The organism is Streptomyces sp. AK08-02 (genome assembly GCF_033795085.1).
Taxonomy (GTDB): domain Bacteria; phylum Actinomycetota; class Actinomycetes; order Streptomycetales; family Streptomycetaceae; genus Streptomyces; species Streptomyces echiniscabiei.
On sequence record NZ_JARAZV010000004.1, the window covers coordinates 342,785 to 400,455 of the forward strand.

The window sequence follows — 57,671 nt, forward strand, 5'->3', positions numbered from 1 at the left end:
TCGAAACGGCAAAGTATCGATACGGGAAAGTATCGCTAGGGAGGATGTCCGGACGTGCGAAGCGGCAGACTGACGGCCGACGGGGCGGACCTGTACTACGAGGTACGCGGGGCCGGTCCGGCCCTGCTGATGATCAGCGGCGCCGGGGGAGACGCCGGCTACTACTCGGGGATCGCCGACGCCTTCACCGTGATCACCTACGACCGGCGCGGCAACTCCCGCAGCACAGGTGACGGCGCCGCCCCCATGGCGCTGGCGCGGCAGGCCGCCGACGCCCGCGCACTGGTCGCCGAACTCGCGGACGGCCGGGCCCTGGTCTTCGGCAACAGCGGCGGCGCGATCATCAGCCTCACCCTGGCCGCACGGCACCCGGAGTGCCTGGTGGGCCTCATCGCCCACGAACCGCCCGCGGTGAACGTCCTCCCCGACGACGACCCCGGGCGCGGCTTCTTCGCCGAGCTGGCAGCCCGGTACGCGGCGGGCGGTGCCCCGGCCGCGGGCCGCCGCTTCGGCGAGACGATTCGCGGCGAGGGCTCCTACCGCTGGCCCGCCGACCTGTGGGAACGGTTCCTCGGCAACACAGACCACCTCTTCGGCAGTGAATGGTCCGGCTTCGCCGCCTTCCACCCCGACGAGGCGGCGCTGCGGGCCGCTCCGTTCCCCATCGTCCTGGGTGCCGGCGCGGACGACCGGGGCACGTACTACGCCCGGCCGTCGGTCGAGATCGCCCGCCGGATCGGTGTGCCGTGGGTGGAGTTCCCCGGCATCCACATGGAGTTCCTGCGCCACCCCTCCCTCTTCGCGGCGGCCGTACGCGTACTGGCGACACAGATGTACGCCGCCGACGGCCGGGTCCCGGACCTGTGGCGGGGCGCGGCCGAGACACCCTGACGGTCCCCGCGAACCCGGACGCCTGGCTAGGCCAGCTGCCGGCGCACCAGCTCGTGCAGCCGGCCGCCCGTGTCCGCCAGCAGCTGGGCCGGGGGGCCCTGCTGGGCGACCTTGCCGTCCTCCATGACGATCACCCGGTCCGCGTCCAGCACCGTCGACAGACGGTGCGCGATCACGATCCGGGTGGCGTTCAGCGCGCGGGTGCTCTCGATGACCGTGCGCTGGGTCTCGTTGTCCAGGGCGCTGGTCGCCTCGTCGAAGAAGAGGATGCGCGGCCTGCGGATCAGCGACTGCGCGATCATCAGCCGCTGTCGCTGGCCGCCCGAGATCGCGCCGCTGCCCTGGACGATGGTGTGCAGCCCCATCGGCATCCGCTTGATGTCCTCGGCGAGTCCCGCCATCTCGGCGGCGGCCATCGCCTCCTCCGGTGTGTACGGCTCGGTGCCGCAGATGACGTCCAGGATCGAACCCGTCATCGGCTGGGCGTGCTGGAGCACCACACCGCACTGACGGCGTACGGCGGACTGGTCGAGCGCGCCCAGGTCCTGACCGTCGTACAGCACGCTGCCGGAGACCGGCTTGTCGAAGCCGATCAGCAGACGCAGCAGCGTCGACTTGCCGCAGCCGCTGGGGCCGACGATCGCCACGAACTCGCCCGCCCGCGTCCGGAAGGACACGTCGTCCAGGACGAGAGGGCCGTCGTCCGCGTAGCGGAAGGAGAGCCGACGGGCCTCGATCGCGCCGGTCAGCACGCCCGGCCGGGTGCTCGCGACCCGGACCTCCGGGGTCGCCTCCAGCACCGGCTTGATCTCCTCGTACAGCGGAAGGGCGGCCACGCCGGAGACGAAGGCACCGGTCAGCTGGGTGACCGACGTCAGGAGCATCGTCACCGAGGTGTTGAAGGTGAGGAAGGCCGCCGCCGACATCTCACCGCGTGCCGGACCCGCGAGGAGCACGAACATCAGGAGCGTGCAGACCGGCAGGTACACCGCGCCCAGCACCGTCGTGAGGTTCTTGATACGGCCGACCTTCTGCTGCAGCTCACGGCTGCGCGCGAACTCGCCCGCCCAGGCCGCGTACGCGTAGTTCTCGGCCGCCGCCACCCGTAGCTTGGGCAGGCCGCGCAGGGTCTGGAAGGCCTGGTTGTTCAGCTTGTTGGAGAGTACGAGCAGCCGGCGCTGCCAGCGCACCTGCCACAGTCCGAGCCCGAGGAACACGGCGGCGATCACCACGAGCATGCCGACCGCCGCCAGCGCCATCGGGACGCTGTAATAGAGGAGCAGGCCCAGGTTCATCGCTGCGATGGTGACCGACTGCGTGACTACGGGGGCAACTCCCGCCAGCAGCTTGCGAATCGCGCTGATGCCCATGGCCGCACTCGCCAGCTCGCCGGTCGAGCGCTCGGTGAAGAACTTCGTCGGCAGCCGCAACAGCCGGTCCCAGACGGCCGGTTGGAGCGTCGCCTCGATCCGGCCCTCCATCCGGAGCAGGGTGAGGTTCTGCAGCAGGGTGAAGGCCGCCGCCACCACACTGCTGATCATCACGGCCAGACAGAACTGCGCGATCAGCGTGGTCTGCGCCTTCGGCACGAACTCGCCGAGCACCTTGCCGGTGGCCACGGGCACCAGTGCGCCGATGGCGATCGTCACCAGGCTGCTCAGCAGCAGGTTCACCACATCGCCCCGGCTGCCGCCCATGCTGAACCGGAGCAGTCGCAGCGGAGTCATCCCGCGTTCGGGCAGCGGACGGTAGAACATCACCGCCCGCTCCTCGAACTCCGCCGCGTTCGCCTTCTCCACCGGAGTCTCGCGTCCCGACGAGGGGTGCACGGCCACATAGCCGCCGCGTCGCCACAGCAGCGCGACCGGCGTGCCGGACAGACTGCGGTGGCCGATCAGCGGGCCGACGTTGTCGTGCCACCAGCGCCCGTCGAGCCGGACGGCCCGGGTGCGGACGCGGGAGGCCAGCGCGATCCGTTCGACCGGGTCGAGCCGGTCGCTCTCGGTGCCGCTCTGCGCGGGCTCGGCGAGCGTGATGCCGGCCGCCTGGGCGACCAGCTTGCAGGCCGCGTACGTGGCGTCCGCGTCGGCGGTGGTCGTGCGCTTCGCCGACGGCCTGCCGATCGACGCCAGCAGGGTCCGGTCGGCCTGGGCACGTACGGCCTCGCCCGCCCTGATACCGGCCGCCGTACGGGTCTCGTGGCTTTGTTCGAGCTGCTCGATCCACCGGTCGAGGGTGGCGAGCAGCCGGTACTGCTGGTCGACCATGCCCTGCCAGACCCCGGGGTCCATCAGCAGATCGGCGGCGGCCTCCGCCCCGTACAGCGACCCGTACCGCACGCTGCCCGGCGGGACCTGCATCCAGAACACGTCGTCGTCGGTCGGTGCGGCGGCCCGTTCCGAGGCCATCGGCGCCTGGAAGAGGACCGACAGTCCGCGTCCGACGCCCAGGGCGAGGGCGTACTCCAGCGGGCTGGTCGCCGGCGGCACGTACTGGGCGTTGCCGTACTCGTCGTACGACCAGGTCTCCGTGTCCGGCGACCGGTACAGCTCGCGCAGGCCGACGCGGTGCACCACGCAGTCGCGCACCGGGCGGGCGACCAGGGTGTGCTCCGGGCCGGTGACCGGGCCGAGCAGCAGGGCGCCCGCCTCCAGCCGGCCGAGGTGGTGCCACTGGCCCTGCTCCACGGCGTCCACCGCGAACAGGTCGAGCGCGCCGGAGGCGACCAGCCACAGCACCTGGGGGCCTTCGAGATCGAGGCGGCCCTGCCCGGCCAGGCCGAAACGCGTCCCCATCTGCCCGAGCGCGGCGAGGACGACATCCGCTTCGCTTCCGTGGACCGTCGTCATCTCAGCGCTCCCTGACCAGCTCGGCGTACGCCCCGCCGGCCGCCACCAGGGCGTCGTGCCGCCCGCGTTCCACGATCGTGCCGTGCTGGAGTACGACGATCTCGTCACTGTCGCGCACGGTGGAGAGCCGGTGCGCGATCACCACACAGGCGCAGCCGCGCTTGCGCAGGTTGTCGATCACGGTCTGCTCGGTCTCCGCGTCCAGCGCGCTGGTCACCTCGTCGAGGACGAGAATGCTGGGGTTGCGCACCAACGCCCGGGCTATCTCCAGGCGTTGGCGCTGCCCGCCGGAGAAGTTCCGCCCGTCCTGCTCGACCCGGCTGTGGATACCGCCCGGCCGGCGCGTGATGACGTCGTACAGCGCCGCGTCCTCCAGCGCCGCCACGACCGACTCGTCCGGGATCGACGGGTCCCAGAGCGCCACGTTGTCGCGGACGCTGCCCTCGAAGAGGAACACGTCCTGGTCGACGAAGGAGACGGAGGCCGCGAGCGCGCCGCGCGGTATGTCCTCAAGTCGCTGCCCGTCGATCCGGATGACGCCCTCCCAGGGCGCGTACAGACCGGAAATCAGCCTGGAAACCGTCGACTTGCCGCTGCCGGAGCCACCGACCAGCGCCACCTGCCGGCCCGGACCCACGGTCAGGTCGAAGCCGGTCAACAGCGGTTTGTCGAGCGGGCTGTAGCCGAAGGTGATGTTCTGCAGCTCGACATGACCGTGCAGGCGGCGCGTCGAGTCGCCGCCCCCGGGCCGGGAGTACAGCGGATCGGCCCGGAAGTTCTCGACGTCCTTGAGCCGGGCCACGTCCGCCGCGAAGTCCTGGATGCGGCCGGCCACCCCGTTGAGCCGGGTCAGGGGTGCGGTGAACCGCACGACCAGGGACTGGAAGGCCACCAGCAGACCCACCGACAGATGCCCCTCGACGGCCCGCATCCCGCCGATCCACAGGATCAGCGCGCTGTTCAGCGTCGCGAGCGTCGGCGCGACCACCCCCAGCCAGGCACTGGGCACCCCCAGCCGCTGCTGCTCCTCCAGCGTGGTCGCGTGCTGCCCGGCCCACTTGCGGAAGTAGCCCTCCTCACCGCCGGTCGCCTTCATCGTCTCGATCAACTGAAGCCCGGAATAGGCGGTGTTGGTGAGCCGGGCGTTGTCCGCGCGGAGTTTCGCGGTACGGGTCGCGCGCAGCCGGATCACCACCCGCATGGCCACGATGTTGAGCAGCGCCACACCGATGCCGACGGCCGTCAGCTGCGGGTCGTACGTGTAGAGGAGTACGGCGTACAGCACGACGACGATCGCGTCGACGCCCGCCGCCGCGAGGTCGCGCGCCAGGGTCTCGGAGACCGCGTCGTTCGACTGGAGGCGCTGGACGAGGTCGGCCGGGCTGCGCTGGGAGAAGAAGGTGACCGGGAGGCGCAGCAGATGGCGCAGGAAGCGGGCGCTGCTCAGGGTGGAGGAGATGATGCGGCCGTGCAGCAGGTTCGCCTGCTGCAGCCAGGTCAGCACGAGGGTCAGTGCCACGCACGAACCCATCGACGCGAACAGCACCTCCAGCAGCGAGGTCTGGCCGCCGATCAGGAAGGTGTCGATGTAGGTGCGGCTGAGCGCCGGCATCGCGGCGCCCACCGCCACCAGCAGCAGGCTCGCCAGGATCGCGGCGGGCATCGTGCCCGACGTACCGCGCAGCCGGGCCGGCATGGCACCGAGGACGCCCGGCCTGCGCCCGCCGCGCTCGAAGTCGGGGCCGGGCTCCATGACGAGGACGACACCGGTGAAGCTGGAGTCGAAGTCCTCCATCGGCACGAACCGGCGGCCCTTGCCCGGGTCGTTGATGTGCACCCCGCGCCGGCCGAAGCGGCGCCCCATGCCGTCCAGGACGACATAGTGGTTGAACTCCCAGAACAGGATCGCGGGCGCGTTCACCTCGGCGAGCGCGGCCGTGTCCATCTGCATGCCCTTGGCGGTCAGACCGTAACTCCGGGCCGCCTTGAGGAGGTTGCTGGCGCGTGAGCCGTCCCGTGAGACACCGCAGGCGATACGCAGCTCTTCGAGCGGGATGTGCCGCCCGTGGTGCGCGAGGACCATGGCGAGTGAGGCCGCGCCGCACTCCACGGCCTCCATCTGGAGGACGGTCGGGGTGCGCACGGACCTGCCGCCGCCCTTGGGGACGGTGCGCGGGGGCGGGGCCGAGCGACGCTTGGCCCGGGAGTTCTGTGCGGCACTCACGGCAGCAGCCAATCGACGGGACGCTGGTCCGCCAGCCGGATCGAGCCCGAGGCCAGGGTCATGGAGGTGAGCCGGAAGGGCGGCCCCTCGGCGGAGGACCACCGGTAACCGCTCTTCGTGGCCGACGACCTGTCCAGCTTCACCAGGACGGCGACCGGCCGGCCCTTCTTCGTGAACTGCTCGCCGAGCTGGCTGTCACCGAGGAACGTGCCGATCTGCGCCTGCGTCTGCGGGGTCCGGTCCACCGATTCCACCTGGCCGCGCAGCACCCCGTACTGCTGGGTGGGCGCGGTCTGGACGCTCAGGTCGACGGCGGCGTTCGCGGGGATCGTGGCGGCGCTCTCGGCCGGGACGTACACCGTCGCGTACAGCGGGTCGTTCGTGCGGGCGACCTTCTCGATGGCCGCGATGTTCGTACCCGTACCGATGATCTGGCCGATCGTGGCGGCGAGTGCGGTGAGCCGGCCCGCGGCGACCGAGCGGACCACCGACTCACCGGCGGCCGTACGGACCTTCAGTACAGGGGAGTTGGCGGGCAGCCGCGCACCCTCCCTGGCGAGGACCGCGGTGATCTGACCGGAGACGGGACTCTGCAGGACGTAACTGCCCTCACCGTGCGTGAGGATGGCGGGCGCGCTGACAGTGGAGGAGACGGACCCCGTGACCGCCCACACGGACGCGGCGGCCATGACGACGACCGTGACGGAGAGGACCAGCCAGCCCTGGGGCCGTGCGAAACGCACCGGAAGATCCAGCTCTTCGGCCGACTGGAGCTTGGCGAGGGCCTGTTGGCGGAACTGCACGGGCTTTCCTCACCTGCGTAAGAACCTGCGTGAGAGAACTTGCGTGGGCCGGGGCGATGGCTTGGCGGAACCCGAGAGTCCCGGAACCGGGGAACGGTTCCGGGACTCAGCGGCGCGAGGCGACGATCAGAGACCGGCGACCGTGTTGGTGATCGCACCGGTGTTCAGGCCGGTGAGACCCTCAACGGTGCCGACGACCGTGCCGACCAGCGGGAGCGCGCCGGGGGCAACGCTGTCCACCAGGTTCGTGACGGTGCCGACGGCGTTCAGGGACAGACCGCCGGAGACGGCGTCGAGAGCGGCGTCCGACAGCTCGGCGGTCTCAACCTGGGGGGTGGAGTTCATGGGGGAACTTCCCTTCATATGGGGATTTCACAAGGGGGGAGCGGCCCCCTCTGGGGACAGATGACGGCCGCGACCGCAGGGCTGCCCAAGTTCGTTTCCGGAACCTCGGCGGCCCCTGCGATGCGATGGATCAAAGCACGCCCGCGCAGCGCGCTTCCAATCAACCAAGCGCCCCACCAGGGCACTTGCGTCCCACGAGCGCCAAACGGTGAGGACCCGCGCACGGCTTGTCGGCCACTTCTCCACATGCCGCACGACTTCGGTGCAGTCCGCCCCTTGCGGTCGGGGCCGCACCTGACCAGGGGGAGCGGGGCGGAATCGGACAGTCCGCCACCAAAGGCGTGGCGTGTAACGGGCGGATGTGCGGAACCGTCGTATGCGGTGACCTGACTGCGCATTCGCTGTGCAGATTCCCTGGAGCCGGGATTCGGAGCGGTTCGGCCGACACAGAGGCACCCGACGGTCACGGAAAGTGGCTTCCGGTGGCCTTTCGGTGTGCCGGGTCAGCCCAGGAGGGCGTACACCGTGCTCGCGCGGGCGGCGAGTTCACCGGTTCCGGCGTCGGTCAGCGTGATGTCGGCGAAGGCCGTCCGGCGGCCGAGCTTGGTGAGGACCGCCTCGATCAGGACATCGGATCCGGTCACCGCGCGCTGAAAGGTCGTGGACTGCTGGACCGTCGTCATGGGGACGAAGGCGCCGCGTGCGGCCGACACCGCGATCACGGTCGAGGTGTCGGCCGCGGCCATCAGGGCCTGCCCCGACAGTGCACCGCCCTCGCGCGCCAACCGGGTTGACCAGGGCAGTCGCAGCAACGCGCGGTGCTCGCCCACTTCCTCGACCGACAGGCCGAGATCGAGCACCCAGGGGGCGAAGTTGGCGGAAAGGATCTTGTCTGCCTCGGCGGGCGTCATCGTCATATGGGGGATTGTTCCCGGCAGCCCTCGGTCAGGCCCGGGCAATGGCCGATTCGCTGTTTCGCAAAGGGAGTTGGCAAACAATTTGAACGCCCCGAGCAACCCGTCCGTACCTACAGCCATCCAGGCGCCCCACTCGGTCGCCGATGAACGATCGGCGGCTAAGACCCCGCCCCGCAGGAGGTCAAGAAGTTGAGTCACAAGCGAGTTCCGAAGCGTAAGGCCGCGATAGCGGTGGGCAGTGTCGCGGCGATCGGTGCGGCGGCACTGCTGCTCCCCAACGCCATGGCCTCCCAGACCGACACCGCGGTCGGCGCGGCTCCCAAGACCCTGAAGGCGACGGATGCCTCGGATCTGGCCTCGCAGCTGGAACAGTTGCTCGGTGATGCCTTCGCGGGCTCCTACTACGACGCCGACAAGCAGCAGCTGATCATCAACGTCGTCGACGGTGACAACAACAACGTCGTCGTCCAGGCCAAAAAGGCTGGTGCGGCTGTTCGCGAGGTCGACAACAGCATCGCCGAGCTGAAGGCCGGCGCGCAGACGCTGAAGACGAAGGCCACGATCCCGGGCACGGCCTGGGCCCTGGACCCCCGCACCAACAAGATCCAGGTCACCGCCGACAGCACGGTCACGGGCGCCAACTGGAACACGATCGAGTCGACCGTCAAGAGCCTCGGCTCGGGCATGGCGACCATCAAGAAGACCGCCGGTACCTTCAAGCCGCTGGTGGAGGGCGGCGACGCCATCTTCGCGGGCGGCGCCCGCTGCTCCCTCGGCTTCAACGTGGTCACCGGGGACGGCACGCCCGGCTTCCTGACCGCCGGTCACTGCGGTGTGGCGGCGGCCGAGTGGTCGGACACGGAGGGCGGCGCACCCATCGCCACCGTCGAGGCCGCCACCTTCCCGGGGGACGGCGACTTCGCACTCGTGAAGTACGACGACCCGGCGACCGTCGCGGCCAGCACCGTAGACGTCGGCAACGGCCAGACCGTCGACATCCTGCAGGCGGCCGAGGCAGCGGTCGGTCAGCAGGTCTTCCGTATGGGCTCCACGACGGGCCTCAACGACGGTGAGGTCACCGGTCTCGACGCCACCGTGAACTACGCCGAGGGCACGGTCACCGGCCTCATCCAGACGAACGTCTGCGCGGAGCCCGGCGACAGCGGCGGCTCGCTGTTCACCCAGGACGGCAGCGCGATCGGCCTGACCTCCGGCGGCAGCGGTGACTGCACGGTCGGCGGTGAGACCTTCTTCCAGCCGGTCACCACGGCCCTGGCGGCCGTCGGCGCGACCCTCGGCGCGGGCGACGCCGGCGCTGGTGCCGGTGCTGGTGCCGGTGAGGAAGCTGGTGCGGGTCAGGAAGCCGGTGCGGGCCAGGAGGCCGGCGCTGGCCAGGAGGCCGGCGCTGGTGAGGAAGCCGGTGCGGGCCAGGAGGTCGGCGCTGGTGAAGAGGCCGGTGCGGGTCAGGAGGCCGGCGCTGGTGAGGAAGCGGGCGCGGGTCAGGAAGCCGGTGCGGGCGATGACGCCGGACTCGGTGAAGAGGTCGGTGGCGACGAGCTCGGCGGGGTCGACGACCAGAACGCCAACGGCAACGCCAACGACAACGGCGCCGACGACGGCACGGGCCTGGGGAACAACGAGAAGCACTGACCGGCCACACCAGTAGTACCGGCCGACACTGACGCGGTCCGGCCCTCCGGCGGGAGGGCCGGACCGTTCTGCGTGCCCCGGGCTGTCCACAGAGCCGTTCGAAGCGCGGCGGCGCCGATCGGCGCACCTGGCACCCGCCGGACCCGCGCGCCGTCGCCCTCGGGTCCGCGCGCAGGTCGCCCCGGAGCAGCGGGTCGCGGGAGTCTCCGGCCGGCTCCGACGCAGGGCCCGAGCCCCGGCCCACCCGCCCGGACGCCCTCCCGCCCGGCGTTCGTCAGGTCTCCGTCCGCTCCGTCCGCTCCGTCCGTTCGGTCCGCGCCCTCAGCAGAAGCAGCGCGATGTCGTCCACCCGGTCCGTCACCCCCGCGCCGAACTCGACCAGCCCGTCGGCCAGTTCGTCCAGTGGCCGGTCCCCGGTCTCCGCGAGCCGCCCGGCGAGGGCGGCCAGCGCCTCGTCGATGTCGACGCCCGGCGACTCGATCAGCCCGTCGGTGTACAGGGCGAGGACGCAGCCCGGCGACAACTCGACCCCGGTCGCCGGGTACTCGGCCGAGGAGTCGATCCCCAGCAGGGGACCCCCGGGCAGGTCGAGCACCCGCACCTGCCCGTCCGGGTACCTCAGCAGCGGCTGCGGATGCCCCGCACGGGCCATCACGGCCCGGCCGGTCCCCGGATCTAGCCGCAGATACAGACAGCTCGCGAACAGCTCGGTGCCGAGGTCGATCAGCAGCCGGTTGGTGCTGCTCATCACCTCCTGCGGCGCCTGACCGACAGTCGTGTACGCCCGTACGGCCGTCCGGAGCTGCCCCATCAGGCCGGCCGCCGTCACGTTGTGCCCCTGGACGTCCCCGATCACCGCCGAGGCCCGCCCGTGCGAGCACACCAGGTCGTAGAAGTCGCCGCCGATGTCCATGCCCTGGGTGGCGGGCAGATAGCGCGCGGCGGCCTCGAAGCCCGGCAGCGACGGCAGCGAGCTCGGCAGCAGGGCGGCCTGCAGGCCGTGCGCGACCCGGTGCTTGGCGTCGTACAGCAGAGCCCGCTCCAGGGCCTGGGCGATCAGACCGCCGAGACTGGTCAGGACGGCGCGCTCGTCGGCGGGGAACGTGTGCCGTTGTGCGTAGCCCAGCACACAGGTGCCCACCGGACGTCCGGACGCGATGAGCGGGAGGAACGCCCAGGCCGCCATCGGACCGGGCACCTCCCGCACCGTCGGATACGCCCGCTCCAGCTCGCCCCTCGACTCGAAGAAGGCGGGCACTCCCGTGGTGAGGACCTGCATCCCCGGGGTCCGCTCGGTCAGCGGCATCCCGTCGAACCGCTCCACCAGCCGTGGGTCGGCGTACCCGCGATGCCCCAGTACGCGCATACGCCCGCCCCGCGAACCCAGCATCACCAGGGTCTGGCAGCCCACCGCCGGCATGATCTCGTCCGCGACCAGCTGGATGACGTCCTCGACACCCGCCGCCTCCGTGAGGGCCCCCGCCAGGGACAGCACCTGCGAGATCGTGACCAGACTGGAGGGCCCGCCCGGCCTGCGTCCCGCCCGGTCCAGTTCGGCCACCGCCCGCGCCCGGGTGATCCTGACACTCAGCCCGGTCGCGCTGGGATACAGCCGGAACGACAGCCAGTCGCCCGGCGGGCGCAGCGCCACGAACGAGGTGACGTGCAGGCTGAACAGCGCGGCGCGGTAGCGGTCCTCGTACACCGGATCATCGAGCCAGGGCACCGACACCCACAGCTGGGATCCCAGCAGCGCTCCCGCCGGGACCCCCAGCAGCTCAGGGGCCGCCGCGTTGACGAAACAGACCCGCCCGTGCAGATCGAGGGAGCACAGCCCGTACGGCAGCCGTGACACCATCCGCGCCGCCTCGACCGTGCCGAGGGTGTCGGCGGCCGGCGTCCCGGGCGAGATGGCCAGCAGATCCGTCTCGGGCCGCAGCGGCCGGTGTTCGGCGGCGGCCCGCTCCAGACGCAGCGCCAGCCGGTCGCAGGCCGCGCCGAGCTGCTGCCGCTCGCGGTCCGCCAGCTCCGGCGGATGCGAACCGGGCCAGGTCACGAAGACCGACCCGTACACCGTCGAGGCGGTCGCCACCGGTACGGCGGCCAGCGCGAAGGGGTAGGGCAGTACGACGGCGACCCGTGGATACCGCCGGGCCATCTCCTCCTCGCCGCCCACCCACACAAACCGCCGCTCGCGCGCCGCCTCGGCGACGGGAATCGGCGCGCCGAGCCCGACCCGTTCCCAGGGCGCGGCGAACGCCCGGGGCAGTCCCGCCATGACGGCCATCTCCAGCACCGACCCCCCGGGCTCCAGCAGATACACGCCGCCCGAGAGGGCGTGGACCTCCTCCATCATTCCGGCGAGCGCCAGCGACAGCAGCGGCTTCCCCGCCGAGGTCGAACGCGTGTTCGATCTCGGTCGTCGGCGTGCGGAGGTCCCTCGATGAGCCACCGGGACCACCTCCTCGCGCGGCCGGGTGCTTCCGAGTCAAGGCTCTGTCCACTCGGCCCGTCGCGCACGGCGAGAGGGGTCGCGCCGGGCTCGCGCCCCCGCGCGGAAGCGCGAGTCAGGCGTGTAAGCCCCGGGAGTGCGCCCCCGCGCACCCTGTTGGCCTGTTCTGCACGTCTGGGAGCCGTGGCGAGAGGCGAGAGTCGAAAAGGGGGCACACGCGACAGCGGACGACCCGGGGCGAGGCGAGTGAAGGAGCTGCAGTGATCCGAGTGCTTCTGGTGCATGACGCGTGTCTGGTGAGATCGGTCCTTGCGGAGTGGCTGGACAGGGAGTCCGACCTGGGTGTGTACGACGCCTCCTGGCGCGGTGCGGCGAGTCGGCTCAGGGCGGTGCGGCCCGATGTCTGCGCCGCCGACCTGGAGAGTTCGGACTCCTACGGCGTGCCTCCGCTGGGCGAGTTACGGGGCCGCGGGGCGGGCGCGTCCGCCCCGCGGCTGCTGGTGCTGGCCAGTGCGGGCAGACCGGGCCTGCTGAAGCGGGCGGCGGAGGCGGGTGCGCTGGGCTATGTCGACAAGGAGCGGGAGGGGGCACCGGAGCGACTGGTGTCCGCCATTCGCAGGGTCGCCGCAGGGAAACGTTTCGTCGATGACTCGCTCGGCTTCGGTTTCCTCAGGGCCGCGCAGATTCCGCTCACCCGGCGGGAGCTGAGTGTCCTGTCACTCGCCGCGGAGGGCGCGTCCGTCGCGGAGATCGCCGGCAGCCTCCATCTGTCCCACGGAACCGTGCGCAACTACATGGCGGCCATCACCCGCAAGACCGGGGCCCGCAACCGCGTCGACGCCATCCGTATCTCGCAGGGCGAGGGCTGGCTGTGACTCCCCAGGCGAAGTGGCCGACCAGTTGCCCACCAGATCGCGGTAGAGGCGGGAGCGCTCCAGCAGTTCGTCGTGCGTCCCGTACGCGCAGTGCCGGCCGTCCATGACGAGGACACGGTCGGCGCGGCGCGCCGAGGCGAGCCGGTGGGCGACCACGACCAGGGTGGTGCCGGTCCGGGAGGCGAAGGCCCGCTCGGCGCGCTCCTCCGCCTCCGGGTCCAGGTGGCAGGTCGCCTCGTCGAGGAGTGCCACACAGGCGTACGAGAGCCAGGCCCGTGTCAGTGCGATCAGCTGCCGTTCGCCGGCCGACAGCGCGGCTGGGTCGATCCGGCCCTCGGGCCCGCCGTGCCGGGCGAGGAGCGGGGCGAGCCCGACGGCCTCGGCGGCGGCCAGCAGCTCGGACGCGGGCACGGGATCCGGCCGCAGACAGCCCAGGTTCTCGGCGAACGTCCCGCTGAACACGTACGCCTCCTGGGGGATGACGACCCGGTGGGCGTGGGCGGCGCTGCCGGACACCGGATGCCCGCAGAGCCGGATAGTGCCGTGCTGGGGTTCGAGGAGCCCGGCGGCAAGGGACACGAGGGTGGACTTGCCGATGCCGCTGGGACCGACCACGGCGAGCCGCGCGCCCGGCGGCAGGCTGAGAGTGAGGCCGTCGACCACGGGCGCGCAGGTGGGGCCGTAGCCGAAGGTGAGGTCGGCGACGGTGAGGGCGGGTGCGCTCGCGGGGCCGTGGGCGGGGCGGTCGTCCGGACCGCTGCCGGTGTCCGCCGCCCCGCCGGCCGGCACCAGGCGGCGCAGGACGACCGCGAGCCGGGAGCCGCTGGTGCCCATGCCGTGGACCAGGTTCTGCAGGGCGGGCAGCAGGGACTGGGTGACGTAGGCGAGCGCGCCGACCAGCGCGCCGGGAGTGACCCCGCCGCGCAGCAGCCAGGGGGCGGCCAGCAGCAGCAGGACGATGGGGAGCTGTCCGCCGACGGCGATCGACGCCACGCGCGGTACTCCCCAGCGGGCCAGTGAGCGGGCCGCCCGCAGCTCGGCCTCGACCCGTTGGCCGACGTCGGCGGCGACTCGCTCCTCCGCCCCGCCCGCCGTCACGTCCCGCAGTCCGGCGCAGACGTCGCCGAACCGGTCGGCGAGCCGTTCGTCGGCGACGAGGAAAGCCTCCTGGCGGTGGGCCAGGGGCCGCATGCTCGCCGCGAAGAGGCCCACCCCGACGACCAGCGGGGGCACGACCACGAGCAGCAGCGGCGGAGCCAGTGAGCCCAGCCCGATCAGCGCGCCCGCGGCCGTGAAGACGAACGAGCGGGACACCATCACCACACCGGCGAAGGTGTCCCGGGCGATCTCCACCTGCTGGGTCAGCGCGGACAGGGCCCCGCCGTCCGCCTCCCGCACCCCGCGCGCCACCACCCGTTCCACGAGCCGGTCCCGCAGCGGTTCGACGAGCGCGGCGACCGCCCCGTAGACCCGTCCGGTGCCGTACGCCCCCACCGCGACCGCGAGCCCGGCGACCCCGAGCCAGCCGAGCCCGACGTCCGCCCGGCCGCGCAGGAACCCCTCGTCGAGGGCACGGGCGAGGGCGTAACCCATGAGGAAGGTCTGCGCGGTCTCCAGTACGGACCACAGCACGAGCCGGGCCACGACACGCCGCTGCTGCCGCAGGAACCGCACTCCCCGCGCGCGGAGGCCGTCTTTTGCGCCCGGCCTCGGCAGGGCGCGCTCACTCCCCGGCATTCGCGAACACCTCCCGGTAGCCTCTCTCCCGCCACAGTCGCGCGTGTGTTCCCACCGCCCGCACCCGTCCCGCGTCCAGCCAGACCACCGTGTCCGCGCGGGCCGCGCTGGAGACCCGGTGGGCGACGATCACCCGGGTGCCGCCGGGGGAGTGGTGCAGCAGGGCGTCGACGACCTGGTGCTCGGTGACCGTGTCGAGGCTGGACAGCGCGTCGTCGAGGATGAGCAGCCTGCTGTCGCGGGCCAGTACCCGGGCGAGGCCGAGGCGCTGCCGCTCGCCCCCGGAGAGTGGCGCCGCCCGGCAGGGAGTGGCGTAGCCGTCGGGCAGCCGGCGGACGAACGTGTCGGCGCGGGCGGCGGCGGCGCCGGCCCTGATCCGGTCGGGCGGGGCCGTCCGCACGCCGAAGCCGATCGTGTCCGCGACGGTGTCGCCCAGCAGGGCGGGGCGTTCGAAGGCGTAGCCGATCGCGCCGCGCAGTTCGTCGTGGTCAAGTTCGGGCAGCGGCACACCGTCCAGGAGGACGGTTCCCTCGTCGGGATCGGCCAGCCGGCCGGCGAGCGCCGCGAGGAGGGACTTGCCCGCGCCCGAGCGGCCGACCACGGCGAGGGTGCCGCCCTCGGGCACGACCAGGTCGACGCCGTCCAGCAGTGTCCGTCCACCGCGGCGGGCGGTGACCCCGCGCAGCTCCAGCCGGCCCCGCCCGGGGGGCAGCCGGCGGCTCCCGTACGCCGTCACCGGCTCGGCCAGGACCTCACCGAGGCGTCGGGCCGACGCCCGGGCCCGTACCAGGCCCGACAACTGGCCTACCAGGACACCGACCCCGGCCGCCAGGACGGCGTACCGCGAGGCGGCGAGCATCTCGCCCACCGTCAGCCGGCCGCGGACCAGCAGGACACCGGCCACGGCCACGACCCCCAGTTGCAATAACGGAGCCAGGGTGACCGCCCGGGCCGCCGCGCGCCCCTGGACGTGCCACATCCGGTGGCCCGCGCGGGTGAGTTCGGACAGTGGCCGCAGGACCCGGGCCACCTCCCGGTCCGCCGTCCCGCACGCGGCGATGGTGCGGGCGCCGCGGATCGCCTCCGTGAGTCCGCTCGCGATCCGACCCTGGGCGTCCTGGTAGGCGGCCACACACCGTGCGGAGTCCTGGGTGAAGGCCCGCAGCAGCAGGGCCAGCAGCGGCGCCCCGGCGAGGAACACCACGGCCAGCCACGGGTCGAGCAGACCGAGCGCCACCACCGCTCCGGCCGGTCCGGCGAGCGCGGCCAGCAGTGCGGCGAGGGCGGCGGGCGCGGTGCCGGCCTGAGCGGCGTTGCCGACCAGCCGGGCCACCAGCTCGCCGGACCCGAAGCGTTCCCCGGCCCGTGGCCCCACGGCGAGCAGGTGCCCGGTAAGCCGGTGTCGCAGCCACGCCGTGGCGCGGGCGTCGGTGGTGCCGCTCAGCACGGTGTCGACGGCGTCGAGGACGGCGAGCAGCAGCACGATGACGGCGCACCACAGGACCCAGCGCAGGGCGCCGGTGCCGTCCGGGTGCGCCAGCAGTACGTCGAGGGCCCGTCCCAGGGTCAGGGGCAGGGCGAGGCTGAGCCCCGTCGAGACGGTGGCCACCAGGAACAGGACCGCACAGCTCGTCCGGGTACGGCGCACTGTCGCGCGCAGCGGCGAGGCGGTGTCCTCGGCCGGGGCCGGCCGGTCGGGGGAGGTGGTCGTCATCGGGTGAGCCCTCCGACGGCGGATGACGGACCGCCGGGCGGCCCTCCACGACTGGGAGTGGCCGCCCGGCGTTGCTTGCCGGCTGTGCTCAGAGACAGAGGGTGACGCTGGCCGCGCTCACGCAGGAGAGCAGGCTCAGCGTGCTGTTGCCGCCGGTGTAGGCGGTCTCGTCGGACTCCATCGTCTGAAGGTCGAGCAGTGCCATGTCGATTCCTTTCGTCGATCCCGGTGGTCCGGGTTCTCTGTGGGGACGGGTGTCGCGTCACGACTCCTGCGGAGGAGCCGCGTCTTGGGGCCGCCGTGGCGGCGGAAGGAAGGGCAGGGCGGCGGGGGCCGTCTCGTCGAGGGCCGCGCCGAGCGCGAGCAGACAGCCCGCCGTGCCGGTGCCCAGGTCCATGGAGAGCCGCATCATCTGGTGCCCGGGGAAGGCCAGTTGGCCCTGGTACGACATCGCGTACCAGCCGAGCCCCGCGATCTGTTCGCGGCGCCGCGCCTCGGGGGCGCCGGTGCGGGCGAGGTGCAGGATCATGCCGGCCCTGCCCTGGAACAGTCCGGGCTGTGCGTAGAAGCGCGAGGCGGCGGAGGTCAGGATGCGGTCCCGGGCCTCCTCGAACGCGTCCCGGCCGTCCGCGCGGGCCGGGGAGTGCCCCGCCGACGCGGAGAGCGTCAGGTAGTCGTCGAGGACCAGGCCGATCCCCACGCTGCCTTCCGCGAGGTACGGCATGGTCCGCCAGCCCTCGTCGACCTCCAGGCCACCGCCCCGCTGTACGACGCAGCCGTCCAGGTCCCGGCGCAGCGCGGTGCCGGCCGCGTCGAGCAGCGCGGGGTCACCGGTCGCCTCGTACTGCCTGAGGAACAGCAGGGCGGGACCGCTCGCGCCCCGCAGGAGTCCGGCGCGGCGCTTCTTCGGGTCCGGGAGGGGCTCGTCCAGGCGGCTCACCAGGATGTCCGTGACGTCCTGGGCCCGCCGGGCGAACTCCGGCTCCCCGGTCGTGCGCGCCAGCCCGCCGAGCACCAGACCCAGCCCGGCCAGGCCGCCCCGCAGGTCGGAGGAGAGCTTGTGCCACTTCTCCCTCAGGACCAGGTCGATCAGGTCCAGCGCGCGCGGGCGGTGTCCGAGCAGGTCGAGGACGTGGGCGACGCCCGCGAGACCGTCGTACAGCCCCAGCGGCGTCCCCACGGGCACCGGGTCGGTGTGGGCCAGGAGCCAGCGCTCACCCTCCTCGTACCGCTCGGCGCCCGTCCGGGACAGCGCGTACAGGACCCCGGCCGCGCCGTGCGCGAGGCCGAGTCCGCCGCCGTCGGAGAACTGGGTGATGTCGCCGGGGAAGAGCCGGTCGTCGCGTTCGGGAGTGGCGGAGGCGAGGATCGCCTTCACCATCGAGTCCCGGCTGTACGGCCAGTCGCCGGGCTCGACGGGAGCCGCCGGCGGCGAGTGGGCGGGGCGCCGCGCTCCCGGCGCGGACACGTCACGGGTGATCTCGGCGACCGCCTCGGTCAGGAACTCGGCCGGTACGTCCGGGAACTGGCCGGCGATCACTTCGGCCAGGTGGGCCGCCTTGCCCCGGTCCACCACGAACAGCGTGGTCAGGGGCATGAAGAGCGCGAGCCGGAGACACGCGAGCGCGTACCGGTCGACGTCGACGCCTCTGCGGTCGGGCGGGGCGAAGAAGCCGGGGTGGGCGACGACCTGGCGGCCCCGCTCCTCGACCGGGGCGGCCGCCTCGAAGTCGACCAGGGACACCGACTCCTCGTCGGGCGCGACCATGATGTTGAAGATGTGCAGGTCGTTGAAGACGATCCCGCGCGCGTGCACCGCCTCGACGGTCTCCTCGACCGCGCGGTGGATGCGCAGGGCCCAGCGCGTGTAGGCGGCCACCGCCTCCGGATCGGGGTCGTGGGTCAGCAGCGGATGGCGCTCCGCGAAGAAGGAGTTGAGGGGGCGCCCCTCGATGAAGTCCATGACGAGGAAGCGGTGGTCCCCGAGCGTGAACCAGTCACGCACCTCGGGCACCGTGCCGAGCCCCGACACCTGCTCGAGCGCCGCCCGCTCGCGCTCCAGCCGGGTGATCGCGTCCGCGCCGTCGGCCGCCAGGCCCGCGTGCGGACGCCCCTCCTTGAGGACGACCCGGCGCCCGTCGCGCGTGTCGGTGCCGACGTACACGCCACCGCCGTTGGAGAAGTGCAGGGCCTTCTCGATGCGGTACGGCAGGTCGGTGACCGTCGTCGCGTTTCGGGCCGCGAGCTGGGCCTCCAGGAACGCGGGCAGTCGCACCCAGTCGGGGACCTGGAAGGACGGCGCGCGCCGGTCCGGCACCAGCCGGCCCTCGCCGTCCCGGACGGCGGGCACGAGCGAGCCGCGCTCGTCGACGACGAAGGAGCGCGCGAACGCCCCGTAACGGACGTACAGCGGCCCCTCCCGCCAGCGCAGGTCGGTGAGGATGTAGGGGCCCTCGCAGCCATCCAGGAGGGCGCCCAGCTCGGTCAGTACCTGGTGCAGCAGGTCCTCGTCGGCCGGGTAGACCGTCACGAACTTCCCGCTGCCGTCCCGGCCGGCGTACTTGGTGTTCCGCAGATGCAGCAGATGGGGGCCCGGCAGGAACTTGAACGGGATACCGCGGGGGACGCAGTAGTCCCACACCGTCGCGGCGACCCGCTCCGCGTTCGCCCGGGTGGCCGATGCGTGCACCTTCCAGCCCTGGGCGGGTCCGGGCAGCGGGTCGCCGTCCGGACCGAGCGGTGTCAGCGCCAGCCAGTCGCCGATCCGTCCCGTACGCCAGCCCTCCGGTACCGCCCGGCGGGCCGTCTCGAACTGGGGAGCGGCCTCGCCCGCGCCGGACAGCCGGTCCGGTGTCTCGTAGAAGTGCTGGTCGGCGAGCGCGTACACCTCGTACCGCTGGTCCATGCCCACCTCCTCGATGTCTGGCACCGAGCCTTCCAGTCCGTGGACGGGTCCCGACAGTCACGGCTGTCACGAGAGCACTGTGTGGAACGCACAGGTACGACCGGGGCCGACGCACGCGGGTGCCAGGGGCTGCGCCGGGGCCCCATACGCGCTGTAATGACGAACGTGGGCAGAGAGGACGCGGGACGCGGAACGAGAACGGCGCGCGCCGAACTTGCCCTCAAGTCGCTCACCGTCGAACTCGATCCCCGTGAACGCCTCCGTCGCGTACTCGAACAGACACTCGTCTTCGCGGGGGCGACCGTCGCCGCCGTCTACACCCCGGGCGACACCGCCGACGTGCTGTGCCTGGTCGAGTCGGCCGGCGTGCCGAGGACGCTGTACGGCCTGCGCGACAGCTACCCCGTGGCCGCCCACTCGCCCGCCGCCGATGCCCACCGCATCGGACGGCCGGTCTGGCTGGGCCCCGACGACCTCGCCGAATGCGCCGAGTCCCGGCGGATGCCGGCCTGTGACGTCCATCTGGCCGCCCTGCCCGTCCGCGCGGGCGCCGCGGTCGGTGACGGCGGCTGTCTGCTCGCCGTGACGGAGAGCCCCGGCGGCTTCGACGACGACGCCCGGGACTGCCTCGGACTGCTCGCCGACGCCGTCGCCTGGCCCGCCCCGCCCGCCGCCGGAGACCCGGGCGAACTGCCGGCCAACGCCTTCAGCCTCGCCATGGACAGCGGACGCGTCGAGGTCGGGGACGAACTCCTCGGACTGTTCGCGCTCGACCGGGCGGACTTCGACGGCAGGGTCGAGACCCTGCTCGGCCTGACGGTCCCCGAGGACCTGCCCTCCCTGATGTCCGTCGTCGAGGCCGACCACATGTCCATCGGCGACCGGGAGCTGGAGTTCCGGGTGCTCCAGCCCGCCGGCCCCCCGAGGTGGCTGCGGCTGCGCGGGCGGCTCGCGACCACGGGGGAGGGGCGGCCCGCCCGGCTCGTGGGCACGGTCGGCGACGCCTCCACCCTGCGCTCAGGCGTCACCGACGTGGCCCGCGTCCAGCGCCTCGCCGCCGCCCTGGCCACCGCCGGGACCGTCCGTGACGTCAGCAGGGCCGTCGTCACGGCGCTGCGCGAGCCGCTGCTCGCCGACCGGATCGCCCTCGCAGAACTGGAGAACGAACGGCTCGTCGTCACCGTCCTCGACCCGCCCGAGCCCGAGTCCTGGCCCGAGCTGTGGCGGCTGGAATGGCGCTCCGAATGGCCCGAGTCACCCGTCCGCTCCATGCCCACACTGGCCGCCGCGCTGCGCGAGGGCCGTGCCGCGATCTGGCCCGCGGGCACCGAACTGGAACCCGCCCTCGACGGCGTCGGCCCCGGCGGCCTCGCCGTACTGCCGCTGCCCGCCGGCGGCCGGATGGCCGGCGTCTGTCTGATCGGCTGGGACAGTCCGCACGAGTTCGGCACCGACGAACGCGCCCTGCTCACCGCCGCCGCCGGCCTCGCGGGACAGGCCCTCACCCGCGCCCACGCCTTCGACGCCGAGCACGAACTCGTCGGGATGCTCCAGCGCTCCCTGCTCCCCCGCCGCCTGCCCAAACTGCCCGGCGGGGTCGCCGAGGCCCGCTACCTGCCGACCACCGAGGGCCTGGAGGTGGGCGGCGACTGGTACGACGTGATCCCGCTGCCCGACAACCACGTCGCCCTCGTCATCGGCGACGTCCAGGGCCACAACGCGGGCGCCGCCACCCTGATGGGCCAGATGCGCACCGCCCTGCGCGCCTACGCCGTCGAGGGCCACCCGCCGGACGTCGTGGTCTCCCTTGCCAACCGTCTCCTTGCCGACATGGAGACCGACCTCTTCGCCACCTGCTGCTATGTCGAGGTCGACATGGAGGAGGGCACCGCCTGGTACGTGCGCGCCGGCCACCTCCCCCCGGTCGTCCGCCACCCCGACGGCACCACCGAGGTGCCCGAGTCCGACGTCGGGCCGCCGCTCGGCGTCGTCGCCCGGGCCGACTACCCGATGAGCCTGCTGCGTCTCCAGCCCGGCACCCTGCTGGCCCTCACGACCGACGGTCTCGTCGAGTCCGCCGAGATCGACATCGAGGACGGCCTCGACGCTCTCGCCGCCGACCTCGCCGCCGCCGACCCCGCCCACCTCGGTCTGGTCGCCGACGCCCTGCTCGCCCGCGCCAACCGCAACGACGACGTCGCCCTGCTCCTGCTGCGCTACGACGGAATGGAGCACCGCCCGCTGCGCGAGAGCTGGACGGTGTGGCGGGTGCCCGAGGCGGTCCGGCACGCCCGCCGCTTCACCCGGCGCACCCTGCGCGCCTGGAGCGCCGCGGGCGAGGCGGGCCTCCGGGAGAACATGGACACCGTGCTCCTTGTCGTCTCCGAGCTGGTCACCAACGCCCTCGTGCACACCGACGGCCAGGTCCGTCTCGACCTCACCGTCTTCAACGGCCGGCTGCGCGTCGCCGTCGCGGACAACTCGCCCCGCACCCCCATCAGACCGACGAACCTCGGCTGGGAGGCCACCGGCGGCCGGGGCATGCTCCTGGTCGAGGCCATGTCGGCGGCCTGGGGAACCGTCCCGGTCAGCGGTGGCAAACAGGTGTGGAGCGAGCTCGCGCTGGAGCCCTGAGAGGACCTCGGCGGGCTCCCGTACCGGTCACGCTGCGGCACCGGATATTACGTCGTGGGAAATCGAAGCTAGGGTGAACGGATGAAGGCTCTCGTGCTCTCCGGTGGCGCCGGTACGCGGCTTCGGCCGATCACCCATACCTCGGCGAAGCAGCTCGTCCCCGTGGCCAACAAAGCCGTGCTGTTCTACGGCCTGGAATCCCTCGCCGACGCGGGCATCACCGAGGTCGGCATGATCGTCGGTGACACCGCCGCCGAGATCGAGGAAGCGGTCGGCGACGGCTCACGGTTCGGCCTGAAGGTCACCTACATCCCGCAGGAGAAGCCCCTGGGCCTGGCCCACGCGGTGCTCATCGCGCGGGACTTCCTCGGTGACGACGACTTCGTCATGTACCTCGGTGACAACTTCATCATCGGCGGCATCAGCGACCTCGTCGACGAGTTCCGCCGCCTGCGCCCCGACGCCCAGATCCTGCTCACCCAGGTGCCCGACCCGCGCTCCTTCGGCGTCGCCGAACTCGACGCGGCGGGCCAGGTGATCGGCCTGGAGGAGAAGCCCGAGCACCCCAAGAGCGACCTGGCGCTCGTCGGCGTGTACCTCTTCACCCCGGCGATCCACGACGCCGTACGCTCCATCAGCCCTTCCCGGCGCGGTGAGTTGGAGATCACCCACGCCATCCAGTACCTCATCGACGCCCGGTCCGACGTACGATCCACGCTCATCAAGGGTTACTGGAAGGACACGGGGAACGTCACCGACATGCTGGAGGTCAACCGCATGGTCCTGGAGGGCCTGGAGCGGCGGATCGACGGCGACGTGGACACCGCGTCCGAGACCATAGGGCGGGTGGTGATCGAGGAGGGCGCGAGCATCAGCCGTTCACGCATCGTCGGCCCCGTCGTCATCGGCGCCGGAACCGTCGTCAGCGACTCCTACGTCGGGCCGTTCACCTCCGTCGCGGAGAACTGCCGGATCACCGACAGCGAGCTGGAGTTCTCCATCGTGCTGCGGGACTCCTCCATCGCCGGGGTGGGCCGCATCGAGTCCTCGCTCATCGGCAGGCACGTCGAGGTGACCCCGGCCCCCAGTGTTCCCAGCGCCCACCGACTCGTCCTCGGAGACCACAGCAAGGTGCAGATCCACTCATGAACCTCCTCGTCACCGGCGCCGCCGGCTTCATCGGCTCCACGTACGTCCGCACCCTCCTCGCGTCCGACGCCCCCGACGCGCCCCGGATCACGGTGCTGGACAAGCTCACGTACGCGGGCACCCTGGACAACCTCCCCGCCGAGCACCCCCGGCTGACGTTCGTCCAGGGCGACATCTGCGACGCCGAACTCGTCGACAAGCTGATGGCCGAGGCCGACCAGGTCGTCCACTTCGCCGCCGAGTCCCATGTGGACCGCTCGATCGACGGCGCCGCCGACTTCGTCCGCACCAACGTCGTGGGCACCCAGGTGCTGCTGGACGCCGCCCTGCGCTACGGCGTCGGCCCCTTCGTGCACGTCTCCACCGACGAGGTGTACGGCTCGATCGAGACCGGCTCCTGGCCCGAGGACCACCCGCTGGCCCCCAACTCGCCCTACTCGGCGTCGAAGGCGTCCTCGGACCTGCTCGCCCTCGCCTACCACCGCACCCACGGCCTCGACGTCCGCGTCACCCGCTGCTCCAACAACTACGGGCCGCACCAGTTCCCCGAGAAGGTCATCCCGCTCTTCGTCACCAACCTGCTCGACGGCAAGAAGGTCCCGCTGTACGGCGAGGGCCTCAACGTCCGCGACTGGCTGCACGTCGACGACCACTGCCAGGGCATCGACCTGGTGCGCACCGGCGGCCGGCCCGGCGAGGTCTACAACATCGGCGGCGGTACGGAGCTGAGCAACAAGGAGCTCACCGGGCTGCTCCTCGAAGCCTGCGGCGCCGACTGGGACAGCGTGGAGTACGTCGAGGACCGCAAGGGCCACGACCTGCGCTACTCCGTCGACTGGGGCAAGCTCCACGACGAGCTGGGCTACAGTCCGCGCCACGACTTCGCCGCCGGACTCGCCGCCACCGTCGCCTGGTACCGCGACAACCGCGCCTGGTGGGAGCCCCTCAAGCGGCGCGTCGGCGCCGCACAGAAGCAGGACGCGAAGCAGGGCGAGAAGCAGGTGAGCGGATGAAGTGGCTGGTGACCGGCGCCGCCGGCATGCTCGGCCGCGACACAGTCGAGGAACTCCTCAGGCGCGGTGAGAACGTCGTGGGCCTCGCCCGCGCAGCCCTCGACATCACCGACCCCGACGACGTGCGCCGTGTCTTCACCGACCACGAGCCCGACCTGGTCGTCAACTGCGCGGCCTACACCGCCGTCGACGACGCCGAGACGGACGAGGAGACGGCGCTGCGGATCAACGGCGTCGGACCGCGTCTGCTCGCCCAGGCCTGCGCCGAGCACGGTGCCCGGCTCATCCATGTGTCCACCGACTACGTGTTCGACGGCGAGGCCCGGGACACCCCGTACCCCGAGGACCACACCCCGGCCCCGCGCACGGCGTACGGCCGTACCAAACTCGCCGGTGAGCAGGCGGTCCTCGCCACGCTCCCGGACGCGGGGGTCGTCCTGCGCACGGCCTGGCTGTACGGTGCGCACGGCGGCAACTTCGTGCGTACGATGATCGATCTGGAGGCGCGTCGGGACACCCTCGACGTCGTCGACGACCAGCGCGGCCAGCCCACCTGGAGCGCCGACGTCGCCGTACGGATCGCCGACCTCGGACCCCGGATCGGTCCCGAGGCGCACGGTGTCCTGCACGCCACCAACTCCGGCGAGACCACCTGGTTCGAGCTGGCGCGTGAGGTGTTCCGCCTCATCGACGCCGACCCGGAACGGGTACGCCCCACCACCAGCGCGGCCTTCACCCGGCCCGCACCCCGGCCCGAATACAGCGCCCTCGGCCACCGCCGTTGGCAGCAGACCGGTCTCGGAGCCCTCCGTGACTGGCGTACCGCCCTGCACGAAGCACTGCCACACATCCGCAAGGAGATTTCCTCGTGAAACGCCATGAGTTCCTCCGGGAGCTCCACAAGGTCAGCGCGAACAGGAACTACCTGGAGATCGGCGTCAACGACGGCCGAAGCCTGACCCTGTCCCGGGTACCGAGCATCGCGATCGACCCCGCGTTCAAGGTGGTCTCGGAGATCCGCGCCGACGTCCATCTCGCGAAGGCCACCAGCGACGACTTCTTCGCCCGGCAGAACCCCCTCGCCCACCTCAAGGGCGGCCGGCACCCGCTGCGCAACCTGGCCCGCAACCGCAGCCCGTTCGGCTACTGGCAGCGCACCACACTCGACCTGTCGTTCATCGACGGCATGCACCTGTTCGAGTACGCGCTGCGCGACTTCATCAACGTCGAGAAGCACTCGGACTGGGCCAGCGTCATCGTCCTCGACGACATGCTGCCGCGCAGCATCGACGAGGCCGCCCGCGACCGGCACACCAACGCCTGGACCGGCGACGTCTACAAGCTGATCGAGATCCTCGCCCGGTACCGTCCCGACCTGGTCACGGTCCTCGTCGACACGGCGCCCACCGGACAGCTCATCGTCTTCGGCGCCGACCCCGACAACACCGTGCTGAAGGACAAGTACGACGAGATCATCGCGGAGTTCGAGGTCCCGGACCCGCAGAAGGTGCCGGAGAGCGTCCTGGAGCGGACGCCCGCGATCAAGCCGGAGACCCTGGTCGAGGCCGCCTTCTGGGGCCCGCTCGTCAAGTCCCGCAACCGGGGCACCAAGCGCGGCAAGGGCCTGGAGCAACTGCGCCGCAGCCTGGCGCCGCTGAGCACCACCCGCTGACGCGGAACCGGACGAAGGCCTGCGGCCCGGCTGCTCATCAGCAGCCGGGCCGCAGGCCTTTTCGCGTACTCGTGTACTCGTGCCGTACGGGGGTTACCGGGCGGCGCGCAGCTCCGCGTAGAGGGCCGCGCACTCCTCGTACGAAGGCAGCATCCCGGCCGCCCTCGCCTCCGCCAGCGTCGGAGCCTCGGCGTCCTTCTCCGACAGCACGGGCTCGATGCCCTCCGGCCAGGCGATGCCCAGCTCCGGGTCGAGCGGATGCACCCCGTGCTCACGTCCCGGCGCATACCCCGTCGAACACAGGTACACCACGGTGGCGTCGTCGGTGAGCGCCATGAAGGCGTGCCCGAGGCCTTCCGCGAGGAACACCGCGTGCCGGGTCTCGTCGTCGAGCCGCACCGCCTCCCACTGCCCGTAGGTGGGCGAGCCGACCCGGATGTCCACCACGACGTCCAGGACCGCCCCGCGCACACACGTCACGTACTTGGCCTGGCTCGGCGGCACGTCGGAGAAGTGCACCCCGCGCACGACGCCCCGGCGCGAGACCGAGCAGTTCGCCTGCGCGAGGGACAGGTCGTAGCCGGTGGCCTCACGGAACTCCTCGCCCCGGTACCACTCGTGGAAGGCGCCCCGGTCGTCCGGGAAGATCTTCGGCTCCAGTACCCAGGCGCCCTCGATGTCCAGTGCTCGCATGCTGTCAGGCTCCGTTCCCGCGTCGAAGCCCGGCCTTGCGCGCGATCTTCCCGAGCGTGCGCCGCACCTTGCGGACCAGTCGCTGCCCGGTGCTCGGCCCGGCCGGTTTGGCGGGCCGTACGACCTGCAGACGGCCGCCCTTGGCGCTGAGGCCGACGGACATGGCCAGGAACCGCGGCTCGCCCGCCTCGGGGGCCAGGCACAGCGACGGCTTCCACGTCCCGTCGGCGAGCGCGCCCCCGGGCAGCGTCGCCTCGACGAACGCACCCGAGCCGTCGGACGCGCCGGACAGCGTGCCGGACACCTCCACGGGCTCGGGAGCGGCCGACGAGGTCAGCCGCAGCAGCGCCTTGGTGTCGCCGGGAACGTGCAGGGGCAGTGCCACGCGGAGACGGTCACCCGTGACGGTGACATCGTCCGGCTTGAGACGGCCGAGGCCCACACCCTTGACGGCGCGGTCGACGTCCAGGGACAGGGTGGCCTGCTTCGCCGTCCAGTACGGCAGGGTCACACGGCCGGCGACCACACCGGCCGGCGGCACCGGGCGGGGGTCCAGCTTCACCGGGCCGAGACGGCACTCACGGGTCCAGCCGCCCAGCTTGATCCGGACGAACACGTCGAACAGACCGCCGCCGAGCGCCACGCCGCCCGCCGCCGTGCCGGGGTCGACGGTGGCCGTGCCGCGCAGCACCAGCCGCACCTGCCCGTCCTCGTCGGCCGGGAGGGTCTCGCGGGTCAGCTCCACCGGCTGGAAGAACTGGGCGGCCGTGGTCCGTTCACGCACCAGGAAGTCCGCCGTCGCACTCCCGAACCGGGCGACGGTGGACGCGCCCACCCGGGCGATCGCGTCGTCGGCGTCGGTGGGCGTGCCGTCCAGGTCGGCGCCGTCGCTGTCGTCCTCGGCGGGGAACGTCATCGGCTTGCCGCGCGAGGTGAACTCGGCGGTGAAACCGACGTGCAGAACACCGTCCCGCCACTCCACGCTCTGCGGGGTCGCCGAGGGGGCGAGGGACGCCTCCCACTCGGCGAACGCCACCACGTCGTCGAGACGGTCGGCGGCGATCAGCGCCGCCACGATCCGCTGCGCCTCCTGCATGCCGTTGGCGACACCCGGGCCGAAGCGTTCGACGACGACCCCGCGGATCTCGTCGAACATCTCCTTGCGGTAGTCCTCCGGCAGCTTCAGGAGCCGGTTGGAGCGCATCCGCTCGACCATCTCGTTGCGCAGCCAGCGCCGGTAGAGACGGTCGCGCACCGCACCCGGTTCGGTGTACCGCTCGACGACGTCGAGGGCCTCGCGCAGGTTGCGGAAGTAGCCGACCGGGTCGAAGCGCTGGAATCCCGCGTTCGAGGCGTCGTCGCGCTTGACGTGGTAGTAGCAGACGTAGTCGCTGAGCACGGAGACGTTGTCCGCGCGCAGGTAGGCCTCGGTGACGAAGACATGGTCTTCGAGCCGCCGCCGACCCTCGGGGAAACGCAGACCGATACGGTCGAGAAAGGCCCGCCGGAGCATCTTGTGCGGGGTGAGGCTGTCGATCAGCGGGGCGTTCTCGACACTGGCCTTGGGGTGGTTGTGCCGGAACAGCTCGACCGGCACCGGGCGGCCCTTGCCGGCCATCTTGCCGACGATCACATCGGCGCCGTTGGCCACGCCGTACTCGTACATCCGCTCAAGGGCCTCGTCGCCGAGGTAGTCGTCGTTGTCGACGAACATCACGAACTCGCCCTGCGAGGCCTCGATGCCGACGTTGCGCGGCTTGCCCGACCAGCCCGAGTTCTCCTGGTGGATGACCTGGAGACGCGGTTCCTCCGCGGCGAGCTGGTCCAGCCGGGCCGGGGTCCCGTCGGTGGAACCGTCGTCGACGAAGATCACTTCGTACTCGTCGGCGGGCAGCGACTGCCGCAGCAGCGACGCGACGCAGTCCTCGATGTACGGTCCCGGGTTGTACACCGGAACGATGACGCTGACCTTGACCGGCATGCGGCTGGAAGCCCCCTTTTGGCTTTACTCCCCGTTTCCGCAATGGCACGGTCCGGGCTGCCTGATACTAACCTCGCGAGACACTCCAGTTCCTGTCGGGGCACGGTGCGCGGGGCGCCCCAAAGGGGCGCGGGGAACTGCGCGACAAGCCACGACGGCGCCGCGGTCGCGCAACGGCAGATGGGGCACCCCAGAGCGCCTACGCTCCCCGGGTGCACCTTCTGCTCCTCTCCGACACCCACCTCCCCAAACGCGCCAAGCACCTGCCCGCAGCACTCCTCGACGAACTCCCGCACGCCGACGTGGTGATCCACGCCGGCGACTGGGTCGACACGGCCACCCTCGACCTGCTGGAGAGCCGCTCCCGCCGTCTGATCGGCGTGTACGGCAACAACGACGGCCCCGGGCTACGGGCCAGACTCCCCGAGGTGGCCTACGCCGACCTGGGCGGCCTGCGCTTCGGGGTCGTCCACGAGACCGGCCCCGCCCAGGGCCGCGAGGCCCGCTGCGCCGCCCGCTTCCCGGGGGTCGACGTCCTGGTGTTCGGGCACAGCCACATCCCGTGGGACACCACCGCGGACACCGGCCTGCGGCTGCTGAACCCCGGTTCGCCGACCGACCGGCGCCGCCAGCCGCACTGCACGTACCTGACGGCGACGGTGACGGGCGCGGGGCAGCTCGCCGACGTGGTGCTGCACAGGCTCCTGCCCCGGCGCCCCTGAGCGGTCAGACGGTCCCGGTCGGATGAACCGCGCCGCCCGTCGCCGTCAGCGACACCCCGCTGCCGCCCCACCGCAGGGCGACGATCTCGGCGGCCACGGACACCGCCACCTCCTCCGGCGTACGGGCGCCGAGATCCAGTCCGATGGGGGAGCGCAGCCGGGACAGTTCGGACGCGGTGAGGCCGGCCTCCGTCAGCCGTCGCCGCCGGTCGTCGTGGGTGCGGCGGCTGCCCATCGCCCCGATGTACGCGGCGGGCCGACGCAGTGCCTCCTCCAGCAGGGGCACGTCGAACTTCGGGTCGTGGGTCAGGACGCAGATCGCCGTGCGCTCGTCGGTGTCCGTGCCGCTCAGGTACCGGTGCGGCCAGGCGACGATCACCTCGGCGCCCTCGGGGAAGCGCTCCGGCGTGGCGAAGACCGGGCGGGCGTCGCAGACGGTGACCCGGTAGCCGAGGAAGGCGCCGATCCGGGCCACGGCGGCGGCGTAGTCGATGGCGCCGAAGACGAGCATGCGGGGCGGGGGTGCGAAGGAGTGCAGAAACACGGTGACGGCGTCCTCGCGTCGCTCCCCGTGAGGGCCGTAGTGCCGCAACCCCGTTGCTCCCAGGGCGAGTTCGCCGCGCGCATCGGCGGTGACGGCCACGTCCAGGCCGGTCGTGCCGAGTGTGCCGGCCACCTGGTCGGGCCAGACGGCGAGCGTGGCGCCGCGCGCCGCCGGACCCCCGGTGACGGTGGCCACGGTCACCGGGCGGCCCGCCGCCACCGTCTCCGCGACCGCCGCGAAGGAGGGATCGAGGGCGGGCGTGACGGGCCGTACGAGCACGGTGATCTCGCCGCCGCAGGTGAGACCCACCGCGAAGGCGTCCTCGTCGCTGTAGCCGAAGGTCTCGAGGCGGGTCTCGCCGTGCGCCACGACTTCCTGGGCCAGCTCGAACACCGCGCTCTCGACGCATCCTCCGGAGACGCTGCCCACCACCTCGCCGCCGGGCCCCACCGCCATCGCGGCTCCGGGGTCGCGGGGCGCGCTGCGGCTCACCGAGACGACGGTGGCGAGTCCGAACGGTTCGTCCGCCGCGTACCAGCGCCCGAGCGTCGGGAGGATGTCTCGCACGATCCGCTCCTTTTGTCGCCCATGTGCCTTGATCATCGCCCATGAGTGTCAAAAGCTGAAGATTACTCAGGAGTCAGTTTCTATTGACGGCCCCTGATGCGCGCGGGACTGTAATGCACATGTCGAAGTCACGTGTGCATTTGCTCGGCGTACTGGTTCTGGTCACCGGTTTCGTGACCACCGTCGGCTCCCAGCCCGCCCGGGCCGACACCCTCTGGTTCGACGCTCCGGCCTCCACCGCCCTCACTGTCCAGAACGGCCGGTTCGCGGACTCCCTGGGCCGAGAGGTCGTGCTCCGCGGCTACAACGTCTCCGGCGAGACGAAGCTCAAGGAGAACAACGGCCTGCCGTTCGCCTCCGTGGCCGACGCCAAGAAGTCGGCGACCGCCCTACGAGCGCTCGGCGGCGGCAACAGCGTCCGCTTCCTGCTCTCCTGGGCGTACGCGGAGCCGGTGCGGGGCTCGGTGAGCAGTAGCTATCTGGCCGCGGCGACCGCCCAGATGGGTGCCTTCCTCGACGCGGGCATCCGCGTCTATCCCGACTTCCACCAGGACCTCTACTCCCGCTGGCTCTGGGACTCGGACAGCTGGTACACCGGCGACGGCGCCCCCAAATGGGCCGTCGACCTCGGCAACTACCCCGACGAGTACTGCGGGATCTGCCTCCTGTGGGGGCAGAACATCACCTCGAACGCGGCGGTGAAGAACGCGACATACGACTTCTGGCACAACGCCTACGGGATCCAGGACTCGTTCCTCGACACCGCCCAGAAGACGATGACGTACCTCAAACAGAACCTGACGGGCGACCAGTTCGCGGGCGTGGTCGGCTTCGACCCGTACAACGAACCGCATCCGGGGAATCTCGACTCGGGTCAGACCAGCCGGACCTGGGAGAAGAACGTCCTGTGGCCGTTCTTCGTGAAGTTCCGGGCCCGGATGGACTCGGCCGGCTGGCAGGACAAGCCGGCCTTCGTGGAACCGAACATGTTCTGGAACGCCAACATCGACTCCCAGAAGCAGGAGGGCGGCCTCCTCGACGCGGGGACGGCCGGCCCGCGCTATGTCTTCAACACCCACTTCTACGACCAGAAGGCCATCTCCGGCATCCTGATGTGGGGCAACGCGGGAGACGGCCAGTACGTCACCGACTTCGGCACGGTCCGCGACCGGGCCGCCGCCCTCGGGACGACCGGGATCGTCAGCGAGTTCGGCCACCCGCTGAGCGGATCGGTCTCCGGCAAGGCGCCGTCGGTCTACAAGGCGATGTACCAGGCCCTCGACTCCCGTGTGAAGGGGGCGAGCTGGTGGGCGAACGCGAGCGTCTCCGGGCCGGTGCTGTCCGGCAGCCAGTGGCAGTGGGACATCTACAACGGCCGCCACCGTGAGCTGATGAACGACAACGCCGACAAGGTGATCACCTCCGGTGACGGCTGGAACGACGAGGACCTGTCCGCCGTACGCCTCGACGACTCCGGTACGGCGGTGCTGCGGCAGGACGCCCGCATGCTGGACCGTGTCTATCCGGGCGCCACGGCGGGGACGACCCTCGCCTTCACCTACGAGGACCGTTCCCGGGACGGGTCCTCGACCCTCACCTGGAACCCGGTGCCCAGTTCGCTGCCGAACGTGTCCACGCTGGTGGGCTCGGGGCAGTACAGCGTGCTGGTGTGGCGGTCGAAGGGCATCTCGGCGCCGACCGAGCTCCATCTGCCGGCGTCCTTCCCGACGGCGACCACCACGGTCGTCTCCGACCTCGGCACGGTCTACGGCCCGCCGGCCTACACCGGTACGACCCCGATCGCGGCGGGCACCGACCCCGGCAACACGGGAAGCCGCCGCCTGCTGCTCACCGCGCCGGACTCGGGAGTCCTGCACTACGCGCTGGTGACCAACGGGGCGACGGCTCCTTCGGCGGCCCTGCTGAACTCCGCGCGGACCGAACTGGCCTCATGGGCCGCGCAGGAGTTCAGCTAGTCGAGCAACCGGCGGCCAACCGACCTGAAATGACAGGTCAGTTGGTCGCCGGGCCAGTCCAGTCCGCCTCGACATGGCCGAGGCGGACTCGCTGGGGGTGGTCGCCGACCGGCACGGACACCGTCTTCTGCCCGGTGGCGAAGTCGATGGCCGTGACCTGGTCGGCACCGCTCTCGGAGATCACGCAGGACTTGCCGTCGCCGCTCACCGTGGCCCAGTAGGGCTTCGAGGCGGGGACGAGCGGCCCCTCCTGGAGCGTCGCACGGTCGACGACCGTCGCGTAGTCGTCCATCGTGCCCGCGACGCACAGCTTCGTGCCGTCCGGCTTCATCGAGATCCCGTGGTGGCGCGAGTCGTTGACGAACGTGGTGCGGTCGTCGCTGGTCGCCGGGTTCTTCGGCAGGGTCTTCGTCCGGGTGATCTTGTCGGTGGCGACGTCGTACTCGAAGAAGCCGTTGAAGAACGAGACCTGGAAGTACAGCTTCGACTCGTCGGGCGAGAAGACGGCCGGGCGGACCGCGTCCGAGAAGTCCGTGAGACCGATGGCGTTGAGCCGGTCCCGCATGTCGATCACCTTCACCTGCTTGAAGGTGGCCGCGTCGACGACCGTGATCTTCCGGTCGCCCTTCGTGAAGTCCTGCCACGGAGCGTCCTGCGAGGTGTTGACGTCCCCGATGGCCATGTTCCAGATGTACTTGCCGTCCTTGGTGAAGATGTTCTCGTGCGGCTTGTCGCCGGTGGCGAACGAGCCGATCTGCGCGCCGGTGTTGATGTTCAGTACATGCACGGTGTTGGAGATCGAGGCGGAGACCGCGACCCGGGTGCCGTCGGGGGAAACCGCCATGTGATCGGAGCGGTAACCCGACACGGGGAAGCGCCAGTTGATCGCCCCGGTGGCGAGGTCGATCGACACGACGTCGGCGAAGCTGGGCCGGGAGACGACCACCGACTTGCCGTCCGGAGTGGAGTACATGTCGTCGACCAGCTGGTCGTGGCCCTCGCCGACGCCGTTGCGAATGGCCATGAAGTAGATCCACTTGATGGGGTCGGCGTTGATCGCGGCCATCCGCGCCGCCTTGTCGGGTACGACGTTGATCCGGCCGATCTTGGCGAAGTCGCCGGTGGACTTGATGACGTCCGCGGTGCCTTCCCAGTTGTTGCCGACGAACATCACCTCGCGCAGGTCGGCGGCGGCCGTGCTGGAGTCCTCGGCCGCCGTCGCGGCGACGGCGGTGGCAGCGGGGGCGGTGACGGTCAGCACGAGGGCGGCGGCCATGGCACAGAGGTGCCTGGATCTGGAAGCGGACATGAGTGCTCTCCCCTCCGGGAGTGGACAGACGGGCTGTGGCGGGTGCATGACATATGGGGCAAAAAAGAGATCGCGGCTGCGGGCGGGAAACTGAACACGGTCACGTTCAGATTGGACTTACTGGAAAGTAAGTAGGGGGTGCCCTTCTCCACAAGACTCCGTGCACGACAAACTTGGCCCCCGGACCGACGAAGGAGGGTTCATTGGCGGGCAGACTCAGGGCGCCGACCGGCCGCTACGCAGGCAGGACCGCCGAGGAACGGCAGGCCGAACGGCGCCGGAGATTCCTTGAAGCCGCCCTCCAGCTGTTCGGCGACACGCCGGGGTACCGCTCGACGACCGTCGCCGCGCTCAGCGAGGCGGCCGGTCTGTCGACGCGCCAGTTCTACGAGGAGTTCCGCACCCTGGAGGACCTCCTGGCCGCCCTTCACCTCCAGGTCAACGACTGGGCCGAGGGGGCGGCGCTCACCGCGCTGGCCGCCGCCGACGGCCTGCCCCTCGCCGAACGCGCCGCCGCGATCTTCCGTGCCTACGCCGCCAACGTCACCGCCGATCCGCGCCGCATCCGGATCACCTTCGTCGAGATCATCGGCGTCAGTGCCCGCCTGGAGGAACAGCGCCTCGCCCGCCGCTCCCGCTGGGTGAACCTGATCTGCACGGAGGCGGAGGCCGCCGTCGCCGTGGGAGAGGCGGCGCCGCGCGACTACCGCCTCGCCGCGACCGCGTTCATCGGCAGCGTCAACGGTCTGCTGCACGACTGGAGTGCGGGGTGGGTCGACGCCACGCTGGACGAGGTGGTGGACGAGCTGGTGCGGATGCTGCTGGGCATCCTGCGACCGGCGGGCTGGCTGCCCCCGGGCCCGGCGCCGGCCGAGGGCACCGGGACCTCCTGACGTTCCCCGGGCCGCCCGGACCGGGGTGCGCCCGTCAGACCGGCGCTGCCCAAGGGGCCGGCCGGTTCACCGACTCCGGAACCGGTCCGACACCCTCATCCGCGCCGTTCCGGGCCGCGAGGACACGCGCCCGCTCCCCGCGCGAGGATCAGCGGTGCCGTCCTCGGCGCGGAAACACCGCCATGGTTGCCGAACCCCAGTGGGGCCTGAACGCGGGCGATGTCACGCACTGCAGCGCCTGGATGCGCTGCTCACGCCCCGAGCTGCCGGGCGGCGGCGTCGACGGTCTGTTCCAGCAGTGTCGCGATGGTCATCGGACCGACCCCGCCCGGCACCGGGGTGATCAGCCCGGCCCGTTCGACGGCGGAGTCGAAATCGACGTCGCCGATGTTCCCGGGGCTGTACCCGGCGTCGATCACGACCGCGCCGGGCTTGATGTCCGCGCCCTGGATCAGCCGGGGCCGGCCCACGGCGGCGACCACGATGTCGGCCTCGCGGACGACGGACGACAGGTCCCTGGTCCGCGAGTGGCAGTACGTCACCGTCGCGTCCCGGCCGAGGAGCAGCATGCCGACCGGCTTGCCGAGGATCGCACTGCGGCCCACCACCACGGCCCGACTGCCGGGCAGGTCGACGTCGTACGCGTCGAGCAGCCGCATGATGCCGCCGGGCGTGCAGGACACGAAGCCCGGCAGACCGAAGCTCATCGTCGCGAAGGAGGCGAAGGTGACACCGTCGACGTCCTTCTCCGGCGCGATCGCCTCGAACGCGGCCCGCTCGTCGATGTGCGCGCCCATCGGGTGCTGGAGCAGTATGCCGTGCACACCGGGGTCCTTCGAGAGGGAGCGCAGCGTGCCGACCAGTTCCTCGGTGGTCGTGGCGGCGGGCAGCTCCACATGGCGGGACTCGATACCCGCCTTGCGGCAGCGGTTCTGCTTCATGCGGACGTACGTGACGGAGGCGGGGTCCGCTCCCACCAGCACGGTCGCGAGGCAGGGCGTCGCGCCCGTGCGGTCGGTGAGGTCGGCGGCCTTCTTCGCGGTGTCCTCGACGATGCGCCGGGCGAGAGAAGTGCCGTCCATGAGCCGGGCCTGAGACATGGTCCACTCCTGAGCGAGCAGTAGTCATCGCCCAGGCGCACGGCACACACTCCGCGTTCTTCGCGAGGCCGCTCCCCGGTGGTTCTCCACCTCAGCGCCAGTCACGACCCGCTCTCAGCCTAGCCGAGGTCAGGAATCCTCCTCGTCCCATGCCTGCAGCACGGTCTGGTCGACGATCTTGCCGTCCCGCAGGGACATCATCGAGCCGGCGAGGACGCGGACTCCGTCCGGGTAGAGACAGGACTCGGTGTAGGCGACCTGGTCGCCCTGGACGACGACCTGTTCCAGTTTGTGGGTCATGTCCCTGCCGTACACCTCCGTCAGCATGGCGCCGATCTCGCCGCGCCCGTGCATGACCATCGGGTGGCTGGGCTGGGTCTTGTGGTCGACGACGCGCAGTTCGGCGTCGTCGGCGTAGAGCGACAGCAGCGCTGCCGCGTCCTGTCCTTCGATGCCCCGGCGCAGCGCTTCGGTGTCGAAGGCGGGGCTTGCCGCGGTGCCCATGGTGACCTCCTTCGAGGGCCGCGGCCCGATCGGGTCCGGGCCGCGAGGAGCCTCTCCCCCGAGCGTCCTCCGTCCCGGGAGGCTCGGCAAGCGCAGACGGACGATGAGCCTGACGAGTGAGCGGGGCGCGGTGCCCGTGTCCGGTGAGGGGCGTGCGACGTTGGTCAGTCCATGATCTCAACACGACGAATCGCCGCCGCCGTTGGTCTCGCCATCGGTGTCACCGGCCTCGCCGCCCCGCTGGCGAGCGCGGCTCCCGCCGCCGACCAGAACGCGGGCAAGCTGAACCCGATCGCCCAGCTCGACTCGCTCGCCGTGAGCGAGATTCCCGCCCAGTACCACGAGGACCTGCCGCGGGTCTCCAGCCAGCTGAGCTCGCTCAACCACCTGAGCGACCTCCAGCAGCTGCATCAGCTGACCGACATGGCCGCCCCCGTGACCGGCCTGCTGCCGGGTATCGAGGCCTGACGGACGCACGGACAGAAGGTATATGGGCCGCCCGGCCGGACCGGGCGGCCCACAGGTGTGTCGTACTTCCCAGCTATCTCGGCTCGCTCGTCGTCGCCGGCTCCGCGCCCAGGAAATGGAAGCCTGGCCTCGGGTGCATCAGGAAGTCGTGGTGGGAGATGTTCCACGCGTACGCGCCCGCCATCGAGAACAGCACCCGGTCGCCGGCCCGCAGCCCCGGCGCCGGGACCTGCCGGGCCAGTACGTCCTTCGGTGTGCACAGCTGGCCGGCCAGCGTGACCCGCGACTCCTCGGCCACCGGGCGCGGCCAGGGGTGCGGCCAGGAGTCCACCGGCAGCACCGTGCACGGCTGGTCGTGGCCCTTCGTCGCGGGGGTGCGCAGATGGTGGGTGCCGCCCCGGACGACCGCGAACTCCTCGCCATGGCTCCGCTTCACGTCCAGCACCTCCGTCGCGTACCAGCCGCAGTACGCGGTCAGCGCCCGGCCGGGTTCGATACGCAGGGTCGTTTCCGGGTACGCCTCGGTGAGCCGGGCCAGGCCCCTGCCGAACGCCGCCCAGTCGAAACGACGGGCCGGCGCGGCGTAGTCCACGGCCATCCCGCCGCCGACGTTCACCTCGGTCACGCGCACGCCGAGCCCCGCCGCCCAGGTGACCACCGACTCGGCCACCGCCAGCTGCTCCCGGTCGTCGAGTCCGCTCGCCAAGTGGGCGTGGACACCGCGCAGTTCGAGCTGCGGATACGTTCCGTCGGTCAACGCCCGGAACACCGGCGCGGCCCCGGCCGGGTCGAGCCCGAAGGGCGTCGGCCGGCCGCCCATCGTCAGTGAGCTCCCCGCCAACGAGCCGTCGGACACCGGGATGTTGACGCGCACCAGCACCGCCACCCGGCGCGCGGGCCCGACCTGTCGCGTCAACTCGGCGAGCATACGCAGCTCGTGCTCGCTCTCGACATGGAACCGGTCGACGCCCAGCCTCAGTGCGGTCAGTACCTCGTCCGGTGTCTTGCCGGGCCCACCGAACGCCAGCGGCCGGCTCGGCACCGCACCCGCGACATGGGCGAGTTCGCCGCCCGAGGAGACCTCGTAACCGTCGACGTACGGCGACAGCGCGGCCAGGATCTCCGGCTCCGGGTTGGCCTTGGCCGCGTAGTACAGCTCGACCCGCTCGGGCAGTGACTCCCGGACCACTGCCGCGTGAGCGCGCAGTTCCGCCAGGTCATAGACGTACGCGGGCAGTTCGGCGGTGGACAGGGACAGCGCGTGGTCGCGCACGGCGAGGGTCATCGGGTGCTCCGGGTGGTGTCGCGCAGAATGTCCTCCGCGAGCGGGGACGGCAGCCGTACGTATCCCGCCTCGCGGTCCGCCTTTCGTTCCCAGCGGGTGAGCAGGTTGGCCTTCGCGGGCAGCGGAACCCCGGCGAGCAGTGCGGCGAGCCGGGGCGGGCAGCCGGAACGCTCCGCGTAGGACCGGAGCGTGTCGCGCACCCGCCCCCACAGGGCGGCCTCGGCCTCCGGGTGCAGGTCGGCCAGGGCGGCGAGGAGTTCGGCGATGTGGTTGACGAGGAGGCAGTAGACGACCCGGTCCCAGCCGCGCTGCGCGTCGTACGTCATCGGGCCAGCGACCCCGGCCGGCAGGGCGGCGAGAGTGTCCTGGTGGTGTTCGGGAACCAGCTTGGTGCCCTCCAGGTCCCGGAAGAGCACCTGGACGGGACGGCCGCCGGCATCCACACAGATCAGCACGTTCTGCAGATGCGGCTCCAGGACCAGCCCGTGGTCGAAGTAGGCGGCCAGGACAGGGGGGACGAGCAGGTCGAGGTACGCCGACCACCAGTCGAGGGCGGTCTCCGGGGCCGTGTCGGTGAGCAGCCGGGAGACGTGCGCGGCACTCGACGGGTACTCGTCGGCAACCGCCGCTGCCAGGAGGGGAGTTGTCTCCGGTGCGAGGCGTCGGGGCAGGCCCTCGCGGACGATCACGCCGAAGCCCTCGAAGAGTTCACGGTCCGGGGTGCCGTCGGGCCCGGGCAGGGCGAGTGTGCGGTAGGCGGGTTCGCGGAGCACCGCGCTGCCGGGGAAGCGTTCGGCCAGGTCGGTGAGGGCCGGGGCGAGGGCGCGGGTGAGGGCGACGGCGCCGGAGAGTTCGTAACTGCTGTTCTTGCGAAGGCAGTTGGTGATCCGCACGTTCAGGCTGAACTTGAGGAACGTCTCGCCGTCGTACAGGGTGCGCACGGACGCGGTGGCGGCGAAGGGGCGACCGCCCGGGCCGAGGTCCAGGATGTCGCCGCGTTCCGACGCGGCACGCAGTAGCGGGTGTTCGCGCAGCGTGTCGTACTGCCAGGGATGTGTGGGCAGCAGCCGGTAGCCCTCGGGGACGTCCGTGCGCTGACCGTCCAGCGCTGCGACGGCCCAGGGGGCGGCGTTCTCCTCGGCGATCAGGTCGGCGCGCACGGCGAGATGCCGCAGCGGGAAGACGGACCCGGTCTCCGGCGCGTACGCCGCCCAGGCGCGCGGGTCGCCGGTGCGCGCCTTGGGCGTGGGGTGGAAGCGGTGGCCGAACAGCAGGGACTGCTCGGAGGCGAGGTAGGCGGCGAGACGGTCGTCGGCCGGTCCGGTGGGGCGCTCACCGGCCAGGGCGGCCGTGACCGCCTGGTGGCTGGAGGCGATCTGCTCCAGGAACTCGTCGTTGCGTTCCCCGGTCCGCAGGGACAGCTCGTCGCGCGTGTACTGGGCGAGGCGCCGCCAGCCCAGCGCCGCCCAGCCGTCACCGGCCCGCTCGGTCACCGGGCCGGTGAAGCGGTGGGCGCCCAGGAGCGACGTCCTGCGCAGGCCGATTCGCAGGAGAACGCCGCGTCGGGGCAGGCGGAGCAGCAGGTGACCGTCGTCGACGACGGTCTGGCGTTCCGGGCCCGACACCTCGCGCAGCAGACAGTTGAGGAGGGTGTGGGTCACCACGTCGTCGGCGGTGGGCAGTCCGGCGGGTGCGGTGGCGGCGTCGGGCGAGTCGGTCAGTGAGGGCATCAGCGGCTCCAACGGGCGTGGGGCGAGCGGGGGGTGAGAAGCAGGAGGGAGGCGAGCACCGTGACGGCGGCGGCCGCACCGCCCGTCAGCACCGGCGCGGCCGGGCCGAAACGGGCGCTGCCCGCAGCCGCGGCGAGGCCGGCGACAACGGCGCCGGCCTTGGAGAAGAACTCCAGTGACCCGAACATCCCGCCGGGCGCACGGCCCTTGGCGCAGTCGGCGGCCAGGACGGACAGGGACACCAGGCCGAGCGTGAGCCCAACCCCGAGGACCAGCCGTACGGCGACCAGCTCGGTCAGTGAATCGGCGACGCCGTGTCCGGCCAGACCGAGCGCGATACAGGCGAACCCGAGGACGATCCCGGACCCTGGCCGGTCCCGGACCACCGAGTGCACCCCGAGCGCCGACACCAGATAGACCAGGTGGGGGAGGGCGAAGAGAACGCCGGACAACGTTGCCGACGTGCCCGGAAGCCGGTCCTCGACCAGGGAGATCAGATAGGGGAAGGAGATCACGGTGGAGAACACGAACGCGAACTCCAGGGCGTACAGGGCGCGCAGGGAGACCACCGGCGCCAGGGCGGGCGCGACGGTCTCGGGTATGGGCTCCGCGGCCTGTTCCTCGCTCGGTTCGGGGAGCGCGGCGAGCAACAGGGCTGCGGTCAGCGGGAGTACGGCCAGAAGGGCGTACTGGCGGTGCGGTGACAACCAGTCCGACAGCGAGCCGACGACGATCGGTGCGACGACCAGGGCGGCCCGGGCGCTGCCCTGCATCAGGGTGAGCGCCCTCGACAGGGCGGGGCCCTCCAGCGAGGCACCCAGATAGCCGTTGGACGCGGCGAAGGTGCCGCCGAGGACGCCCTGGAGGATCAGCGCGGCCGTGAACGTGGCGAGGGAGTCCGCCCAGCCGGCGAGCAGAAAGGCGACGGCGAGGCCCAACTGGGCGCGCAGCAGCAGGCGTTTGCGGCCGAAGCGGTCGGCGAGCCTGCCCCAGAAGGGGGCCCCGAGCGCGCCGAACACCGTCGGGACCACGTACAGCACCCCGGCCCAGCGCGCGGAGCGGTCGCCCAGCTCCGGGAGGATCTGGGTGAGATACGGGGGCAGTCCGAGAGCGGCGAAGGACGCGACGAAGTAGCAGCCGGCCACCGCGTGCACATGACCTCGGCCGAACGAGGAGCGACGCCGCGGCAGGCGCCATGCCTCGGCGCTCATCCGGCGGCCCCGGAGCGAGTTCCGGTCTCTTCGCCCGTGTCGCCCGCGTGGAGAAGGTAGTTGGGGCCGGTGGTGTAGTGCTTGTTGATGTCGGCGGCGCCCGACCGCTCCTTGCTGAGGAGGGTTCCGGCGCTGACCATCGCCTTCACGGGCAGCTGAGTCGCGTCCAGGATCCTGGTGCGCAGTACGGCGGCCGGATTGCCGCCGAGCCGGTCGACCGCCTCCGCGAGCCGGTCGCGGACCAGCTTCAGCAGGGCGGGCAGTGGGGCGCGGCCGTGCCGGGCGAGCCCGAAGGCGTAGGCGCCCGCGCACAGATGGACGGTGATGGTGGTGAACACGTCGGCGACCGGGTCGTCCTCGGTGCCGTAGGTCCGTTCGTCGTCGAAGCCCCACGGCCCCGGCAGGACGGCGGCGAGGCGGCTGGTGTTCAGGCGCGGGCCGTCGTTGTCCTTGAACAGCAGCCGTACCCGGCCCGGTTCGGGCCCCAGGAGCAGCGAGACGTTCTGCTGGTGCGACTCCAGTGCGATGCCGTAGCCGAAGAGGGTGGTCTGCCAGTCGAAGAGGAGGGTGAGGCAGGCGTCCAGCAGGGCGAGCGGGTCGCCGTCGTGGAAGCGGTCCGCGAGATGGTCGACGACCAGCCGTCCGCCGGGCGCCTCGGCGAGGAGCGCGGCCAGCGGGACGACGGCGGTGTTGTCGAGGCCGGCCGGGTAGCGGCGGCACAGGACGGCGAGGAGCTCGTGTCCGGCGTGCGCGTACGTCGTCTCGTCGGCGTGCCGGACGGTGTCCTGGAAGCGGGGCTCGCGTGCGACGACCCGCTCGATCAGTCGCTGCCCGGCGGCGCCGTCGACCAGCGTGCCCGGTTTGATGGAGCGCCGGTTGCGCAGCCCCAACGTGGCCGTGACGAGGGGGAGTTTGAGGTGCAGGGTGGGATCGGCGGCCACCGCGACAGTGCGCGTCGACAGGGTCGGCACCACTTCCAGGTGTCCGTGGTCGGCGAGCCGGGCGCGGCCCGTGAGGCCGGTGACGCGCAGCGCCTCGTCGAGCGGGGCGCCGACGGTCAACGGGTGCACGGGCAGGGCGAGATGCGTGTCCCGCAGATCCTCCATACCGAGCATCGCGGGCGTCGGCCAGATCTCCGGCAGCGTACCCGCGAGGGTCACCGCCTCCCGGGGTACCGCGAGCCAGCGCAGCGTGAACCGAGGGTGGAACTCCGGTGCGTACGAGCGTAGTTGCTCCTCGGTGAGCCCGGCCCGGCCGCGGGCGGTCGGATACACGGGGTGGTCGACACGGGCGGCGAGGGTGTCGTACGCCAGAGACGACGTCAGGCCCGTCCAGCCCGCCGGGTCGGCGCCATGACGGCCCGTCAGCCGTTCGTCGGTCTCGTCGCGCGTGGCCTCGTGCAGCCGCAGGGTGACAAGGGTCTGTCGGCTCTCCTCGGTGAAGGCGTCGAAGCCGTCACGGTCCACGGGGTCGGCCGACGAGCGCAGGGCGGCGAGCACGGTGTCGTACGCGGTCAGTTCGGCGCCGTCCGACTCACGCACGAGCAGTGGCAGCCGGGCGGCGTACACGCACTGGAAGCCTTCCTCGGTGAGCGGCAGCAGCAGGGCGTCGCCGTCGCCGGTCGCCAGGCGCAGCCAGATGCCGTCCGGGCGGTGCGAGAGTGTGCCGAGGGTGCGCAGGCCGACCACGTCCTCGCGGAGCAGCGCGCTGAGGACGCGGGTGAGCAGTTCGGCCTCGGCGGCGTCGGTCGTCAGGGGGAGGGAAGGGGCGGTGGTCACGGCTGGACCTCCCAGCGCCGGTCCGCCAGGAACCGCGCCGACACCCGGTCGACCGTCGGCTGGTCGGATCCGGTGGCCCGCAGGACGCCCAGGTAGTCGCGGTTGGTGCGGTACAGTTCGTGCCGCTCACCCACCGCGCGCAGCGGACGGTATGTCAGATGTACGCCGTCCAGGTGGAGTTCGGTGGCCGGGGGAGCCGAGGTCAGGGTGCCCGCACGGTCGGCGCACGGGTATTCCAGGCGGGCCGCGCCGCCCCGGCGGATGCCCAGGTCGGCGGGGAGCGGCTCGCCCAGATGGGTCCGCAGGATGTGCTCGAAGAGCGGGATCTCCAGGAGCCGGGCCAGCAGCAGGTCCACCTGGTCGCCGATGGCACGGTAGTTGACCTCGATGATGCGGGCGCGTCCCTCGTGCGCCACGAACTCGGTGTGACACGCGCCGAACCCGACTCCCAGTGCGTCGAGTTGGGCCAGGATCTGCGCGACGACCGGCTCCGGGTGGGCCTGGACGAGGACGAGCCGCTCCTCGATGAAGTACGGCGGCGCCGACAACTCGGTGTGGAAACCGCCCAGTACATGCCGGACGTTCCCGTCGCCGAGCGTCTCCAGGGTGTACAGCTCCCCGGGCAGATACTCCTCGACGACCAGGACGTTGCCCGGCCGCCGCGCGAAGATCTCCTCGGCGCGGCTCGCCAGTTCCACGGCGCTGTCGACGAGGACGACGTCCTCGCTGGCGACGCCCTCACGCGGCTTGAGGACACACGGGTACGGTGCGGCCAGGGCGACAGCCCCGACGGGAGCGGTCCGCGTCAGTTCCGTGGACCACACGGTGTCGACGCCCGCGGCGGCGAGCCTGCGCCGCATCTCGGCCTTGTCCTTGCAGGCGAGCGCGGCCCGCCAGTCCTTGCCGGGCAGCCGGAAGTAGTCGGCGGCCAGGGCGGCCTGGGTCTGGAGGTGGTCGCTGTTGCTGAAGACGGCGTCGGGCCGGTGATGCGTGGAGATCCGGGTGACGACGGCCCGGAAGTCACGGACGTCGCACTCCAGGATCTCGAGGTCCGGATACGTGGAACACGCGGCCCGGTGGGCGTCGGGCTGGTCGGTGAGGACGGTGACATCGAGGCCGAGCCGGGCGGCGGCAGGCAGAAAGCCCTCGGTGACGGAGTCGGTGGGGTTGTGGGCGAGCAGGTACAGACGCATGGCGTGTGGAACAACTTCCGCTAGCGGGTGGGGGGTTGCGGCCCGGGTCGGAGGCCCGGGGGCGGGGCGCGTGCAGAAGGGCGCGCCCCGCCCCCGTACAGCGGGAGTTACTTCTTCGGGAGTTCCACGCCGGTGGCCCTGGCCACGTCGACGAGCATCTGCTCGGCGGCCTGGACGCCGATGCCGGACATCCAGATCTCGTCCGGGACCTCGAAGACCTTGCCGTTCCTGACGGCGGGCAGGCTCTTCCAGACCGGGTTGGTGACGACCTGCTGCTTCTGCGTCTTGTCCTCGGTGTCGGCGGCGGTGACGAAGATCAGGCCGGCGTCGGCCTGGTCGATCTGCTCCGGGCTGACGTCCTTCATGGTGACCTCGGGGTCGGTGGAGACCTGTGACTTCGGGCGGACCAGGCCGATGTCGCCGAGGACGACACCGCTGTAGGAGTTGGACTGGTAGAGACGGGTCGGACCGGCGATGAAGCGGACCACGGACGCGGTCGGCATGGTGCCCTTGTCCTTCGCCCTGATGGCCTCACCGAGTGCCTCGGCCCGCGTCTCGTACTCCTTGAGCTCGGCCGCGGCCTCGGTCTCCAGGCCGAGGGCCTCGGCGTGCACCTTCAGGTTCTGCTTCCAGACACCGCCGGTGGTCTCCGTGAAGACGGTGGGTGCGATCGCGCTGAGCTTGCCGTAGATCGCCTCGTGGCGGACCTTCGAGGACAGGATCAGGTCCGGCTTGAGGGAGGCGATCAGTTCGAGGTTCGGCTCCAGGAGCGGGCCGACGTCCTTCGTGTCGCTCAACTCGCCCTTCAGGTACGTCGGGAAGCCGCCCTCGGACTTGAAGTGCGGGGCGACCGCGCCGACCGGGTCGATGCCGAGGAGGGTGACGTCGTCCAGTTCGCCGGTGTCGAGCACGACGACCCGCTTCGGCTTGGCGGGGATCTTCACATCGCCCATGACGGTCTTGAGGGTGCGGGGGAATCCGGCGGTGTCGGCTGCGGCGTCGGCGGCCGAGTCCGTGCCCTTGCCGCCCTTGTCGTCAGCGTCGCCGCTGCCGCAGGCGGCGAGAACGGCGGTGCCGAGTACGACGGCGAGGAACAGAGCCAGGAGGCGCCCAAGACGGCTGAACCGGCTCATTCCGGGCAGTGAACGGGTGTTGCGCATGAGGGGGGTTGGTCTTTCTGTCGATCGTGGCGGTACGGGCGGGTCAGGCGGTCGCGGCGGAGTGCCGCAGCGGGCTGCCCTTGGGGATGACCAGCGGGGTGCCGGTCTCCGGGTCGGGTATGACTCGGCAGTCCACGTCGAACACGGACTTGACGAGCGTTGCGTCGAGCACGTCGGCGGGTGGGCCGGCGGCGGCGAGGCGGCCGTCCTTGAGGACCACCATGTGGTCCGCGTAGCGGGCGGCCTGTCCGAGGTCGTGCAGCACCATCACCACGGTGCGGCCCGCCTCGGCGTGCAGGGCGGCGACCAGATCGAGTACGTCGAGCTGGTGCCGCAGGTCGAGGAAGGTGGTCGGTTCGTCGAGCAGGAGCAGCTCGGTGTCCTGTGCCAACGCCAGGGCGATCCAGGCGCGTTGGCGCTGCCCGCCGGAGAGCCGGTCGACGGGCTGCTCACGCAGCGCGGTCGTCCCGGTGCGCTCCAGGGCCTCGTCGACCGCCCGCTGGTCGGCCGTCGACCAGGGGGCCAGCAGCCGCTGGTGCGGATACCGGCCGAGGCGGACGAGCGCCTCGACGGTGATCGCCTCCGGGGTGACCGGCTGCTGCGGCAGCAGGCCCATCCTTAGGGCCAGGGCCTTCGCGGACATCCGGTGGATGTCGGAGCCGTCGAGGGTGACGGTACCGGCGGCGGGCGCGAGCAGTCGGCTCAGTCCTCTCAACAAGGTCGATTTCCCGCAGGCGTTGGGGCCGACGATCGCGGTGACGGCGCCGCCGGGGAGGGTCAGGTCGAGCCCGCCGACGACGAGGCGGTCGCCGTAGCGCAGGTCGAGCGCCCGGGTGCGCAGCTGGTTGACGGTGTCCGGCCGGGCGTTCATGCGTGACTCCTGTGAACGGGTGTGCTCTGACGGAACATCAGCACCAGCAGCCAGGGCGCGCCGAGAGTGGCGGTGACCGCCCCGACCGGCAGTCCCTCGACGGGCAGCAGATGCTGGACCGCCAGGTCCGAGGCGAGCAGCAGTACGGCACCGGTGAGACCGGCAAGCGCCAGGGAGACGGCGGTCGGCGGGCCGGTGAGGAAGCGGACGACATGGGGGACGGCGAGCGCGACGAACGTCACCGGGCCGGCGAGCGCGGCGGCCAGTGACGCCAACGCGACGGCCACGAAAAGGAGTTGGAGCCGGGCGGCAGAGGTGCCCAGCCCGAGTGCGCCCGCCGAGTCGTCCCCGAGGTCCAGCACGGCGAGCCGTCGGTGCAGTACGAGGGTGACGGCGAGCGCGGCCACCATGGCGCCGCCCGCTCCCCACACCTCCGTCCACGTCCGCCCGTACACCGAACCGGTGGTCCACTGGAGCGCGGAGCCGGCCAGCTCGGCCGGGAAGCGCACGATCAGCAGGTTCACGGCGGCGGCGAGCCCCGCCTGCACGGCGAGCCCGGTCAGCACCAGCCGGGTCACCGCGACCCCCGAGCGCCAGGCGAACACGCCGAGCAGCAGGGCGGAGAGAAGCCCGCCGGCCAGTGCGCCCACGGGGATCAGCGTCTGCGAGGCACCGGCCGCGATGAGCGAGACCGCGCCGAGCGACGCGCCACCGGTCACACCCATCACGTCGGGTGAGGCCAGCGGATTGCGGAACAGCCGCTGCAGGACACACCCGGCGACACCGAGCCCGGCGCCCGCGACAAGGGCCGCGAAGGCCCGGGGCGCCCGGAACTGCTGGACCACGAGCACATCCCCGGAGTCCCCCAGTCCGGCCAGCGCCCGTAGCGCGGTACCGGGCGGCATCGCCATCTCACCCGTCGTCAGCGCGACGGTGAGCAGGGTGAGGACGGCGGCGACGCCGCAGCCGGCGTAGAGCGCCGCACGGCGACTCGGCCGGACGCGGGCACCGGCCGTCGTACGTGCGAAGCGGGCGGCGATGGTCATGAGGCCGCCGTTCTGGCCGCACGGTCGCAGTCGGCGTGTGTCGGGAGGTGACGTGCCGTCCGGGCGGTGGATCCAGGCTCTGCCGTGAGGGCGAACGTCGTGGCGGCGCTCATCGGGTCACCTTCCTTGCCAGCAGCGCCAGCAGGGGGGCGCCCAGGAACGCGGTCACGATGCCGACCTCCAGTTCCGAGGGGCGGATGACCAGACGGCCCAGTACGTCGGCCGACAGCAGGAGCAGGGGCCCGGCGAGCAGGCACCCGGGGACCAGGAGGCGGTGGTCGCCGCCCAGCAGCGGGCGTACGAGATGAGGTGCCGCCAGGCCGATGAACGCGATCGGGCCCGCGACGGCCACCGCCGAACCGGCGAGCAGGACGACGGCGACACCGCCCGCCAGTCGGATCCGGGCCACCGGAACGCCCAGTGCCTGCGCCGAATCGTCGCCCAGGGCAAGGGCGTTGAGGGCGGGCGAGACCGCGAGCGCCACCACCAGGCCCAGCAACAGCGTGGGCAGCACCGGCCAGAGGGTGCCGAGGGTGCGCCCGGAGAGCGAGCCCGCCAGCCAGAAGCGGGCCTCGTCCAGGGTGCGCTGGTTCAGCAGCATGACCGCCGACGTCCAGGAGAGGAGGACGAGTTGGAGGACGGTGCCGCCGAGCGCGAGCCGAACCGGGTCGATGTCGCCCGCCCGGCGGGCCAGCGCCTGGGCGAGGAGCGCGGCGCCCGCCGCGCCCGCGAAGGCGAACCACAGATACTCGACCGGGTCGCTCAGCCTCAGCGCGAAGATGGCGACCACCACCGCGAAACCGGCACCCGCGTTGATCCCGAGGGTGGTCGGCGAGGCGAGCGGGTTGCGGGTGATGCCCTGGGCGACCGCCCCGGCGACCCCGAGCGCCGCCCCGACCGCGAGCCCGATGACGGTACGCGGCAGTCGCAGCCCGGTCACCACCAGGGCGTCTCTTCCCTGGGCGTGGCCGAAGAGTGCCTCGGCCACCGTCGACAGGGGCACCGAGCGCGCACCGAGGGCGAGGCTCAGCGCCGCGCACAGGGCCAGGGCCCCGAGACCGGTGAGAAGGATCGGGATGTGCCTCAGGGCACGGAAGGGTGCACCGATCGGTGCACCCGGTCGGGTCGCAGTCACGAGCCGGAGCTTAGGTTAGGCATACTTTACTTATCAACCGGCTGTGGGGGCGCTGTGGTGTGCGTAATGCCTGATCGGCGCCTTGATCGTCGAGGTGGGGGCATTCGTGGTCACCACCTTGTGATCTTGTCGGTAAGGTAAGCCTTGCCTATCTAACCCCACCTGAACCTCGCCGCGCAGGAGTACCCATGACCGTGGCCCTGGAGCCCCCGTCGGCCGCTGCCGCCGCGCGTGTGCTCGGCGACGCCTACCGACGCCTCGCCGACCTCTGCGACGTACTCACCGTGCAGGTGGCACCCGCCGACGTGGTGGGCCCTCAAGTGGTTCTCACCGGGCGGGAACTGACGACAGATCAGGAAAGCCTGCACTCCTTTGTCGAGGCCGAGGCCACGCGGATCCAGGAGCGCCACGGGCACACGGCCCGCCCGCACGTCGCCGCCTCCCGCGCCCTGCACGACTACGCCTGGTCGGTCGGCCTGCTGATGAGCGGCGTCTGGTACCTGGAGCGCCGCGTGCCACGCGTCCGGCCGGAGGACGTCCGGTTGGACCTCTCCACCGGCGTGTACAAGATCACATCCGGTTCCTCCCTGTCCTGCCTCCCGGGAGATCCCGCCGCGACCCTGCCCGGAGTCACCGTGCTCCCGCACGAGGAGGCGCTGCGCACCGAGTTGCGTTCGGCCGTCGCCGACCACATGGCCCCGCTGCTGACCGCCCTCGGCCCGATCGCCCGCCGGGGATCACGCGCCCTGTGGGGCCTTGTCTCCGACGACCTGGTCTCCGGGATCTGGTACCTGGGGAGGATGCTCGGCCGGGAGGACGACGCCGTCCGCGCGGCCACCGAACTGCTGCCCTCCGCTGTCTCCCCGTACCCCGGTGGCGCCGACTTCCGCCACCTCACCGACTCGTCAGGGCGCCGCCACCCGACCCGCACCCGTACCGGCTGCTGCCTCTACTACACGATCCGCCCGGACGACGCCTGTTCCACCTGCCCCCGCACCTGCGACACGGAACGGCTGCGCAGGCTGGAGAGTTGAGCGTTGCGCGAACCGCGCGTGCTCAGCCGGTGGTGGCCAGGAACTGCGTCGCCGCCAGCTCGGCGTACAGCGGGTCGCCGGCGACGAGTTCGCGATGGGTGCCGACCGCGCGGACACGCCCCGCGTCCATCACCACGATCCGGTCCGCCATCGTCACCGTGGACAGCCGGTGGGCGACGACGAGAACGGTCGTCGTACGGGCGACATCCGCGACCGTGTCCCGGAGCGCCGCCTCGTTCACCGCGTCCAGCTGCGAGGTCGCCTCGTCGAGCAGGAGCAGCCGGGGGCGTCGCAGCAGCGCGCGGGCGATGGCCACCCGCTGACGCTCACCGCCCGACAGCTTGGTGCCCCGGTGCCCGACCAGGGTGTCGAGGCCGCGCGGCAGCCGGTCCACCAGACCGTCGAGCCGGGTCGTCTTCACCACGCGTGTGACGGCCTCCTCGTCGGCCTCCGGATTGCCCAGGAGCAGGTTGTCGCGCAGTGAGCCCGACAGCACGGGCGCGTCCTGCTCGACGTAGCCGATGGCGGAACGGAGTTCGGCCAGTTCCCAGCCGGCGGCGTCGCGGCCGTCGAGGGTGATGACGCCGGACTCGGGGTCGTAGAAGCGTTCGATGAGCGAGAAGACGGTGGTCTTGCCGGCGCCGGACGGGCCGACGAAAGCCGTCATTCCCCGGGGCGGCACGGTGAACGTCACGCCGTGATGGACGTACGGGAGATCGTCGTCGTAGCGGAAGCGGACCTCCTCGAAGGCGAGCGCCGCCGGTTCGGCGTCGCCGGCGGGGAGGGGCGTCGGGCGGGCCGACGACGGCTCGGCGGGCAGGGCGAGGGCCTCCTGGATGCGGGTGAGGGCCGCGGCACCCGTCTGGTACTGCGTGATCGCGCCGACGACCTGCTGGATCGGCGACATCAGATAGAAGACATAGAGGAGGAACGCGACCAGTGTGCCGACCTCGACCGCGCCGGTCGCCACTCGCGCGCCACCCACCGCGAGCACGGTGATGAAGGCGATCTGCATCGCCAGCCCGGCCGTGTTGCCCGCCGCGGCCGACCACTTGGCGGCGCTCACGCTCTGCCGCCACGACTCCTCGGCCGCCGCGTGCAGCCGCTCCTCCTCCCGGTGCTCGGCGCCGGACGCCTTGATCGTGCGCAGCGCGCCCAGCACCCGTTCCAGCGAGGCGCCCATGACACCGACCGCGTCCTGCGCCCGCCGACTCGCCCTGTTGATACGCGGCACGATCACGCCGAGGACGGTACCCGCCCCCGCGATCACGGCGAGGGTGACACCCAGCAGCACCGGATCCACCAGACCCATCATCACGATCGTCGCCACCAGGGTGAGACCGCCGGTGCCGAGGCCGACGAGCGAGTCGGTGGTCACCTCGCGCAGCAGGGTGGTGTCCGAGGTGACCCGGGCCATCAGATCGCCGGGCTCGGTCCGGTCCACGGCGGGTATCCGCAGCCGCAGCAGATAGGAGGACAGCGCCCGTCGCGCACCCAGCACCACCGACTCGGCGGTTCGCCGCAGTACGTACGAACCCAGCGCGCCCAGCGCCGCGTTGCCGACGACGAGCGCGGACATCAGCAGCAGCGCCCCGGTGATCGTCCGGTCGTGGGACAGATCGTCGATGAGCCCCCGAGCGACCAGCGGCAGGGCCAGCCCGGCCGCGCCTGTCGCCAGCGACAGCAGGGCGCCCGCCAGCAGGGTCCACCGATGCGGCCGTACGTAGCCGAGGAGCAGTCGCCAAGCGGGCGAGGGCGGACCGGCGTTCGGCTCTGCGTTGCTCACGGTGCTCCTCGGCAGGCGGGCGGGAATTCACCCTACGTCGGCGACCGGGGAAGCGGAGGGGCGGTCGTTTCCGCCCGCCGTGAACGCTACCGCCGTGTGTGGTTCGCGCAGCGCCCGCCGGTTCCGGGTCGTCGTGAGGGCGAGGGCTGTCGCGTCCCCGCCCGGCGGACAGCCGTCCGGCAGACCGGCCGGCACCTCGTCCGGGCCGAGGCGGAGCAGGTCGGCTCGGAGTGGGCGCCCGAGGCGCGGACGGCGGGAGCCGCACGGTGAACGTGCCGTTACCGATCGGTCGCACGTAGGGTCGGAGCGAAGGACCGAACATTGGCCGATGGAAGGGTTCAGCACCATGGCGCAGGAAGTACGCGGCGTGATCGCACCGGGTAAGAACGAACCGGTGCGGGTCGAGACGATCGTCGTGCCGGACCCCGGGCCGGGTGAGGCCGTGGTTCAGATCCAGGCCTGCGGGGTGTGCCACACGGACCTGCACTACAAACAGGGCGGGATCAACGACGACTTCCCCTTCCTGCTCGGCCACGAGGCGGCCGGGGTCGTGGAGTCGGTGGGGGAGGGCGTCACCGATGTCGCCCCCGGTGACTTCGTGATCCTCAACTGGCGTGCTGTGTGCGGGAGTTGCCGGGCCTGTCTGCGCGGTCGCCCCTGGTACTGCTTCAACACGCACAACGCCAAGCAGAAGATGACCCTGCTCGACGGCACCGAGCTGTCGCCGGCCCTCGGTATCGGCGCCTTCGCCGAGAAGACCCTGGTCGCGGCCGGGCAGTGCACCAAGGTCGACCCGGCCGTCTCGGCCGCTGTCGCCGGGCTCCTGGGATGCGGGGTGATGGCCGGTATCGGCGCCGCCATCAACACCGGGAACGTCGGTCGGGGCGACACGGTCGCCGTCATCGGCTGCGGAGGCGTGGGCGACGCCGCGATCGCCGGGTCGAACCTGGCCGGCGCCGCGAAGATCATCGCCGTGGACATCGACGACCGGAAACTGGCCACCGCCCGCACGATGGGCGCCACGCACACGGTCAACTCCAAGGAGACCGACCCGGTCGAGGCGATCCGTGAACTGACCGGCGGCAACGGCGCCGATGTCGTCATCGAGGCGGTCGGCCGCCCGGAGACGTACAAGCAGGCCTTCTACGCCCGTGACCTCGCCGGAACCGTGGTCCTGGTCGGGGTGCCGACGCCGGAGATGAAGCTGGAGCTTCCGCTGATCGACGTCTTCGGACGGGGCGGCTCGCTGAAGTCGTCCTGGTACGGCGACTGCCTGCCCTCCCGTGACTTCCCCATGCTCATCGACCTGCACCTCCAAGGCCGCCTGGACCTCGCCAAGTTCGTCACGGAGACCATCCAACTCGACGAGGTGGAGAAGGCGTTCGAGCGGATGCACGGCGGCGACGTACTGCGTTCCGTGGTGGTGTTCTGATGGCCGCGCGCATCGAACGACTCGTCACCTCCGGGCAGTTCAGCCTCGACGGCGGCACCTGGGACGTCGACAACAACGTGTGGATCATCGGCGACGACCATGAGGCGATCGTCATCGACGCCGCCCATGACGCCGACGCCATCGCGGCGGCCGTCGGCGACCGGCGCCTCACCGCCATCGTGTGCACCCACGCCCACAACGACCACATCGACGCGGCTCCCGCCCTCGCCGAGCGCACCGGCGCCACCATCTGGCTGCACCGCGACGACCTGCCGCTGTGGAAGCAGACCCACCCGGACCGCGACCCCGACGCCTGGCTCGCCGACGGCCAGGTGATCGAGGCCGCCGGCGCCGATCTGACGGTCCTGCACACGCCCGGACACGCACCGGGCGCGGTCTGCCTCTACGACCCGGGGCTCGGCACCGTCTTCACCGGCGACACCCTCTTCAACGGCGGCCCGGGTGCCACCGGCCGCTCCTACTCCCACTTCCCGACGATCATCGACTCGATCCGGGACCGGCTGCTCGCCCTGCCGCCCGAGACGAAGGTCCTCACCGGGCACGGTGACCCCACCACCATCGGGGCCGAGGCGCCGCACCTCCAGGAGTGGATCACCCGGGGCCACTGAGCCCACCGTCACCGAACGCCAGTGGGCGCCCACCGTCGACAACGGGGGGCGCCCACAAGGACGTACGACACCGACCGGGTCCGTTCAGGCGGCCACCGGGAAGCCCGGCGTCCGGAACACCTGCCGGCCGGCGTCCACCGCGAACACCTCGCAGCCCTTGCGGGCGGCGGCCCAGTCGATGCCCTCCGCGCCCATCGCGAACGCCGCCGTCGCCGTGGCGTCCGCCTCGGTGAGCGTCGACGCGACAACGGTCAGGCTCAGGAGTCCGGTCGCCGGGCGCCCGGTGCGGCCGTCGAGGATGTGGTCGCCCCGCTCGTAGCGGGCGGAGGTCGCCACACCCCCCTCGGTGAGTTCCAGCACCGTGCACAACTGGTCGGCGTGCTCGGGATGCCGTACACCGACCCGCCAGGCGCGCCCGGCGGCGACCACGTCACCGCCGGCGTTCAGGCAGTATGTCCGTACGCCCGCCTTCTCCAGCAGCTCCGCCGCCCGCTGCACCGCCCAGCCCTTCACCACCGCGCACGGATCGAGGCCCCGGCCCGGCAGCCGTACGTCGAAGGCGCCTCCGGTCGCGACCCGGTACTCCTCGCACAGGCCGAGCACCTCGGTGAGGTCCGCGCTCAGCTCGCCGGACTCCGGCTCGCCCCGGTCGAGGCGGGACACCTCGCTGTCGGGCTTGAAGGGGCTGAACCGCGCGTCGACCTCGTGGAGCCATGCGAACACGTTGTCCGCCGCCTCCACCGGGGCGTTCTCGTCGTCGATCCGCAGCGAGATCGGGAACCCCATGATGTGTTCGACGCGCCGCATCCCATCAGCCCTTCGCGTCGATGGCGGCCTGGAGGGACTCCTTGTAGCCGTCGCTGGTGATGGTCGCGCCCGAGACCGTGTCGATGTCGGCGCTCTGTGCGGCGAGCGTCTCCGAGACCAGGACCGGAACGGCGGCCGTGGTCTGCGGGTGGTTCGGCTGCTGGAGCATCTTCACGGCAGTGATCTTGTCGCCCTCGAAGGTCACCTCGACCTGCACGGTGCCCTTCTCGGTGTCCACGGCGGTCCCGGAGACGACCTTGGACGCGGACTCGGCGGCGGGGGCCGACGTGGACGCGGACGGCGACGGGGACGACGCGACGGAGTCCGCCTGGGAGTCGATGGCGGCCTGGAGGGACTCCCGGTAACCGTCGCTGGTGATGGTGGCGCCGGAGACGGTGTCGATGTCGGCGCTCTGCGCGGTCAGCGTCTCCTTGATCAGGACCGGAACGGCGGCGGTGGTCTGCGGGTGGTTCGGCTGCTTCAGCATCCGCACCGAGGAGATCTTCGAGCCCGCGAACGTCACCTCGACCTGGACGTCACCCTTCTCGGTGGCGACAGTGGTGCCGGCGACGACCGTGGACGACGAACCGGCGGACCCCGAGGGTGCCGAGGACGACGAGGAGGACACGGACGGGGTCGAGGCCTCCGAGGACGTGATGCCCAACGACGGCTCGTAGAGCCAGACGGGGACCAGGCCCGCGATGCTCAGGACCAGTACAGGCAGTGCTCGTTTCACGACGTTCCTCTTATCCGGCCAGGCTGAAGCGCTCGAAGTGGGTCTGCGACCGGGGCACGCCCAGCTCCCGCAGGCTGCGCAACACCGCGTTCATCATGGGCGGCGGGCCGCACAGGAAGACGTCCCGGTCCGTGATGTCCGGCACCAGCTCGGTCAGCGCGTCCGGGGCCAGCATGTCGGGGACGGCCGGTCCGGACACCAGGTGCAGCTCGGCGCCCTTGGCGTGGGCGAGGTCCCGCAGCTCCTCGTAGAGGACGGCGTCCTGGTCCCGGGCGACCCGGTAGATGACCACGGCGTGGCCCTGGATCTCCTCGAGCAGCGCGCGGATCGGCGTGACGCCCACCCCGCCGGCGATCAGGACCGCCTCCGGCCGGGTGCGGTGCATCGCGGTGAACGCGCCGTACGGGCCCTCGGCGAAGACCCGGGTGCCGACCGGGATGTGCCGCAGGGCGGCGGTGCCGTCACCGGCCACCTTCGCGGTCAGGCGCAGCGACCTGCCGTCGGGCGCCGCCGACAGCGAGAACGGGTTGGCCTGCCACCAGCGGTCCTTCGTGAGGAACCGCCACAGGAAGAACTGACCGGCGCGGGCGGGCAGCTTGTCGAGGTCGCGGCCGGTCATGTAGATCGAGACGACGTTGTCGGCCTCGGGGACGACGGCCGACACGCGCAGCTGGTGCCGGAGGTTCTTGCGCAGCGGCAGCACCACCCGGCCCAGGAACACCGAACCGAGCGCCACGCTCCACAGGGCCCACCAGTACGTGGTCGCGGCGGACGACGAGGTGAACGTCGTACCGACACCGACCTGGTGGGTGAACGCCAGGACCACCGCCACGTAGGTGTACAGGTGGATGAAGTGCCAGGTCTCGTAGGCGAGCCGGCGGCGGGCGTAGCGCGCGGAGACCGCTCCGATGATCATGATCAGGACAAGGGCGACGATCGCGCGCAGCACGCCCTCGGTGGTCTCGGCCAGCTCCACCAGCTCGTCGACCGGGCCCATCGAGGTGCCCTCGGCGTAGCCGAAGGTGATGAACACCGCGTGGGACATCAGCGTCCACAGCAGGCCGAAGCCGACCCAGCGGTGCCAGGTGGTCAGCCGGTCCATGCCGATGCGGTGGTCCAGCCACGGCAGCCGGGCCACCAGCACCAGCTGGAAGGCCATGAAGAGGGCGCCGTACAACCCGGCGAGCCGGCCCAGCACGATCAGCGCGTTCGACGCGAACCCGGCCTGCGCGAAGAAGACGGTCACGACGGCGACATTGGCGGCCAGCACGGCGTACAGGCCCGTGCGGGCCACCACTTTGGGCCGTATCGCCGTGGGGGGCGCGGGTGGCGATTGGACGGTCGTCACGGACGGTGCTCCTTGATCGGGTCCAGGGACCCCGAGTCTGACCGACGGTAGCTGTCAATGAGCTGTCGTTGGACTTTCAAGTTGTTATCGATCGCGCGTACGGGGGGAGGGAGGTATGGCGTTGCGAGCGGCGTGCAGCAGTATGAGCACGTGGAAAAAGTACGACTTCTCGTCGTGGACGACGATCCGCCCATCGCCGACCTGGTCGCGACGGTCGCCCGCTACGAGGGCTGGGAGGCGGTCGCCGCGTACTCCGGTGAGGAGGCGCTGACCAGGGCCGCCGAGTTCCGTCCCGACATCGTGGTGCTCGACCTGATGCTCCCGGGTCTCGACGGCTTCGCCGTGCTCGACCGGCTGCGGCTGTCGGGCACGATGGTTCCCGTGGTCTTCCTCACCGCCCGTGACGGCGTCGCCGACCGGGTCGCCGGCCTCACCCGGGGCGGCGACGACTACCTGGTCAAACCCTTCGCCGTGGAGGAGCTGATGGCCAGGCTGCGCACCGTGCTGCGCCGCAGCGCCGGCCCCGGTTTCCAGCGCTCCGTGCTCCGGGTGGCCGACCTGACGATGGACGAGGACACCCGCGAGGTGAGACGCGGCGACAAACGGCTCACACTCACCCCGACCGAGTACGAGGTGCTGCGCTACCTGATGCGCAAGTCACCGACCGTCCTCACCAAGGCACAGATCCTCGACCATGTCTGGGAGTACGGCTTCGGCGGCCGGTCCAACGTCGTGGAACTCGTCGTCAGCAGGCTGCGCCGCAAGCTCGACGACCCCGACCAGCACGACGAACCCCTGATCCACACCGTGCGGGGCGTCGGCTACGTGGTCCGGCAGGTCGGCGAGTGATCCGCCGCTGCCGGGAGACCTATCGCAGGCTGCGGCTGGGTACGCGGCTGGCCCTGGGCATGGGCGTGCTCGCGCTGGTCGTCTTCGCCGCGGTCGGCACGTCCCTCTCGATGTACATGCGGGAGTACCTGGTGCGCCAGCTCAGCGACCAGATGTCGCACGTCCAGACCAGCCAGGCCAAGGACGTAGCGGTGTACGGCGGCGTCAAGGACAAGCCCTACTGGGGCTGGTACAGCGCCTTGTACAACATCTCGGGTCCCGGACCCGTTCTCCGCAAGCCCGCCGACCTGCCGCCGGACGCCAGTGAACTCCTCGACACCGCCGAGATCGTACGGGCCACGGGCGCCGAGCCCGTGCTGCGCACCGCGCGTATCGACGGGGCGAGCTACCGGCTGCGCGCCTGCGAGGTCGAGAACGGGGTCGTGCTGGTCACCGCGGCTCCCCTGGGGGACATGGAGGACACCATGGACCGGCTGGTCACGGTCCAGGTCGTCGCCTTCGCGCTCGCCCTCCTCGGCCTGGTGATCTTCGGCCGCGCGGTATTGAGGCGCGGCCTGCGGCCTCTCAGCGACATGGCGCACACCGCCCGCGGCATCACCTCCCACGACTTCACCGACTCCGCCCGGCTGCCCGTGCGCGCCGACCGGGCCGACGGCGGCCCCGAGGTCGAGGAACTGCGCACCGCGTTCAACACCATGCTCGAACACATCGACGACTCCCTCGCCGTGCGCACCGAGGCCGAGCAGCGCCTGCGCCGCTTCGTCGCCGACGCCTCGCACGAGCTGCGTACACCCTTGATGTCGGTACGGGGCTATGCGGACCTCTTCCAGTACGCCGCCGCCAACGAGCCCGGCGAACGGGACCGGCACCTGGCCCGGCTGCGCGCCGAGGCGGCCCGGATGGGCGTCCTGCTCGACGACCTGCTGCTGCTCGCCCGGCTGGACGCGGCCCAGGTCGAGACCCCGCTGCGCCCGGAGAGCGCCGACCTGGTCGAACTGGCGGGCCAGGCGGCGGACGCCTTCCGCGCGGGCCACCCGGATCATCCCCTGACGGT

45 protein-coding genes, 1 pseudogene and 1 riboswitch (1 of these 47 cut by a window edge) are annotated in these 57,671 nt (G+C 71.7%); of the genes and pseudogenes, 17 read left to right on the forward strand and 29 right to left on the reverse strand.

Features of this window, described 5'->3' with window-relative positions; all coding sequences use genetic code 11:
- Positions 1-54 precede the first annotated feature (54 nt).
- Positions 55-891: an alpha/beta hydrolase gene (locus tag PV734_RS10115; protein ID WP_319289287.1), complete on the forward strand. Its 837-nt coding sequence runs from the start codon at positions 55-57 to the stop codon at positions 889-891.
- A 26-nt stretch (positions 892-917) separates the two neighbouring features.
- Here PV734_RS10115 and PV734_RS10120 read toward each other — a convergent pair whose 3' ends face one another.
- The 5 genes from PV734_RS10120 to PV734_RS10140 all read right to left on the reverse strand — a co-directional run bounded on the left by PV734_RS10120 (position 918) and on the right by PV734_RS10140 (position 8,029).
- Positions 918-3,740 carry an NHLP bacteriocin export ABC transporter permease/ATPase subunit gene (locus PV734_RS10120; protein WP_319289288.1) on the reverse strand — a complete coding sequence of 941 codons (2,823 nt, stop codon included), beginning with the start codon at positions 3,738-3,740 and terminating at the stop codon, positions 918-920.
- 1 nt (position 3,741) lies between these two features.
- A complete protein-coding gene (locus PV734_RS10125) occupies positions 3,742-5,964 on the reverse strand; it encodes an NHLP family bacteriocin export ABC transporter peptidase/permease/ATPase subunit (protein WP_319289289.1) in 2,223 nt (740 codons plus the stop codon).
- Positions 5,961-6,767: an HlyD family efflux transporter periplasmic adaptor subunit gene (locus tag PV734_RS10130; protein WP_319090864.1), complete on the reverse strand. Its 807-nt coding sequence runs from the start codon at positions 6,765-6,767 to the stop codon at positions 5,961-5,963. Before PV734_RS10130 ends, PV734_RS10125 begins: the two co-directional genes overlap by 4 nt.
- Before the next feature lie 126 nt (positions 6,768-6,893).
- Positions 6,894-7,112, reverse strand: a complete 219-nt coding sequence (locus PV734_RS10135) for a type A2 lantipeptide (RefSeq protein ID WP_319090863.1) — start codon at positions 7,110-7,112, stop codon at positions 6,894-6,896.
- Between the two features lie 503 nt (positions 7,113-7,615).
- Positions 7,616-8,029 carry a PaaI family thioesterase gene (locus PV734_RS10140; protein ID WP_319289290.1) on the reverse strand — a complete coding sequence of 138 codons (414 nt, stop codon included), beginning with the start codon at positions 8,027-8,029 and terminating at the stop codon, positions 7,616-7,618.
- A 189-nt stretch (positions 8,030-8,218) separates the two neighbouring features.
- Between PV734_RS10140 and PV734_RS10145 the strand changes: the two genes are divergently transcribed.
- A complete protein-coding gene (locus PV734_RS10145; RefSeq protein WP_319289291.1) occupies positions 8,219-9,679 on the forward strand; it encodes a S1 family peptidase in 1,461 nt (486 codons plus the stop codon).
- Between the two features lie 274 nt (positions 9,680-9,953).
- On the opposite strand, the gene PV734_RS10150 is transcribed toward PV734_RS10145, so the two are convergent.
- Positions 9,954-12,131: a SpoIIE family protein phosphatase gene (locus PV734_RS10150; RefSeq protein ID WP_319289292.1), complete on the reverse strand. Its 2,178-nt coding sequence runs from the start codon at positions 12,129-12,131 to the stop codon at positions 9,954-9,956.
- A gap of 602 nt (positions 12,132-12,733) precedes the next feature.
- On the opposite strand from PV734_RS10150, the pseudogene PV734_RS10155 reads away from it, so the two are divergent.
- A pseudogene (locus PV734_RS10155) lies at positions 12,734-12,922 on the forward strand (helix-turn-helix domain-containing protein); the annotation flags it as partial.
- Here PV734_RS10155 and PV734_RS10160 read toward each other — a convergent pair.
- The 4 genes from PV734_RS10160 to lanKC all read right to left on the reverse strand — a co-directional run bounded on the left by PV734_RS10160 (position 12,848) and on the right by lanKC (position 19,362).
- Positions 12,848-14,743, reverse strand: coding sequence for an ABC transporter ATP-binding protein (locus tag PV734_RS10160; RefSeq protein ID WP_319289293.1), 1,896 nt, complete (start codon positions 14,741-14,743; stop codon positions 12,848-12,850). The pseudogene PV734_RS10155 and the gene PV734_RS10160 overlap by 75 nt on opposite strands.
- A complete protein-coding gene (locus PV734_RS10165; protein ID WP_319289294.1) occupies positions 14,730-16,457 on the reverse strand; it encodes an ABC transporter ATP-binding protein in 1,728 nt (575 codons plus the stop codon). Before PV734_RS10165 ends, PV734_RS10160 begins: the two co-directional genes overlap by 14 nt.
- A gap of 88 nt (positions 16,458-16,545) precedes the next feature.
- A complete protein-coding gene (locus PV734_RS10170) occupies positions 16,546-16,662 on the reverse strand; it encodes a SapB/AmfS family lanthipeptide (protein ID WP_319090857.1) in 117 nt (38 codons plus the stop codon).
- Between the two features lie 57 nt (positions 16,663-16,719).
- Positions 16,720-19,362 (reverse strand): class III lanthionine synthetase LanKC, encoded by a 2,643-nt coding sequence (gene lanKC / locus PV734_RS10175; RefSeq protein ID WP_319289363.1) that lies wholly within the window; start codon positions 19,360-19,362, stop codon positions 16,720-16,722.
- A 156-nt stretch (positions 19,363-19,518) separates the two neighbouring features.
- Between lanKC and PV734_RS10180 the strand changes: the two genes are divergently transcribed.
- The 5 genes from PV734_RS10180 to PV734_RS10200 all read left to right on the forward strand — a co-directional run bounded on the left by PV734_RS10180 (position 19,519) and on the right by PV734_RS10200 (position 25,830).
- The gene (locus PV734_RS10180; protein ID WP_319090856.1) at positions 19,519-21,996 is read left to right on the forward strand and encodes a SpoIIE family protein phosphatase; all 2,478 of its coding nucleotides are present in this window, start codon (positions 19,519-19,521) and stop codon (positions 21,994-21,996) included.
- A gap of 81 nt (positions 21,997-22,077) precedes the next feature.
- Positions 22,078-23,145 carry a glucose-1-phosphate thymidylyltransferase gene (locus PV734_RS10185; protein ID WP_319090855.1) on the forward strand — a complete coding sequence of 356 codons (1,068 nt, stop codon included), beginning with the start codon at positions 22,078-22,080 and terminating at the stop codon, positions 23,143-23,145.
- The gene (gene rfbB / locus PV734_RS10190; RefSeq protein WP_319090854.1) at positions 23,142-24,158 is read left to right on the forward strand and encodes a dTDP-glucose 4,6-dehydratase; all 1,017 of its coding nucleotides are present in this window, start codon (positions 23,142-23,144) and stop codon (positions 24,156-24,158) included. The genes PV734_RS10185 and rfbB overlap by 4 nt, the downstream gene beginning before the upstream one ends.
- Positions 24,155-25,030 carry a dTDP-4-dehydrorhamnose reductase gene (gene rfbD / locus PV734_RS10195; protein ID WP_319090853.1) on the forward strand — a complete coding sequence of 292 codons (876 nt, stop codon included), beginning with the start codon at positions 24,155-24,157 and terminating at the stop codon, positions 25,028-25,030. The genes rfbB and rfbD overlap by 4 nt, the downstream gene beginning before the upstream one ends.
- Positions 25,027-25,830, forward strand: a complete 804-nt coding sequence (locus PV734_RS10200) for a class I SAM-dependent methyltransferase (protein ID WP_319289295.1) — start codon at positions 25,027-25,029, stop codon at positions 25,828-25,830. The genes rfbD and PV734_RS10200 overlap by 4 nt, the downstream gene beginning before the upstream one ends.
- Positions 25,831-25,923: 93 nt before the next feature.
- Here PV734_RS10200 and rfbC read toward each other — a convergent pair whose 3' ends face one another.
- Together rfbC and PV734_RS10210 are read right to left on the reverse strand one after the other, a co-directional pair.
- A complete protein-coding gene (rfbC, locus tag PV734_RS10205; protein ID WP_319289296.1) occupies positions 25,924-26,523 on the reverse strand; it encodes a dTDP-4-dehydrorhamnose 3,5-epimerase in 600 nt (199 codons plus the stop codon).
- Positions 26,524-26,527: 4 nt separating this feature from the next.
- Positions 26,528-28,504, reverse strand: a complete 1,977-nt coding sequence (locus PV734_RS10210) for a glycosyltransferase family 2 protein (RefSeq protein WP_319289297.1) — start codon at positions 28,502-28,504, stop codon at positions 26,528-26,530.
- Positions 28,505-28,716: 212 nt separating this feature from the next.
- Between PV734_RS10210 and PV734_RS10215 the strand changes: the two genes are divergently transcribed.
- The gene (locus PV734_RS10215; protein WP_319289298.1) at positions 28,717-29,226 is read left to right on the forward strand and encodes a metallophosphoesterase; all 510 of its coding nucleotides are present in this window, start codon (positions 28,717-28,719) and stop codon (positions 29,224-29,226) included.
- 4 nt (positions 29,227-29,230) lie between these two features.
- Here the strand turns inward: PV734_RS10215 and PV734_RS10220 are convergent, their stop codons facing one another.
- Entirely contained in the window at positions 29,231-30,337 is a 1,107-nt protein-coding gene (locus PV734_RS10220) for an XdhC/CoxI family protein (RefSeq protein WP_319289299.1), read from the reverse strand.
- Between the two features lie 113 nt (positions 30,338-30,450).
- Here PV734_RS10220 and PV734_RS10225 point away from each other — a divergent pair, with 113 nt between their 5' ends.
- Positions 30,451-32,313, forward strand: a complete 1,863-nt coding sequence (locus tag PV734_RS10225) for a cellulase family glycosylhydrolase (RefSeq protein WP_319289300.1) — start codon at positions 30,451-30,453, stop codon at positions 32,311-32,313.
- A 37-nt stretch (positions 32,314-32,350) separates the two neighbouring features.
- On the opposite strand, the gene PV734_RS10230 is transcribed toward PV734_RS10225, so the two are convergent.
- Positions 32,351-33,622, reverse strand: coding sequence for a YncE family protein (locus PV734_RS10230; protein WP_319090846.1), 1,272 nt, complete (start codon positions 33,620-33,622; stop codon positions 32,351-32,353).
- Positions 33,623-33,825: 203 nt separating this feature from the next.
- Here PV734_RS10230 and PV734_RS10235 point away from each other — a divergent pair, with 203 nt between their 5' ends.
- The gene (locus PV734_RS10235) at positions 33,826-34,515 is read left to right on the forward strand and encodes a helix-turn-helix domain-containing protein (RefSeq protein WP_319090845.1); all 690 of its coding nucleotides are present in this window, start codon (positions 33,826-33,828) and stop codon (positions 34,513-34,515) included.
- Between the two features lie 251 nt (positions 34,516-34,766).
- On the opposite strand, the gene PV734_RS10240 is transcribed toward PV734_RS10235, so the two are convergent.
- The gene (locus PV734_RS10240; RefSeq protein WP_319289301.1) at positions 34,767-35,615 is read right to left on the reverse strand and encodes a bifunctional 5,10-methylenetetrahydrofolate dehydrogenase/5,10-methenyltetrahydrofolate cyclohydrolase; all 849 of its coding nucleotides are present in this window, start codon (positions 35,613-35,615) and stop codon (positions 34,767-34,769) included.
- Between the two features lie 22 nt (positions 35,616-35,637).
- A riboswitch (ZMP/ZTP riboswitch) is annotated at positions 35,638-35,730 on the reverse strand.
- A 14-nt stretch (positions 35,731-35,744) separates the two neighbouring features.
- Positions 35,745-36,119 (reverse strand): nuclear transport factor 2 family protein, encoded by a 375-nt coding sequence (locus PV734_RS10245; protein WP_319090843.1) that lies wholly within the window; start codon positions 36,117-36,119, stop codon positions 35,745-35,747.
- Between the two features lie 171 nt (positions 36,120-36,290).
- Here PV734_RS10245 and PV734_RS10250 point away from each other — a divergent pair, with 171 nt between their 5' ends.
- Positions 36,291-36,587 (forward strand): hypothetical protein, encoded by a 297-nt coding sequence (locus PV734_RS10250; protein WP_319090842.1) that lies wholly within the window; start codon positions 36,291-36,293, stop codon positions 36,585-36,587.
- Positions 36,588-36,660: 73 nt separating this feature from the next.
- Here PV734_RS10250 and PV734_RS10255 read toward each other — a convergent pair whose 3' ends face one another.
- The 9 genes from PV734_RS10255 to PV734_RS10295 all read right to left on the reverse strand — a co-directional run bounded on the left by PV734_RS10255 (position 36,661) and on the right by PV734_RS10295 (position 47,996).
- The gene (locus PV734_RS10255) at positions 36,661-37,872 is read right to left on the reverse strand and encodes a type III PLP-dependent enzyme (protein WP_319289302.1); all 1,212 of its coding nucleotides are present in this window, start codon (positions 37,870-37,872) and stop codon (positions 36,661-36,663) included.
- Positions 37,869-39,602, reverse strand: a complete 1,734-nt coding sequence (locus tag PV734_RS10260; protein ID WP_319090840.1) for an IucA/IucC family protein — start codon at positions 39,600-39,602, stop codon at positions 37,869-37,871. Before PV734_RS10260 ends, PV734_RS10255 begins: the two co-directional genes overlap by 4 nt.
- Entirely contained in the window at positions 39,602-40,813 is a 1,212-nt protein-coding gene (locus PV734_RS10265) for an MFS transporter (protein ID WP_319289303.1), read from the reverse strand. Before PV734_RS10265 ends, PV734_RS10260 begins: the two co-directional genes overlap by 1 nt.
- The gene (locus PV734_RS10270; RefSeq protein ID WP_319289304.1) at positions 40,810-42,591 is read right to left on the reverse strand and encodes an IucA/IucC family protein; all 1,782 of its coding nucleotides are present in this window, start codon (positions 42,589-42,591) and stop codon (positions 40,810-40,812) included. Before PV734_RS10270 ends, PV734_RS10265 begins: the two co-directional genes overlap by 4 nt.
- Positions 42,588-43,784, reverse strand: coding sequence for an ATP-grasp domain-containing protein (locus PV734_RS10275; RefSeq protein WP_319289305.1), 1,197 nt, complete (start codon positions 43,782-43,784; stop codon positions 42,588-42,590). The genes PV734_RS10270 and PV734_RS10275 overlap by 4 nt, the downstream gene beginning before the upstream one ends.
- 107 nt (positions 43,785-43,891) lie before the next feature.
- Positions 43,892-44,944 (reverse strand): ABC transporter substrate-binding protein, encoded by a 1,053-nt coding sequence (locus tag PV734_RS10280; protein ID WP_415924183.1) that lies wholly within the window; start codon positions 44,942-44,944, stop codon positions 43,892-43,894.
- A 43-nt stretch (positions 44,945-44,987) separates the two neighbouring features.
- A complete protein-coding gene (locus PV734_RS10285; protein ID WP_319090835.1) occupies positions 44,988-45,815 on the reverse strand; it encodes an ABC transporter ATP-binding protein in 828 nt (275 codons plus the stop codon).
- Positions 45,812-46,861, reverse strand: a complete 1,050-nt coding sequence (locus PV734_RS10290) for an iron ABC transporter permease (protein WP_319289307.1) — start codon at positions 46,859-46,861, stop codon at positions 45,812-45,814. The genes PV734_RS10285 and PV734_RS10290 overlap by 4 nt, the downstream gene beginning before the upstream one ends.
- A 109-nt stretch (positions 46,862-46,970) precedes the next feature.
- Positions 46,971-47,996: an iron ABC transporter permease gene (locus tag PV734_RS10295; protein WP_319090833.1), complete on the reverse strand. Its 1,026-nt coding sequence runs from the start codon at positions 47,994-47,996 to the stop codon at positions 46,971-46,973.
- Between the two features lie 188 nt (positions 47,997-48,184).
- On the opposite strand from PV734_RS10295, the gene PV734_RS10300 reads away from it, so the two are divergent.
- A complete protein-coding gene (locus PV734_RS10300; protein ID WP_319090832.1) occupies positions 48,185-49,030 on the forward strand; it encodes a (2Fe-2S)-binding protein in 846 nt (281 codons plus the stop codon).
- A 22-nt stretch (positions 49,031-49,052) separates the two neighbouring features.
- Here PV734_RS10300 and PV734_RS10305 read toward each other — a convergent pair whose 3' ends face one another.
- The gene (locus tag PV734_RS10305; protein WP_319289308.1) at positions 49,053-50,816 is read right to left on the reverse strand and encodes an ABC transporter ATP-binding protein; all 1,764 of its coding nucleotides are present in this window, start codon (positions 50,814-50,816) and stop codon (positions 49,053-49,055) included.
- A gap of 346 nt (positions 50,817-51,162) precedes the next feature.
- On the opposite strand from PV734_RS10305, the gene PV734_RS10310 reads away from it, so the two are divergent.
- Entirely contained in the window at positions 51,163-52,248 is a 1,086-nt protein-coding gene (locus PV734_RS10310; protein WP_319289364.1) for an S-(hydroxymethyl)mycothiol dehydrogenase, read from the forward strand.
- Positions 52,248-52,877: an MBL fold metallo-hydrolase gene (locus PV734_RS10315; RefSeq protein WP_006373690.1), complete on the forward strand. Its 630-nt coding sequence runs from the start codon at positions 52,248-52,250 to the stop codon at positions 52,875-52,877. Before PV734_RS10310 ends, PV734_RS10315 begins: the two co-directional genes overlap by 1 nt.
- An 84-nt stretch (positions 52,878-52,961) precedes the next feature.
- Here PV734_RS10315 and PV734_RS10320 read toward each other — a convergent pair whose 3' ends face one another.
- Genes PV734_RS10320 through PV734_RS10330 form a run of 3 tightly spaced genes read right to left on the reverse strand, consistent with a single transcriptional unit; the run spans position 52,962 to position 55,768 of the window.
- On the reverse strand, positions 52,962-53,684 hold the full coding sequence (locus PV734_RS10320; RefSeq protein ID WP_319090830.1) for an FAD:protein FMN transferase: 723 nt from the start codon (positions 53,682-53,684) through the stop codon (positions 52,962-52,964).
- Positions 53,685-53,688: 4 nt separating this feature from the next.
- A complete protein-coding gene (locus PV734_RS10325; RefSeq protein ID WP_319289309.1) occupies positions 53,689-54,420 on the reverse strand; it encodes an FMN-binding protein in 732 nt (243 codons plus the stop codon).
- A gap of 10 nt (positions 54,421-54,430) precedes the next feature.
- Positions 54,431-55,768: a ferredoxin reductase family protein gene (locus PV734_RS10330; RefSeq protein ID WP_319090828.1), complete on the reverse strand. Its 1,338-nt coding sequence runs from the start codon at positions 55,766-55,768 to the stop codon at positions 54,431-54,433.
- Positions 55,769-55,918: 150 nt separating this feature from the next.
- Here PV734_RS10330 and PV734_RS10335 point away from each other — a divergent pair, with 150 nt between their 5' ends.
- Positions 55,919-56,617, forward strand: coding sequence for a response regulator transcription factor (locus PV734_RS10335; RefSeq protein ID WP_319090827.1), 699 nt, complete (start codon positions 55,919-55,921; stop codon positions 56,615-56,617).
- Positions 56,614-57,671 carry the 5' portion of a sensor histidine kinase gene (locus PV734_RS10340; protein ID WP_319090826.1) on the forward strand. It continues 409 nt past the right edge of the window, so the window shows 1,058 of its 1,467 coding nt (coding positions 1-1,058); the start codon lies at positions 56,614-56,616; its stop codon lies off the right edge, out of view. The genes PV734_RS10335 and PV734_RS10340 overlap by 4 nt, the downstream gene beginning before the upstream one ends.

Excerpts from the sequence above, each read along its gene's own strand:
- PV734_RS10170 (WP_319090857.1), bottom strand. The coding sequence starts at position 16,662 with ATGGCACTGCTCGACCTTCAGACGATGGAGTCCGACGAGACCGCCTAC.
- PV734_RS10290 (WP_319289307.1), bottom strand. The coding sequence starts at position 46,861 with ATGACCATCGCCGCCCGCTTCGCACGTACGACGGCCGGTGCCCGCGTC.
- rfbD (WP_319090853.1), top strand. The coding sequence starts at position 24,155 with ATGAAGTGGCTGGTGACCGGCGCCGCCGGCATGCTCGGCCGCGACACA.
- PV734_RS10265 (WP_319289303.1), bottom strand. The coding sequence starts at position 40,813 with ATGAGCGCCGAGGCATGGCGCCTGCCGCGGCGTCGCTCCTCGTTCGGC.
- PV734_RS10240 (WP_319289301.1), bottom strand. The coding sequence starts at position 35,615 with ATGTCTCAGGCCCGGCTCATGGACGGCACTTCTCTCGCCCGGCGCATC.
- PV734_RS10160 (WP_319289293.1), bottom strand. The coding sequence starts at position 14,743 with ATGCCGGGGAGTGAGCGCGCCCTGCCGAGGCCGGGCGCAAAAGACGGC.
- PV734_RS10255 (WP_319289302.1), bottom strand. The coding sequence starts at position 37,872 with ATGACCCTCGCCGTGCGCGACCACGCGCTGTCCCTGTCCACCGCCGAA.
- PV734_RS10225 (WP_319289300.1), top strand. The coding sequence starts at position 30,451 with ATGCACATGTCGAAGTCACGTGTGCATTTGCTCGGCGTACTGGTTCTG.
- PV734_RS10120 (WP_319289288.1), bottom strand. The coding sequence starts at position 3,740 with ATGACGACGGTCCACGGAAGCGAAGCGGATGTCGTCCTCGCCGCGCTC.
- PV734_RS10320 (WP_319090830.1), bottom strand. The coding sequence starts at position 53,684 with ATGCGGCGCGTCGAACACATCATGGGGTTCCCGATCTCGCTGCGGATC.
- PV734_RS10275 (WP_319289305.1), bottom strand. The coding sequence starts at position 43,784 with ATGCGTCTGTACCTGCTCGCCCACAACCCCACCGACTCCGTCACCGAG.
- PV734_RS10310 (WP_319289364.1), top strand. The coding sequence starts at position 51,163 with ATGGCGCAGGAAGTACGCGGCGTGATCGCACCGGGTAAGAACGAACCG.
- PV734_RS10260 (WP_319090840.1), bottom strand. The coding sequence starts at position 39,602 with ATGCCCTCACTGACCGACTCGCCCGACGCCGCCACCGCACCCGCCGGA.
- rfbC (WP_319289296.1), bottom strand. The coding sequence starts at position 26,523 with ATGCGAGCACTGGACATCGAGGGCGCCTGGGTACTGGAGCCGAAGATC.
- PV734_RS10315 (WP_006373690.1), top strand. The coding sequence starts at position 52,248 with ATGGCCGCGCGCATCGAACGACTCGTCACCTCCGGGCAGTTCAGCCTC.
- PV734_RS10280 (WP_415924183.1), bottom strand. The coding sequence starts at position 44,944 with ATGCGCAACACCCGTTCACTGCCCGGAATGAGCCGGTTCAGCCGTCTT.
- PV734_RS10210 (WP_319289297.1), bottom strand. The coding sequence starts at position 28,504 with ATGCCGGTCAAGGTCAGCGTCATCGTTCCGGTGTACAACCCGGGACCG.
- PV734_RS10245 (WP_319090843.1), bottom strand. The coding sequence starts at position 36,119 with ATGGGCACCGCGGCAAGCCCCGCCTTCGACACCGAAGCGCTGCGCCGG.
- PV734_RS10135 (WP_319090863.1), bottom strand. The coding sequence starts at position 7,112 with ATGAACTCCACCCCCCAGGTTGAGACCGCCGAGCTGTCGGACGCCGCT.
- PV734_RS10285 (WP_319090835.1), bottom strand. The coding sequence starts at position 45,815 with ATGAACGCCCGGCCGGACACCGTCAACCAGCTGCGCACCCGGGCGCTC.
- PV734_RS10250 (WP_319090842.1), top strand. The coding sequence starts at position 36,291 with ATGATCTCAACACGACGAATCGCCGCCGCCGTTGGTCTCGCCATCGGT.
- PV734_RS10180 (WP_319090856.1), top strand. The coding sequence starts at position 19,519 with ATGACGAACGTGGGCAGAGAGGACGCGGGACGCGGAACGAGAACGGCG.
- PV734_RS10165 (WP_319289294.1), bottom strand. The coding sequence starts at position 16,457 with ATGACGACCACCTCCCCCGACCGGCCGGCCCCGGCCGAGGACACCGCC.
- PV734_RS10140 (WP_319289290.1), bottom strand. The coding sequence starts at position 8,029 with ATGACGATGACGCCCGCCGAGGCAGACAAGATCCTTTCCGCCAACTTC.
- lanKC (WP_319289363.1), bottom strand. The coding sequence starts at position 19,362 with ATGGACCAGCGGTACGAGGTGTACGCGCTCGCCGACCAGCACTTCTAC.
- rfbB (WP_319090854.1), top strand. The coding sequence starts at position 23,142 with ATGAACCTCCTCGTCACCGGCGCCGCCGGCTTCATCGGCTCCACGTAC.
- PV734_RS10300 (WP_319090832.1), top strand. The coding sequence starts at position 48,185 with ATGACCGTGGCCCTGGAGCCCCCGTCGGCCGCTGCCGCCGCGCGTGTG.
- PV734_RS10185 (WP_319090855.1), top strand. The coding sequence starts at position 22,078 with ATGAAGGCTCTCGTGCTCTCCGGTGGCGCCGGTACGCGGCTTCGGCCG.
- PV734_RS10230 (WP_319090846.1), bottom strand. The coding sequence starts at position 33,622 with ATGTCCGCTTCCAGATCCAGGCACCTCTGTGCCATGGCCGCCGCCCTC.